Origin of the sequence: Couchioplanes azureus (assembly GCF_014648355.1) — a bacterium.
In the GTDB taxonomy this organism is placed as follows: Bacteria; Actinomycetota; Actinomycetes; order Mycobacteriales; family Micromonosporaceae; genus Actinoplanes; species Actinoplanes azureus.
Map to the genome: position 1 here is coordinate 117,698 of NZ_BMQY01000006.1, position 57,072 is coordinate 174,769.

Genomic DNA, 57,072 nt, shown 5'->3' on the forward strand with positions numbered 1-57,072 from the left:
TCCCGCCGGCACCGGCGGGAACGGGACGGCCGGCTGGGGCAGGCCGGCCTCCTCGTAGGCCGCCGCGGCCACGACCGCCGGAGCGCCGAGGCGCTCCAGGACGTGCAGCAGCTCGGCCTCCGACGAGACGCCGGGCTCGGCCCGCGCGGTCGCGATGTGCGCCTCCAGGTCGCCGAGCAGCTCCCGGCGGTGCAGCACCGGCAGGCCGTGCAGCCGCTGCTCGATCTCGTGCAGGTACTCGCCGACGACGCGGTCGTACTGGTCGCTGCTCATTCCCCACCGGTCCCTACGAGACGGTCGACGGTCTGTCGAAAGGAAACCCATTCCGTGCGAAAGTGCGCGAGCGCCGACCGGCCGCTGTCGGTGAGGGCGTAGTAGCGCCGGGGCGGGCCCGACGGCGACTCGCTCCATTTGCTGTCGAGCCAGCCGACCCGGCGCAGCCGGGACAGCAGCGGGTAGATGGTGCCCTCGGAGGCGGCGAGGTTCGTCTCGTCGCCGAAGCGGCGCACGATCTCGGTCCCGTACCGGTCCTCGTGCTCCACCATGGCGAGCACGCAGAATTCGAGCGTTCCGCGCCGCAGACCGGTCGACAACTGCGCCACGTCTGCCATGCGGCACACGGTACCTTGCGTCGCAAGGTACCTCAAGACGGCTTACGGCACCGCCGGCCCGGGGCGCAGAAGATCGTCGAGCAGGTCGCCGTACGCATCGACGCGCTCGAGCACCTCGCCCGCGCCGAACTGCCGGGCCGGCTCCTCACCGAGCGCCATCGCCTCCACTTCATCCCAGGTCAACGGGGTGGAGGCGGTCGGCGACCCCTGGGCCCGCAGCGAGTACGGCGCCACCGTGGTCTTGGCCGCGGCGTTCTGGCTCCAGTCGATGAAGACCTTCCCGGGCCGGATGGCGCGGGCCATCTTCGCCGTGATCGAGCCCGGCACCCGCGCCGACAGCTCCTCCGCCACCCGCTTGGCGTAGCCCGAGACGACCTCGGAGTCCTGCGTACCGGAGATGGGCACGCACAGCTGCATGCCCTTCTTCCCGGAGGTCTTCGGGTACGCGCTGAGCCCGTCCTCGCCGAGCCGGTCGCGCGTCAGCATCGCCACCGCACAGCACTCCCGGAGCCCGGCCGGGGCGCCGGGGTCGAGGTCCACCACCATCAGGTCGGGGTGCTCGCCGATCCGCCACTGTGGGGTGTGCAGCTCCAGCGACGCCAGGTTCGCCACCCAGACGAGCGTCGCCAGCTCGTCCACCACCACGAAGTCGATGGTCTCCCGGGACTTGGTGGAGCCGGGTACGGGCAGGGTTTCCAGCCGTACCCAGGAAGGGGTTCCGCCGGGTGCGTTCTTCTCGAAGAAGTGCGCGCCGTCGACGCCGTTGGGATAGCGGATCCGGGTCAGCGCGCGGTCCCGCAGATGCGGCAGCAGCACCGGCGCGATCCGGGTGTAGTAGTCGATGACCTCGCCCTTGGTGAACCCGGCCTCGGGATACATGATCTTGTCGAGGTTCGACAGCTCCAGATCGCGTCCCTCGATCTGGACGGCGAAGCGAGGGCCGGGTCTAGCCATCGTCGTCCTCCACACATTCCGCGGGCGTCTTGTCCGGGCGCAGCCGCAGGAAGCGCGGGAACCGCAACCGTCCGTCGGGCGTACGGTTGCCGTAGCGCACCTCGACCACCAGCTCGGGCCTTACCCAGTGCGCGCCGCGCGCATCCTCCCGCGGCACCGCACCCGCGGCGAACGGCGACTCCGCGCTGGCGATCGGCCCCAGCACGGCCAGCAGCTCCCGTTCCGCGTCCGCGCCGATCCCCCCGCCCACCCGGCCCCGGAAGCGCAGCCCTCCGCCCGGACCCGGCACGCCGACCAGCAGCCCGCCGAGCCGGCGCGCCCCGGGCCGCCACCCGCCGATGACGTAGTCGCCGGTCCGGTCGAACTTGACCTTGACCCAGTCGCCCGACCGGGCCCCGGGCAGGTAGGGCGTGTCCAGCCGCTTGGCGACCACGCCCTCGAGGCTGTTCTCCCGGGCGGCCGCCGCGGTGGCGTGCCCGTCGGCGAACACCGGAGGCACCATCCAGCACCCCGCACCCAGATCCAGCTCTTCGAGCCGGGCGCGCCGCTGCGCGTACGGGAGGTCGAGAAGCGACTCGCCCGCGTACCGAAGGATGTCGAAGACCATGTACGTGACCGGCAGCGTCGCCGCCAGGCGCGCGGCCTTGCCCGGATCCCGGACGTGCATCCGTTCGGCCAGCGCGGTGAACGACGGCCGCCCGGCCGCGTCGAGCACCACCATCTCCCCGTCGAGCAGCGAGTCCGGCGGCAGGGACAGGGAGGCGACCTCCGGATAGGCGAGCGTCACCGACGTTCCGGAACGCGCCCACAGCCGTGGGGCCCCACCGGAGAACGAGGCGAGCACGCGGACGCCGTCCCACTTGAACTCGTAGCTCCAGCCGGCGCCGAGCGGAAGCGGGCCCGCGGTGGCGAGCATGGGAGACAGCGGCGCACCCGGCACTCGATCACCTTAGGCAGGGACGAACACCTTACGCAGGGGTCTCACTAATGCAATCCTTGATCGAGCGGCTGCTCACGGGGGTAGGAGGCGACAATGCGGGCGATCTGGAAGGGCGCGGTCTCATTCGGCCTGGTGTCGATCGCTGTCAAACTTTTCTCGGCCACCGAGGAGAAGGACATTCGCTTCCACCAGGTGCACCGCACCGACGGTGGCCGCATCAAGTACCAGCGCACCTGCTCGATCGACGGCGAGGTGGTCAGCTACGACGACATCGCCAAGGGCTACGACATCGGCGGTGGCGAAATGGTGATCCTCACCGACGAGGACTTCGCCGAGCTGCCGCTCACCACGTCCCGGGCGATCGACGTGCTGCAGTTCGTTCCCGCCGACCAGATCGATCCCCTGCTCTTCGCCAAGGCCTACTACCTGGAGCCGGAGGGACAGGCCGCGAAGCCGTACGTGCTGCTGCGCGACGCGCTGACCGAGGCCGACCGGGTCGCGATCGTCAAGGTCGCGCTGCGCCAGCGCGAACAGCTCGCCACCCTGCGGGTCCACGACGACGTCCTGGTCCTCAACACGATGCTCTGGCCCGACGAGGTCCGCACCCCCGACTTCGGCTTCCTGGACGACGACATCGAGACCCGCCCGGCGGAGCTGGCGATGGCCGCCTCGCTGATCGACTCCATGGCCGGCAGCTTCAAGCCGGAGGAGTTCACCGACAACTACCGCGCGGCGCTGCAGGAGGTCATCGACGCCAAGATCGAGGGCCGCGAGATCGTCGCACCCGAGGAGGTCGAGGAGGCGCCGGCGGCCGCGGTCGACCTGATGGCGGCGCTCAAGGCCTCCGTCGAGCGGGCGAAGAAGGCCCGCGGCGAGAACCCCGAGGAGCGTGCGCGCGCCGTCGAGGCCCCGCCCGCCAAGAAGACCGCCGCCAAGAAGGCCACGGCGACGAAGAGCACGGCCACGAAGAGCACGGCCACGAAGAGCACGGCCACGAAGAGCACGGCCACGAAGAGCACGGCCAAGGCCACCGGGGCCGAGAAGACCGCCGCCAAGGCCACGAAGAGCGGGGCTGCCAAGAAGGCGACGCCGGCGAAGAAGCCTGCGCGCAAGTCCGCCTGACTAGTCTTGTCGCGTGGGATTGACGTGGGCTGAGTCTTATCTGGGTCGGGTTCGCGGCAGCGTCGGCGACGCCGACACGCTGCTGTTCGTGGGAGCCCGAGGGGTGATCTTCGACGAGCAGGGCCGGCTGCTGCTCATCCAGCGCTCCGACAACCACCGCTGGGCGATCCCGGCCGGAGCGATGGAGCTGGGCGAGAGCATGGAGGAGTGCGCGATCCGCGAGGTCTGGGAGGAGACCGGGCTGCGGGCGACGGCGCTGACCCCGTTCGCGTTCTACAGCGCCTACACCTTCACCAACGGGTGGGGTCACACCTATCAGCAGATTCTCATGTCCTTCCGGATCGACAGCTGGGAGGGCGAGCTGCAGAAGGTGACGGAGGAGTCGGTCGACGCCGGCTTCTTCGCGCTCGACGCCCTGCCGGGCCCGCGCTCGCGCATCATCGAGGAAACGCTGGCCGACCTGAGGTCCTTCGAGAACACGGGCCGCATGGTGGTGAAGTGACACCGGGGCGCCGTCCGGAAAGGACAGCGTCCCGGCAGGTCAGGCCCGTTGGTGGGTGCCCTCGGCGATCTCCTCGAGCAACTTGTCGCAGAAGGCCGGCAGGTCGTCCGGCTTTCGGCTCGTCACCAGGCCCTGATCGACGTAGACCTGCTCGTCGACCCAGGTCGCACCGGCGTTGGCGAGGTCCGTGCGCAGACTCGGCCAGCTGGTGAGCGTGCGGCCGTCGACGACGCCCGCCTCCACCAGGGTCCACGGGCCGTGGCAGATGGCCGCGACCGGCTTACCCGCCGCGAAGAAGTCGCGGACGAAGCGGACCGCGTCCGGGTCGGTGCGCAGGAAGTCCGGATTGGCCACGCCACCGGGCAGCACGAGGGCGTCGTACTGACCCACGTCCACGTCCTTGACCTGCTTGTCCACCGCGTATGTACCGGCCTTGTCCAGGTGGTTGACGGCCTGGATCTCGCCGGTCCTGATGGACACGAGCTCGGCCTCGCCCCCGGCGTCCTCCACGGCCTTGCGAGGCTGCGTGTACTCCACTTCTTCCACGCCGTCGGTCGCGAGGAACGCCACGCGCTTGCCCTTGATCGAAACGGTCATGCCGGTTCCCCCTTTCTCTCGGCGGTGCCTTCCGGCGTTCAGAGAATCCGGTTCCCGGGGTGGGGGCGGGCAAACGTGGCGGGTCGGCGGTTGACCAGTTCGCCGCCGTACCAGGCACCGAGAAACGCGCCGGTCAGTGCGAGCAGCTCGACCAGGAGCAGACCGACGCCGGCGACCCGCTCGGGGCTGCGCATACGGAGCATGAGGATCACCGCGAAGAGGATGAGCACCCCCATGTTGGCGAGGTTCCGCAGGACGCCCACGCGCTTCGCCGGGGTGCCGTGCGGCACGAGCATCAGGTCGATCGCCCCGGCGACCGCCGCCAGGATGCCACCGAGGAGCCCGGCGACGATGTTCCAGTACGCGAGCGCGCCGAGGATGCCCGGGCCGCCGAGGAGGTCGCCGATGTCGAAGAGGACCGCCATCGCGAACAACCCCAGGGGAAACATCACGAGGACGGGCTGGACCGCCTGGCCGGCGACCTTGAGTCGGCTCTCCATGGTGGCGCTCGCCCTCCCTCAACTGCTGCTTCTGGCGCGACCCCCGTGGGCCTACCCGGTCGATCTGTCGATGAAACGCCCGCTGCCTCCTGTTACGCCCGTCGATGAATGATGATCGCTAGGGTGGTGCCCATGGAGACCGCCGCGACGATCCTGGTGGGCCTCGTGGCCCTCATCCACGTCTACATCCTCGTGCTCGAGATGTTCCTCTGGCGGACAGAACGGGTGCGCGCCACGTTCGGTACCACCGCCGAGTTCGCCGCGGAAAGTGCCACCCTGGCCGCGAACCAGGGTCTCTACAACGGCTTCCTCGCCGCCGGGCTGATCTACGGCCTGGTCACCGGCGACGCGGAGTTCCAGATTTTCTTCCTGTGTTGCGTCGTCGTCGCCGGAATTTACGGCGCCGCGACCGCCAGCCGCAGGATCCTGTTCGTGCAGGCCATGCCCGCCGTCCTGGCCCTGGTGCCGGTGGTGCTGGCGAGCTGAGAGAACACTCGGCTTGTACGCAATCTGCGATATAGCAAGTTGAAGTGTGGCGAACAGCCGGGTGGCGTGCTGTACTGAGGTCAGGCAAGAAGGCGGAGCTGGAAGCACGAAGCAACGGCACCCGGCGGCAACCGGGTGCCGTTGACGGCTTTCCACTTCGCGACGCACGGGTTCAGCTCTGTGACACACGAGCGAGGCGGGGAATTCTCTCTGCGCCAATGGTGGCTCGCCTTTCCTCCTCCTCGCAAGGAGTCGGGAGGGGGAGTTCGTCATGCGCCTCTACTACCGTGGCCCGGACGCGATGGTGACCAGCGAACACTTCGTCCACCGCACGCCCACGACGACGAGGGCGTTTCTGATCCGAGACCTGCGCGAGGTGGGCATCACCAGCGCCGAGCAGCCCGGCACCCCGGCCCTCGCGCTGGCCGGCGCAACCGCGATGGTGCTGGCCGCGGCACTCCCGTTGTGGCGGATCTCGCCGCTGTACGCGATCGGCTTCGCCGGGCTGGCGGGTTTCGGACTGGCCGCCGCCGCCCTCCTGCGCCGCGGCCGGCCTCGGACGTGGCTGTTGCAGGCCACCTATCGCGGCCAGTCCGTGGAGTTGTACCAGTCCGCCGACGCGCGCGTGTTCAACCAGGTCAGCAGGGCACTGCGCCGAGCCATCGAGGATGCCCGGCCGCCGTCGTCCTGGGACGACTTCGCGGCGGCCTGACCGGGCCGGCCGGGGGTCTCGGGCGCCCTCCTTCGTGACAAGTCTCTTTTCGATGAAACTTGCACGGCTCCTTGCTCGTTTTGATAGGACAGTGGCAGAGTAAGCGGCGACCTCGCTGGCTGCATGATGGCAATCAGCGAGGTGGCACTTTGCTTTTTCGGCACCGCTGCACTTCGACGTCGAAGGACCCATGGCTGAGGTCGTCTCGCCAATCGTCGTACGCACGACCGTGCGTCCGGCTCTGTGCGACACGCTCGAGCATTCGCACCTCACCCTGCATCAGGTCACCGATGGTCGGCACCACCTTGTCTTCGCTGACGGGCTGGACGCCGTAACCGGCACGCTCTCCCGCCCGGACCAGCGAGCTCGGGAACAGATCGATGAAGTCGACACGATCGACTTCGCGTTCCTCACCACGATCCCGCCGCGCCCGCACACCGGGCGGGCTCGGCGGGAAGTTGGCGACACGATCACCAATGGTCACGAAGACGGCAATGACGCGGACGAAGAATCGGAGTGGAATATTGAGTACGATCGAGGCGCCCCAGTGGCGCAAGAGCAGCTACTGCAGCAACGCTACTTGCGTCGAAGTGGCTCGGGTCGAGGACAACTACCTGATCCGCGACTCGAAGGACCCGGACATCGCCCCGCTGAGTTTCACCGCGGAGGAATGGGCGGCGTTCGTGCGAGGAGTCAACGAGGGTCAGTTCGCCTTCGAGTGATCCCTTGATCAAAGGTGCGCGCGACGTCGGCCCGAGGTCGCGCGCACCGGCTGCCGGTCACGACGATCCGCCGAGGATCCCGACCGCCAGCCGGACCGAGGTCCGCCGCAGCACCTGGGCCATCGACAACTCGCCCCGGCACGAGGCCTGGAACGCCCGCCAGCCCGGCGGCGTCGCCATCGCGGCATGCATGAGCCGCGGATGCCGGGCGAAGAGCCGGAGAAGCCGGCGACCTGCCGCCATGTCCGGCGCCAGATGCCGGTTCACCAGGAGCTCGTACTCGCAAAGAGCGTCGGGTGTCCGGGCCCGCCCCGCGATCTCGCCGGCCCAGGTGCCGGAGCGCAGCGCGAAACTGATGCCTTCCCGGGTCCACGGTTCCAGCAGTCCCGCCGCGTCGCCCACCACGATCACCCGGCCGCGGCGCAGCGGCGCATCCGCCCGGCGGCAGCGCGTCAGGTGGCCCGAGTCGCGGACCACCGGGCGATCGGCGAGGCCGAGACCGCCGGCGAACTCCGCCAGGTAGCGCTTCGTCTCGGCGCCCTTGCCCTTCGCCATGATGACGCCGACGGTGAGCTGGTCGCCCTTCGGGAAGACCCAGCCGTAGGAGCCGGGAACGTGACCCCAGTCGAGCACCACCCGGCCCCGGTACGCGGCGCGGTCCTCGGCCGTCGCCGCCAGCTCGAATTCGAGGCCCAGATCCTGCTGGTCGAACGTGACGCCGACGTACCGTGAGGTGATCGCGGCCGAGCCGTCGGCGCCGATCACCGTGCGGGCGGAGATCACCTCACCGTCGGCGAGGGTCACCCGCGCGGCGGCGTCGTCCTGGTCGATCGAGCGGACCAGTGCGTTCTGGCGCACCTCGGCACCGGCGGCGGTCGCGGCCTCGTACCAGGCGAAGTCGAAGTCGTCCCGCCGCACCATCGTCAGCAGCGGGCGGTCCGCCGTCCGGCGGGTGAAGGCCCGGCGCCCGCGGTCGGTGAAGGTGATCGCGTCGACCGTGTCCCGGGAGGGCACGGAGATCCGGGAGCCGGACCAGGACAGCGACGTGCCGATCAACCCGCCGCCGCAGGTCTTGTAGCGCGGGTGCACGGCGCGTTCGAGCACCAGGGTCCGCGCCCCGGCCGACGCCGCCGCATGGGCCGCCGCCAGGCCGCCCGGACCCGCACCGACCACGGCCACGTCCCAGTCCGCCACCACGGTCGGATCCTATCCAGCGTCGCGGCGTACGCCGTCCGGCCGGAAGCGTCGTCAGGGGCGGCCGGCATCCTGGGGGGCCCGTCGCGACCAGGGCGCCCACTGCACCGCCGCGGCGAAGCCGTCGCGGCGCGCGGCGCGCGCCTCGCGGTTGTCGACCGGTGCCTGCCGGCTGATCCGCAGACCGCGGCCGATCAGCCGGGTCTCGCGCACCGACCCCGTCAGCCCCCGGCGCACCCGCTCCCAGAGCCCGCCCTCGACGTGCGCGTCCATCCGGGCCCGCAGGCCGGCGATCAGCTCGGACGGGTCCTCGTCGCCCTGCTCGCCGTGCGGGAAGGTCTCGACGAACCACCGGCCGAGCCGCAGCACGACGCCCGGGAAATCGGTGAAGGCGATGGACAGCGGCGCGGCCGCCGGATGCCGGGGAATCAGCCGCACGGTGCGCACATGCTCGGCGTACGGCCCGGGACCGGCGGGTTCCTTGGTCTCCCGCCGGTCCACGACGTACTGTCCGGCCAGCTCGTCGAGCAGCACCTCGGCGGCGTCGTGCAGTACCTGGTACCGCGCACGCCCGGTGGGTTCGCAACGGTACGGATCAAGCGAAGGCTCGAACTTCCCCACCGGAACAGTATGGCGCCGCAACCGCTTGATCAGGCAATCTTCACGCCCATCTACGGACGACCTCAAAGGTCGAATTCGCCCCGCTTGACCGCGGAAGCAAACGCGGACCATTCCTGCGCGGTGAAGCGCAGGTGCTGCTGCTGTGGATTCTTGGAGTCACGGACGGCGAAGTCGTGTCCGATCTTGGCAACCTCGACGCAGCTGGTGGTTCCGCATCTGCTGGCCCGACGCCAGACAACCGTCTGCTCCGTTCGGTCACTCATGCCTACTCCTCCGAGTCGGTTCCCGAATCCACGGTAGGCGACAGCCGCAGAACACGACAGGAGGCGAGAATGAGTGAACCACGATGACTGTGCCGAATCGCGGTTAATGGGGCTGTTTGGGCGACGGATTTGTCCGCCCTACGCCCGCTTTGACACGTCTTCCGCGCGGGAACGCGCGCTCACTTCACAGGTCGAACTCACCCGCCAGCATGCCGTCGCGGAAGGCCACCCACTCTTCTCTCGTGAACGAGAGGGCAGGAAGGTCAGGCCGCTTCGAGTCACGGATCAGATAGTCATCCTCGACCCGGGCCACTTCCACGCAGGTGCTGTTCGCGCACTTGCTGCTCTTCCGCCATGCGGGCACGCTGACGCCGTTCATCGTTCGCCTCTCACACTGCAGCCCGCCCGCGTGATCCCCTATGAGCACGCGGGCTCATAGTTATCGGGGTTCCCGTTGGCGGCCTGTGGCGGCCGATTCCAGGTCTATCCTCTTGCGGATGAAGTCGATCGTGTCTGATTCATCAAGAGCTTCCTGCCACACCAGGTCGTACCGGTTGCGGTGCCGCATGGTGGTGGACTTGGTCTCGATCACCTCGTCGGAGAGACCATTCTCGTGGTAGAGCAGCATTCCCTCGCTGTCGTTGGCATCGAGGGAAAGAAGATCGAAGGACGCATTGTTGGTGACCGGCGCCTCCAGCGTGAACGGCACCATGCGAAGCTTGATCGCGCCTTCGTCCGCCAGCCGTTGCAATTCCCGGAGTTGATCCGTGAAGACGGCGGCCCCGCCGATCGGGCGCATCAGCACCGACTCGTCCAGCAGCACGAACAGTTCAACGGTGCCGACCCGGGAAAGTAATGCCTCCCGCCGGCGCTGCCGCGCGTCGAGGACACCCCGGATCCGGTCCTCGGGCATCTCGCCGACATACAACTGCATCAGGGCTTCCGCGTACGCCGGGAGCTGCAATGGTCCGGGAATGAAGTAGATCGAGAAATACCTGATCGCCGTCGCCTCGGCCTCGTACTCGATCAATTTCCGGTGTGCGTCGCTGAGGACCTCGCGGAACTGGGGCTTCTGATGCCATGCCTGCCGCTGCCGCGTCCTGGCGATCCGGGCGTCGACCAGCAACGCGGCGATGACCGACTTGTCCTTCACCTGCAGGAAGTTGAGCAGCGGCCGCAGATCGTTGGGGGCGATGGTCACGTCGCCGTTCTCGATGCGGATGACCTTGCTCAGCGACCATTCCATCTCGTCGGCCACCTGCTGCTGGGTCAGATTGGCCTGCTCACGTGCCTCGCGCAGCGCCAGACGCACGCGCCTGCGTGCGACGGTAGGCGAGACAACCTCAGCCATGAGTCCTTCAGCGTCGAAGTCGGATAACGTCCAGCATGCAATGTGCAACCTCGCTGCCTGCCAGCAGGCAGTCAGCGAGGTCGCGCGTCAGCCTAACCATGGTCTTATCAGATGACGCGTTCGGGCGCGCAAGATTCATCGAACCGATATTTGTCACGAGCCGCAAACAGCATGTGATCAGGCCACTACCAAGCCACGGACGTCACGAGGGCGCCGCGAGTCCTCCACCGCTCGGCGGAGCGCACGAGTGACCTGGTTGAATACGCGAGCGTCCACAGCCGAGTACAGGGTTACCCGCCCACCGTTGCGGTAAGCCTGCAGATACCACGAGCGGGTGGCCCGCCGCCGGTTCGCGGCGAGAGTGCCCGCCAGAACGCTACCCACCAGGGCGGCCGGAAGCGCGACAACCACTCCCCCGAGGGTCCACCCGACGCTCGTAAGGGTGACGACGGCGGCCATCGCGATCAGCGCCTCCCCGGAGCCCCATCCCCCGGGCCGGCCGCGCACCAGCTCGATGTCTCGCAATTCCTCGATGACGAAAACTTTGGCAGGACTGGTACGCCAGACGAAATACTTTTCGGTTACCACTGCGTCGGGACCGCGATAGTAGGTGCGCATCCGTACGAACTCCTTCCGCACTGCCGGCAAGGAAGGAACTGGCCGCGACCGCGACTCCGAGAGAATTCCCGCCTCGCTCCTCACGCCGGAGATCCGGTCGACGCGGCAGCCGGTTGCCGCCACCTGCCGCGTCATCCATCCGGAACTCGCCCTGACTGCCTGCGTCAGAGTCAACCACAGCCACCAGTCCGGTGGCCATAGTTCAATCTGCCATGTAGCAGATAGCGCGGAAGCTCTCTAGTCCCCCCGCCCGGTGGACGGAGAGACCAGCGCGGCCGGTGGGACGGAGCAGAACGGGTGCAAACGCGAAGCTAGCCGGTTGTCGGCTCCGGCCGCACCCACCGGCGCGACGGATCGCCCGACAGGGTGAGGCGGATCCGCCGACCGGCTGCCGGCACGACTGTTCCGGCAGCCCACATCAACCCCCTCGAAGCTTAGGTTCCGGTCAGTCCAGCCGTACCTGAGCAGCGAATGCACCCTGCCGGATCCCCGCCGGCAACCGACCCCTGGAGTGGACTTGACTCACCAACCACGACGCCCGCTACGGACGGCGCTGCGCACACTGCCTGCCGTCCTGGTCGCCGCGGCTTCCCCCGCACTTCCCCTCGGCACCTCCGCAGCGAACGCCGCGACCGAGGTGCCGGACGCTCCCTACTCGCTGGACGCGACCGTCAGCCCGGCGCCCGTGACCGCGGCCGAGTGCGACCCGGACCCCCGGTGCGTGACGCTGGCCACGCCGAGCGCCACCGGCGACGACTGGCGCACGATTCAGGACGCGCTGACCGCCGCCGGCGGCCGGGCCCAGGCCGCGGTCGTGGACGCCAACGGCACCGTCGTCACCCCGGCCGTACCGGAGACGGTGCTGCTGAGCGAGGGCACGTACTCGGTCACCTGGCCGCTGCAGGTGCCGCCGAACGTCAACCTGCGCGGTTCGGGCATCAAGACGACGGCCATCAAGATCGCCGACAGCGCGCCGTGGGGCAACTTCAACTACAACTTCATCGTCCGGCCCTCGGTGAACATCGACCTGACCAACCCGGACCCGGCGCCGGGCAGCGTCAACACGGTCTCCGACCTGACCCTCAACGGCCGGTGCCTCAAGGGCAAGGGCGACTTCTCCGAGACGGGCAGCACCGAGCCGACCATCCTGCCCGACGCGCAGTTCCCGACCGGGTGCGAGAGCAACTGGGACACGGAGCGCAACGCCGGCGGCGGCATCAAGGCCGGGCACCGCTGGACCGTCCAGCAGGTCCGCTTCACCAACTTCAACTACTTCAAGCTGTGGGTGACCAAGACCCGCGACGTCCACATCATCGACAACCGGTGGGACAACTGGGGCGGCGCCGGCAGCGGCGACGAGGACAACATCGGCGGCGGCGGCCAGAACACCGGCACCGTGATCGAGCACAACCAGTGGGACCAGACGATCCGGGGCAACAGCTTCGACTTCACCCACGCCAAGAACGTCACGTTCCGCAACAACAAGGTGGTCGCCAACCGGTACTACGCCAACCTGCGCAAGGTGGAGGCCTACGGCTCGGTCTACCTGGAGTCCGTCGTCGGCGGCGTGGTCAGCGACAACGACCTGAAGGGCGCCAACATCGTCCTCAAGTCGAACGCCAACTACAAGCCCCACGAGGGCGAGAACCTGAACGTGACCAACACCCGCGACATCGTGGTCACCCGTAACCGGATCCGGGACACCTTCGACAACGGCATCACGGCCAACTACGACGATTACCGGGACGTGGTGAAGGCGCACACCGTCGCGCCCGGCGGCAACAACACGATCACCGACAACGTGATCACGAACGCGGGCAAGGCCGGGATCATGATCGGCGGTGTGGCGAACGCGCACAAGGACGCGCCGGACACCATCACCGGCAACGTGATCACCAACGTCGGCATGGACGGCGAGACCTACTACGCCGGCTACGACCCCGTCGGCATCGCGATCGGCATCGGCAAGGGCGACAAGGTGCACCACAACACCATCGTCGACGACCAGGAGCGGCCCACCACCTGGTACGGCATGCAGATCGGTGCGAGCAACAGCTCGGAGATCTCGGTCAGCGACATCCAGCTGACCGACGCCAACGGCGAGGGCTGGAACGTCGTCAGCCGCACGCTCGGCGGCCAGCGCAAGTACGGCAGCATGGCGGCCAACGCGCCGACCAACCTGGCCGTCACCAACGGCACGTTCACCTGGTCGGAGTCGGTGCCGCAGGACCCGTCGAAGGGCTACAGCCCGATCGCCGGCTACCGCGTCTACCGCAACGGTGTCGAGGTGGCCACCTACCCGGTCGGCAGCCACACCATCCCGGGCAACCTGCTCACCGCCGCGCAGTCCGGCTTCGAGTCCGGCGTCACCGGATGGAGCCTCTCCGGCGGCACCGTCGCGGCCAAGACCGGCGACGCCGCGATCGGCAACGGCTCGCTGCTGGTCACCACCGGCGCGACCAACCGTACGGTCACGGCCAACGGCCCGGGCGTCCCGGTCACGGCCGGCGCCACCTACACCACGGTCGCCTCGTACAAGGCGGTCACCAACAGCGGCCGCATGGTCCGCTCCGGCATCACCTGGCGCGACGCGACCAACAAGTCGCTCGGGCAGGTGGCCGTACCCACGAACAAGTACACGTTCGCCTCGACCAGCAACTGGGTCACCTCGTCGTACGCGTTCGTGGCCCCGGCCGGTGCGGTGAAGGCCGAGCCGTTCCTGGTGATCGACAACTCGCTCGCCGGCGAGCAGCACCTCATCGACCGGGTCGGCCTCGTCGCCGGCACCAACACCGAGGGCTGGACCGACGGCGCGTGGGCCCCGGGCAACCGCTACCAGGTGGTGGCCTACCGGACCGGCGACTTCCAGGCTTCCACGCCGGCCACCGTTCTCGGCTGACAGCGATCGCAAACATGCGGCCCTGACCAGCATTCCTGCTGGTCAGGGCCGCACTTTCGGCAGTCTCGGCCCCGGTCAGCGGCCGGCCGGCATCAGGTCGGACCGAGCCGGGCCGGACGATCCCAGCGCGACCAGCTCCGCATGCGCCGACCGGGCCGTGGGCACGAGGTCCGCGGCGGCCACCAGCCGGCGCTGGGGCTGCCCGGCGCGTACGACCGTCACCAGCCGTTCCCCGGTGATCTCGGCAGCGTGGCCGCCGGCCCGCAGGAGGCCGGCCACGTCGAAGTACGCGCCGGTCACCACGAGCGTCGGGCGGTGCGTCGCCGTGAACCGGTGCACGGTCGCCCCTTCGGCCTCCAGGCGCCCGTACGCCCGCTCGGCGTCCGCGTCCGTGGCGAAGACCGCGACGACCGACCGCTCGTCGGCCACGACGGCGTCGACCGGCGGGCCGTCCGCGCCGATCACGGAGCCCGCGTCGAAGGCACCCGAGTTGAGCCGGCAGACGATCCGCACGCCACCGTCGGCGGCGTGACGCACCGCCCCGGCGTGCAACACCTTGGCGCCGGAACGCGCCATGGTCAGCACGTCGTCGTAGCGCAGCCGGGGGATCAGCCGGGCGCCGGACACCTGGTTGGGATCCGCGTCGTAGACGCCGTTGACGTCGGAGTGGATGTCACAGCTGTCCAACCCCAGCGCGACGGCGATCGCCACGGCGCTGAGGTCGGAGCTGTTCTTGCCCAGCCACGTCGGCCGGCCGTGCGGGTCGACGGCCTGCCCACCGGCCAGGACGACGGCGTCGCCACCGGCGAGATGGCCCCGGATCGGGGCGGGATCGACCCCGGTCAGGGTGGCCGCCTGGCCGCGCCCCACCGTGCTGACCAGGCCGCTGCGATGCGGATGCAGCAGTTCCACGCCGAGCCCGGTGCGCTCCAGCGCGGTGCGCAGCAGCGCGGCACCGATCGCGTCGGCCAGGGGCAGCAGGCCGAGCAGCGCGGCGCCGCTCGCCTCCGCGTTCACGGTCATGGCCTGCTGCCGCAATCCCTCGGTGGAGCCCGGCATGCCGCTGGTGACGACCACGACCTTGTCTCCGGCGCGGACCCGGTCCGCCACGTAGCCGGCGACCCTCTCGAAGTGCCCGGGGCTGGCGAAGCTGGAGCCACCGAACTTCATGACGCGTACGTCGCTCACAGCGTGCCCCGATCCACCAGTGCCTCGGCGATCTGCACCGCGTTCAGTGCCGCCCCGATCCGCAGGTTGTCGGCGACCAGCCAGAACGCCGCGCGCCGCGGGTTCTCGGGGTCCACCCGGATCCGCCCGACGTGCACCAGGTCGGGGTCGTCGACGGTGCGCGGCGTGGGCACCTCGTCGCGCCAGACCCGCACCTCCGGCTGCGCCGCGAAGAGCTCGGCCAGTTCCGCGGCGTCCAGGGCGGAGTCGCTGTCGAGCACCACCGTCTCCGAGTGGCCGTTGACCACCGGCACGCGTACGCAGGTGGCGGTGACGTCGAGTCCCGGAACGCCGAGAATCTTGCGGCTCTCCTGGCGCATCTTCTGCTCTTCCAGGGTGAAGCCACTGTCCAGCATGGCGTCGATCCGCGGGATCAGGTTGAAGGCCAGCGGCAGCCCGAACCGGTCGGTCGGCCCGTACGCCGCCGGATCGGCGAGCGCGGCGGCAGCCTGGGTCCGGAGCTCGTCGATACCGCCCTGACCCTGGCCCGAGGCGGCCTGGTAGGTGCTGACCGTGACCCGCTGCAGGCCGTACCGGGCCCGCAGCGGGGCGAGCAGCCGTACCAGCGGGATGGTGGAGCAGTTCGGGTTCGCGATCAGGTTGCTCTCCGGCACCCGGTCGAGCAGGTGGCCGTTGACCTGCGGCACGACCAGCGGCACGTCGTCGGCCATCCGGAAGGCGTTGGTGTTGTCGATCACCAGGGCGCCCTGGGCGGCGGCGCGCCGGCCGTGGCGGGTGCTGGTCGCCGTGCCGGCGGAGAAGAACGCCAGCGCGACCCCGGTGAAGTCGAACGTGTCGAGGTCACGCACCACCGCGTCGCCGCCGGGCACGGCGATGCGGCTGCCGGCGGATCGGGCCGACGCGACCGGCGTGCAGGCACCGACGGGGAAACCCCGATCGACGAGAAGGTGCATCAGTGTGCGGCCGACGGCGCCCGTGGCGCCCACGATCGCGACGGGGAGCGGGCGGCGGCCGGTGCCGCGCTGGTGGTCCTCGGCCCGGTGGACCGCGGGCGGGGTGGAGAGGGTCGTCATGATCCCGATCTGCTTTCCGTGACGGTAGGGATGACGGGCGGCGCGGCAGCCGGCGCGACCGGCGGCTCGGCAGCCGCGGCGACCGGCGGCGCGACGGTCGAGCGCTGCCACGGGCGCCAGTTGAGCGTCACGCCGAGGCTCGACAGGACGATGAGGATGATGCCCACGACCTCGCCGATGCTGGGCCGGTGACCGTAGGCGACCACGTCGGTGAGGATGGCGACCGCCGGGTTGACGAACGCCACCACGGCGATCGTCGAGCTGGGCAGGCTCGGCAGGGCCGAGTACATGAGGTTGTAGAGCACCCCGGTGTGGAACACGCCGAGCGCGACCAGCCACAGCCAGGCCGAACTGCTCGCCTCGGGCAGGGCGCTGAACTGGACGAACGGCACCAGCAGCGGAATGCCGATCAGCACCTGGATGAACGCGGTGATCTGCGGCCGGACGCCCTTGAGCCGCTTGGCCGCGATGGTGGCCAGTGCGTACAGGAGCGCCGCGGCCAACCCGTTCAGGATGCCGAGAACCTGGCGGCGGCTGAACGGCTCGTCGCCCAGCGCGGTCCACAGGCCGGTGGTCAGCACCAGTCCCGCGAAGGCCAGCACCACCCAACCGATCTTCGCCTTCGTGAGCCGCTCCCGGAACAGCAGCGCCCCGAGGAAGAGCACGTAGAAGGGCTGGGTGTGGTAGACCACCGTGGCGACCGTGAGCGAGGTCTGCTCGAAGGACTTGAACAGGAAGACCCAGTTGAAGACCAGGCAGACCCCGCCGGCGGCGGCCAGCAACGCCTTGCGCGGGGTCAGGCCGGAGGTCCGGAAGTACCCGCCGATCAGACAGAGCAGCCCCAGCGACACGGCGCCGACGACGCAGCGTACGAAGACCACGTTGAACGAGTCCTGGCCGGACTCCAGCACGAAGAGGCCGATGGTGCCCCAGCCGGCCATCGCAGCGATGATCTTGAATAGTGCGCGCCGCTCGGTGCGGTTGTCGGTGGCGCTGACCGCGCCGGGCGAACCGGTCATCTCAGGCTCCTAGGCGAACGGCGGGGCGTACATGAGGCCGCCGCGGGTCCACAGATCGTTGAGGCCCCGCGGGACGTCGAGGCCGCTGGCCGCGCCGAAGCTGCGGTCGTAGACCTCGCCGTAGTTGCCGACCGCGCCGATCACGTCGGCCAGCCAGGTCTTGGACAGGCCGAGCGCGGCGCCGAGGTCGGCCTGGCCGTCGAGCAGCGCCGAGGCGTCGCCCGCCCGGGCCGCCGCCGCGGTGAGCCCCTCCTCCTCCGCCGCGATGAGCGCGAAGACGACCCAGCGGACCACCTTGAGCCAGTGCGAGTCGCCGTCGGCCACGGCGGGACCCATCGGCTCCTTGGAGATCAGGTCGGGAAGGACCACGTGCGCCTGCGGGTCGGCCAGGCGGGTCTTCTCGGCGGCCAGGACCACCCCGTCGCAGACGTACGCGTCGACCGCGCCGTCGCGGTAGCCGGCGAGCGCGTCACCGGCGTCCGGGTACGGCACCACGTCGACGGCCAGGCCGTGCGGGGCGTAGTAGCGCTCGAGACTGGCCGCGCTGCTGGTGCCGCCGAGCACGCCGATGCGCCGGCCGGCCAGGTCGAGCGGCGACGTCACGCCGGCGGCCCGCGGCACGAGGAACGCGCCGCCGTCGTAGCAGGTGGTCGCCACGAAGGTCGCGCCGTGCCCGGTCTCCCGGGTCACCGTCCAGGTCGCGTTGCAGGTCAGCACGTCGATGGCGCCGGAGGCCAGGGCGGGCATGCGCTCGGCCGGCGGCATCGGCACGAACTCCACCGCCTCGGCGTCGCCCAGCACCGCCGCGGCGACGGCGCGGGCGGTGTCGACGTCGAGGCCCTGCCACCGGCCTTCGGCGTCGGGCGCGGAGAGGCCGCGGATGCCGGTGCTCACTCCGGCGCGTACCGCGCCGCGGCGCTGCACCTGGGCCAGGCGGCTGTCGGTCGAGGTCATCGTGTTCAGTTCCTCTCCGCGTGAGCGGCCCCGTCGGCCGGCTCGCGTGCTTCGGTGGCGGCCGACGGGTCGTCGAACCGCCGCTGGTTGTACGTCAACATGTGCAGAAGGTCGGCGGAGCCCACCTCGAGGTGTCCGCCCCGGACGCCCGGCAGCGGCATCCGTCCCGGGTCCGCCCACAGGAGCCGGCCGTCGGCAGCCACCCGGGAGCGGGCCCGGTTGGCGTTGTCCGGGTGCAGGCAGTAGGGCACGTCGAGCAGGCCGGCGGCGAACGCGCGGGCCAGTGCCTCCCCCGGCTCGGGGTGCAGGTCGAGGACCGCCTCGACGAGGGCCCGCGCCTCCCGGTACGCCGGCGAGTCGGCGGGCCGGAACTCGGGGGACGCCGCCGGGCGTACCGTCGCGGCGTGGTGGCCGGCGCGTTCCAGCGCGGAGACGTTCTCCTCGATCGTCGGGATGCGGAACGCCTCCGCGGCGGTCTTCACGATGAGCCGTTCGGCGCCGCCCCGGACCGCGAGCTCGACGCTCTCCTGAAGGATCGCCGCCGCCCCCGCCGGAGTCTGCGGGAACAACCCCATGAAGGTGTACGCGACGACGTGCCAGTCCACGTCGGACAGAAACTCCCCGGCGAGGTGGCGCAGAGCGCGCAACGCGTCCAGGTCCTGCCCGGGGTGGGTCTGCTGGGCGAAGCTGAGCGAAAGGCTGGCGATGCCGTGATGGCGGAAGAACAAGCCCTCCAGGATGCTCAGGGCGACCAGCAGACCGGGCGGCGCCAGCTGGCCGAGCATGCAACCCGCGAAACTCTCCAGGTGGGTCCCGCCGCCGTCCCGGCCCGCCTCGGCCAGCAGCTCGCAGCAGGCGGCCCACTCGCCGATGGCCGTCCGCAACGGCACCCGGCTGTACGGCAGGCAGTACGAGACCGGCCCGCCCTCCGTGGCGTCCAGCCCGGAGTCCACCAGCGCGTGGAAGATGCCCAGCGGCTGCGCGGAGCCATGCCGGACCTGCACCGGGAAGTCCGGGCCGTGCAGGCCCTCGAGCATGGCCGCCGTCATCACCGAGCCGTGGGCGACGATCGGGTAGCCGTTGAGGTCCTGCGACTGCAGCAACGCTCGGGCCGCCCCGGCGTGGTTGTTGACCCGCGTGTAGCTGTCCAGCGTCACCGTGCCCACCGTGGTGGCCCGGGCGTCGCGCACGGCGAGGAGGCCGGCCCGCATCCGGCCCGGGTCGGCGAACCCCATCCGGGGCTGGACGACCAGGCGCCCGGCCGCGGCGGCGGCCCGGACGAACGGGGCGAAGTGACCGGCCGTCACGCGGCGTCTCGGCTCGCCGGGGCGAGCGTGCGGAGCTGGTTCAGGAAGGTGCGCAGGCCGGCGACGGCGTCGTCGGCGATGAGGACGGCGTCGTAGCCGGCTTCCCGCAGCCGGGGCGCGTACCGGTCGTTGCCGGCGCCGTGCACGCCCAGCTTGCCGCCGATGACGGCGGGCAGCCCGGCCAGCCGGGCGTCGGCGCGGACCTGGCGGATCAGCTCGGCCCCCTCGATGTTGCCGTGGCCGTTGACGGTGCTGACCACGAGCACGTCGGGACGCCGCTCGACGCACTCGCCCACCACGAGCGACAGCGGGGTGCAGGCGCCCAGGTTGACCACCTCGAATCCGGACTCCTCCAGCAGCAGGTGCAGGAACACCAGGTTCCAGGTGTGCGAGTCGGACGGGATGCTGCTGAGCACCGCTACCGGCGCATGGTCGTAGGAATCCATCGTGCTGTCCCCCGTGAATCGTGTGGACGGCCAGTTAGGCACGAGGGCGATCGCGGACGCCATCTGTTTGACGCCCGACCAAATAGCCGTCGATCGTTGTGGGGTAGTTCACCCGCATCCACGAAGGACGACGAATCATGATCGTTACGGCTAATGTTCGACAGGTGCCCCGGCCGCCTCGGCGCCCGGGCACTCCCGAGCATGTCTGTGCTCGTCATGTCGTGACGGCAACGGCGCCGGTAGCGCAATCCAGCCACTGAGGGTCCAGGGGGAGGACGCCGCGGTGCTCCATGTTCGCTATCGCCGGAACGACCTGAGCAGGATTCGGTTCGTCATCTCGCCGGTCCGCGCCGTGACGGAAGCCGCGCGGGCGCTGGCGGATCCGCGGTGGTCCGCCGCCGGGACCCGGCGCCCGTTACGCGGCTCCCGCTCGCCCGCGGCCGTTCCGCTGGCAATCTCGGTGCTGCGGCTCGATCCGCCGCCCCGCGACCTGCTGGCTCCCATCGCCCGGGGCGAGTACGCCAGCCCCACCCTCACCGCCGAGATCGCGGCCATCCGCGCCGGCTGGCAGGGATCACCGCCGGCCGCGGTGACGGCGTACCTCGATGCCGTCCGCCGCTTCTTCGACACCTGCCTGGCCGACGACTGGCCCCGGATGCGCCGGCACCTGGAGTCGGATCTCGCCTTCCAGTCGCATCTGCTGGTGGTGCGGGGAATCGGCCACGTCCTGAGCCGGCTTCACCCCGCGGTCGGATGGGTCGAGGATGCCGGCGTCGACAGCGACACCACCCCGAGCCTGGTCCCGGGCCGCGACGTGCTCCTGATGCCGTCGCTGTTCCGGCGCGCGCCGCGGCTGCTGTCCAGCGCCGACCTGCCGTGCTCTCTGCTGCTCTACCCGAGCCGCGAACAGGAGAGGTTCTGGGAAGCCGACGACCAGAGCGACGACGGGGCCCTCGTCGAGCTGCTGGGCCGGGCCCGCGCCACCGCGCTGCGCGGCATCGGCACCGGCTGCACCACCACCGAGCTGGCTCGGCGGATGGGCGTGAGCCTGCCGACCGCCTCCATCCACGTCGGGATGCTGCGCCGGGCCGGACTGGTCAGCACCCATCGGCACGGCCGCGCCGTCCGGCACCTCCTCACCGAGCTGGGAAGCCGGCTCCTGGAGACCGCCGGCGACCAGGCGGGCACCGCGGCCGCCACGGTACCCACCCACCAACAGGCGGGCTAGCGGCGGGGGCGCCGGGGACGGACGTCAGGCGAGCCGGGTCATCCACCCGTACGGGTCGGCTGCCCGGCCGTACTGGATGTCGACCAGGTGACGGCGCAGCCGCATGGTCACCGAGTCGTCGGCGCCGGCGTGCGGGGACGTGACCTCGCCGCCGTCCCAGACCAGCTTGCCGACCGGCGTGACGACGGCGCCGGTGCCGCACGCGAACACCTCGGTGATCGCGCCGGACGCCACGCCCTCCTGCCACTCGCGGATCTCGACCGGGCGCTCCTCGACCTCGAGTCCCAGCTCCTTGGCGAGGATGAGGATCGACGCGCGGGTGATGCCCTCGAGGATCGTCCCGAGCTCCGGGGTGACGATCCGCCCGTCCGCCGTCACGAAGTACACGTTCATGCCGCCGAGCTCCTCGACGTAACGGCCGTGCGTGGCGTCCAGGAAGCAGACCTGCTCGCAGCCGTGCTCGGTGGCCTCGATCATGGGGGCAAGGCTGGCGGCGTAGTTGCCGCCGCACTTCGCCTCTCCGGTGCCGCCGCGGGCGGCGCGGGTGTACGCCGACGACAGCCAGATGGACACCGGCTTGACCCCGGCGGAGAAGTACGAGCCCACCGGAGACGCGATCAGCATGTAGGTGACCTCCTTCGCGGGCCGGACACCGAGGAACGGCTCGGAGGCGAACATGAACGGCCGCAGGTAGAGGCTCTGCTCGCCCTCGTCGGGGACCCACTGGCGGTCGGCACGCACCAGCGCCTCGACGGACGCCGTGAAGGCCGGCAGGGGTAGTTCGGGCAGTGCCAGCCGGCGGGCCGAGCGGGCGAAGCGCTCGCCGTTGGCCTCGGGCCGGAACGACCAGATCGAGCCGTCGGCATGCCGGTACGCCTTCATCCCCTCGAAGATCTCCTGCGCGTAGTGCAGGACCGCCGCCGCCGGATGCATGGGGATCGGGCCGAACGGGACCACCTCGCCGTCGCGCCAGCCGTCGTCGGACGTCCACACCGCACGCGCCATGTGGTCGGTGAAGTAGCGGCCGAAGCCGGGGTCCGCCATGATCTCGGCCCGCCGCTCGGGGCTCACCGGAGCGGGGTTCGGCTGCAAGGGGAACTGCACCGTCATGGCGGGGTCCTCTCGGTCGGCGGCGTTCCCGGCGGATGCGGTCCGCGCCGCTCTGCTTCACGTGGCCGTCGCAGCGCCCCCGACCAGGGATCCTGGTCTCGGCGCCGAGACGAAAGTAACACCGGTCGATCATTTACCGTCTCGTCCGCGCCGGTGCAGAATACCGAGCGGCCGGGCGCGGTCTGCGACACCGATGCACGATGGCGGAGACACTGTGGGCATCCTGACCCCGTCCGGCGACCGCGGGCCCGGCGCAGAAACGATCACCGACCTGGCCGGAGCCGTCACCCGGGCCGCGGGAGAGGTGCGCGGCCGGCTCGTCACCTGCGTCGGCACGGATCTGGTCGACATCGACGACGTCCGCCGGATCCTGGTCCGCCAGCCCCGGTTCGCCCATCGGTACTTCACCGCCGCGGAACGGGGGTACTGCCTGCGTACCGGCGATCCGGCGGAGCGGTTCGCCGCGCGCCTGGCCGCCAAGGAGGCGGTGCTGAAGGCGCTCGGGGTCGGCCTCAGCGGGGCCGCGTTCACCGAGATCGAGGTGGTACGCCTGGCCGGCGGCCAGCCCCGGCTGGCGCTGACGGGCCGGGCCGTCGCGCTCGCCGACGCGGCGGGGGTCCGGTCGTGGCTGGTCACGTTGACGCACAGCCGGCACGTGGCGCACGCGTTCGTCGCCGGACTGTCCGACGCATCCGCCTGACCGCTCGGCGGCGTATCGGCGCATCAGGCTACAAATGACCGTCCACTTTGCACCAACTACTACCCGGCCGCAAGTCGGGTACCGCCTCGAATCCCTCGTGACCAGCGAAAACGCTGCGCAATCGGTCGGGATGTGAAACTTCCCGCTCCCGCATCATGGGACGGGACATTGATCTTCTACTGTCGACTGCCAATACTCTGGGGCCAGGCAGCTCCGCAGGGGACCGAGCGGTACACACTCTCCGGGGCGCGCATCACGGGTGGGGCACCGCTTTCTTTCGGTGTCGATGCTGCTGAGGAGGCTTGTTGAATCCACGCGCGCTCTCGCAGATCGTCGAGTTCGAGCGTCGTATAGTTCCGGCCGCCGGCGCGATTCGCGCGGCGCAGGTCCGCGCCGACGGCCGCGGGCCGGACGTCGACGTCGACGCGCTCTGCCGCGACATCGAGCGGCTCGACGCTCTGATGCCCGCCGGCCAGATCGAGGCCACCGTGCACGACGTGCGCGCCTGGTCCGCCTCGGACTTCCGGGACCCACCGGCGTTCGACGCCACCCGCGACGCGGTGCCCGCTCCGCGGGACCGCGAGGCGGCCGCCTTCGTCGGCCCCGTGACCCTGCCGAACGGCGACGGTTCCAGCGGCGCGTTCCTGGAGGCCTTCACCGTCGTACGGCAGGATCCGGACTGCATCGCGCAGCTGCAGGCCGCATACCCCCATCCGAACGCGGTGTTCCAGTCGACCCGGCTGCTCTCGGCATCTCCGGGCCTGCGTGACGGAAACTGCGTCGTCTTCTTTCCCGAGAACATCCCCACGGTGACCCCGACGGTGGACCAGACGTTCGCCTGGTTCTTCTTCAACCGGCACGTGGACATCTACGCGGGCACGCTGGACATCGTGTCCCGGTTGTGCGCCGACGGTTCGCCGTTCGCCGGCGAGAGACAGCTGTGCTCCGTGGGCGTCGACCCGGAGGACGTCTACCAGGCTCGCTGTGTCTGGGGATACCTGCACGACTACTTCCACCACACCGGGCCCCGTCCGCTGGACCAGAACCTGGCGCTGAAGACCAAGTGGCGCACGGGGGTCCTCGAGGAGCTGAAGGTCGACATGAAGTCGGCCATCGCGTGCCTCGAGGAGCCGGTCCCGTACGGCGAGATCATCTTCGAGTACATCGTGCTGGAGCGCCTCTTCCGCTACCCCGCCGAGCCGCGGCCGTTCCGCAACTTCGACTCCGGCACCGGCTTCGCCCTGGGCACCTGGCTCGCCGAGCACAAACTGTTCACCGTCGGCGACGAAGGGCGGCGCACGCTCGGCAGCAAGGCGGAGATCGCCGCCTCGGTGCGGGAGCTCGTGCGGTCGATCGAGGAGATCGAGACCATCGAGGACGACGACGTCTACCGGGAGACCGTCACCGACTTCCTGTACGACCGGCTGCTGCGCCGGCCGGACAATTCGGCCGACCGGTGCGGCGGACCCCGGGCGCCGTTGAGCCTCTGGGGTGCCGAGGTCCATGTCTGACGGCGGCACGGGCCCGCGGACCGACGCCGGGACGATCGCCAGGGCCCACCGCGACCCGGGGTTCTGCCGCTTCCACACCGACCACGTCGTCGTCCTCGAATGGTCGGCCGGGACGGGCTGGGCAGAGCCGTCCCTCGAGCCTTACGGCGCATTCACCATGGACCCCGCGGCGTCGGTGCTGCACTACGGACAGAGCATCTTCGAGGGTCTCAAGGTGTTCCGGCAGCCCGACGGCTCCGCCGCACTGTTCCGCGTGGGTGACCACGCCCGCCGCATGGCCCGGTCGGCGTGGCGTCTGGCGATGGCCGAGATGCCCACGGAGTTGTTCCAGCGCGCCTGCGCCGAACTCGCCGTGGCCGACGACGCGTGGATCCCCGGCGGCCCGGGGCAGAGCCTCTACATCCGTCCGCTCATGGTGGCGAACGAGTCCGAGCTCGGCCTGCGGGACTCGGCGCGCTACCGCTGCATGTTCCTGGCGTACCCGGTCGAGCCCTGCTTCGGGCGCGACTTCGCACCGATCTCGGTGACCACACCGGGGGACCTGGTGCGAGCGGTCCGCGGCGGCACCGGGGAGGCCAAGTGCGCCGGCAACTACGCCGCCAGCCTGCGGGCGCGCAAGGAGGCGGTCGCGCGCGGCTTCCACGAGGTGCTCTGGCTCGACGGCCTGGAACGCCGCTGGGTCGAGGAGCTCAGCGGCATGAACGTCTTCTTCGTCTGGCGCGACGCCTCGGGCGTGCGGCTCACCACCCCCGAGTGCCGCGGCACGATCGTCCGCGGGATCACCCGGGACTGCCTGCTCACGCTGGCCCGCGACGCCGGCATTCCGGTGTCGCAGGAGCCGACGTCGATCGACGCCCTGGTCGACGGCGCGACGTCCGGCCGGCTCGTCGAGATGTTCGCCTGCGGCACCGCCGCCGTGGTCGTGCCGGTAGGCCGGGTGGCCACCGACGGGCACGACGTGACCGTCGGCGACGGGCGAGAGGGCCCGGTGACCGCCCGGCTGAGGGACGCGCTCACCGGTATCCAGCACGGCGTCCGGCCGGACCGGCACGGATGGCTCCGGAACGTCCGCAACGACCTTGCGTCCGTTCGGACCGGGACTCACCGATGAGGGAGATACGCTGATGCTTCCGACCTCGCAGGTCACGACGATCCACACCCTCGGACCCACCGGGACCAACCTGGAGAAGGCCGCCCACCGGTGGTTCGCCGAGCGGCGCCGCGCCGGACGAGTCGTCCTGCACGCCGAGGTCGAGGACGGGCTCGACGTCATGCGGTTCGACGGCACGGAGGCGATCCTCGCGTGCGCCGTCTACCCGCGCCTGCACGACCTGGTCTTCGAGAACCTGCACCGCCTGGCGATGGCCGACAGCTTCATCCTGGACACCTACGACATGGTGCTGGCCACCCGGCCGGGTCAGGGACCGATCAAGACCGTGATCACCCACCCCGCGCCCAGCTGCCTGGTGGCCGGCCGAGGCGAGATCGCGTACGCGAGCAGCAACTCCGTCGCCGCGGCCGAGTGCGCCGCCGGGCGCTACGACGCCTGCGTCACCACCGACCGAGCCGCGCTCACCGAGGGGCTGCACACGGTCGAGAACTTCGGGCCGGTGCCGATGGTGTTCACCCTGCACGTCGGCAAGGCATCCGACGACTCCCGTGAGGTCGCCGCATGCTGATCGTCGTCCAGCCGCTGTCCGCGGGCGTTCCGCTGGCGACCCGGGCCGTCGGCGCCGGCCTCGACTGTCTGATCGCGACCCAGTATCCCGAGCTGCTGCCGGCCGAGGTCCACGCCGGCGCGCGCGTCGCCGAGTGGCATCCGAGCCAGGGGGTCCCCGCCCTGCTGGACCTCGTCCGGAAGGCGGACGCCACACCGACCGGCGTCGTCGCGGGCTTCGAGTACGCCGTCTGCGAGGCGGCCGAGCTGGCGCGGGCGCTGGGCCTGCCGGCGTTGAGCGCCGAGACGGCGCTGGCCGTACGGCACAAGGACGTCATGCGGGAACGCTGCCGCCGGCATGGCGTCGCCGTTCCCGGCAGCGTCCCGGTGAGCGCCGCGGACACCGAGGCGCCGTTCCCGTTCCCGGTGGTCGTCAAGCCGGTCGACTGCGGCGGCAGCCTCATGGTCAGCCTCGCCCGGGACGCCGGCGAATACCGGCGCGCCTGCGCCGAGATCCACCGGGCCGAGGACGTGATGTACCACCCCAACCCGCGGCGGGTGGCCCTGGTCGAGGAGTACGTCGAGGGTCCCGAGTTCTCCGTCGACGGCTGGGTGGACGCGGACGGCCCGCACGTGGCCAGCGTCACGACGAAGTTCGTCTCCGCGCCCCCGCAGTTCTTCGAGATGGGCCACGTGGCCACGGCGCCGGAGCACTCGCCGTACGGTCCGGCGCTGACCGCGTTCGCCGCGCAGGTGGTGACCGCGTTCGACATCACCGTCGGTCCGTTCCACATCGAGACGCGCATCGCCGCGGACGGCCGGCCGGTTCTCATCGAGGTGGGGGCGCGGCTCGCCGGCGACCACATCCCCGAGCTGATCCAGGCCGGCCCGGGCGTGGACCTCTACCTGGCCGCCATCGACGCGGCCCGAGGGCGGCGCCACCACGCCGCGGCCGCAGCGCCGCGCAGCGCCGGCCTCGCGTTCGTCACGACCGACCGTCCCGGCGCGTTCGCCGGAACCCTCTCCGGCCTCGAGCCCCACCGCGCCGCACCCGAGTTCCAGCGGCTGGCGTTCGAGGCCGAGCCCGGGGCCGCCCTGGACCCGGACGACATCTTCCACAACCGGGTCGCGCAGGTGTACCTCACCGGTGGCCGCGAGCCGGTCGAACGACTGGTCGGTGCGGTCCTGCGGGACGTCAAAGTCGAGATCGCCGACAAGGAAGGCATCCCCACGTGAGCAAGGACAACGACCTGGCCGTCTCACCGACGGCCACTCCCCGCCCGCGACCGGAAGCCGGCACAGCGCCGGGCACGGGCGGGCACCTCACCGACCACGCGTTCTTCATGCGGTGGAGCCGGCGACGCTCCTGGCAGGGCCTGACCATCGCGGACCGGGACGAGATTCCCGCGGTGCGGCCCACGTCATCCGCGCTGCACCACGGCCAGGGCGTGTTCGACGACCTCAAGGCGTACCGCATGGCGGACGGGACGGTGTCGGTGTTCCGCCCGGACAGCCACATCAAGCGGCTCAACAACGGGGCCCGGCGGCTGGCGCTGCCGCTGGTCGACTTCGACCGCGTGTGGCACGCGATCCGCCGGCTGGTGGAGCTGGACGCGGACTGGCTGCCCGGTGAGGCCGGAGCGGCGCTCCACCTGCGCGCCGTCCTGGCGGGCAACGGCACGACGATCAAGGCAGGGCCGGCGGAGGAGTCCCTGTTCTTCGTCCTGGCCGGCCCGTCCGCGCCGGAGCCGGCGGACGGACCGGTCCGGGCGATGGTCGTGGACGGCTACATCCGGGCCCGCCCCGGCGGCACCGGTGACATCAACGCCGTCGGCAACCAGGCGCCGGGCCTGGTGCCGCGGGAGATCGCCGCGAACTACGGCTACGACCACGTGCTGTGGCTCGGCGACGGCCCGCAGCGGCTCGTCCAGCAGATCGGCGCGATGAACGTCTTCTTCGTCGTCGACGGCGTGCTGACGACCCCCGCCCTCGACGGGACCGTCCTGCCCGGCATCACCCGGGACTCGATCGTCAAGCTGGCCCGCGACGCCGGCACCACCGTCGCCGAGCGTCCCCTCGAGCTGGCCGAGGTGCTGGCGGGCATCGGCAACGGCCGGATCACCGAGTGCTTCGGCACCTCCACGGTGGACGGCGTCGTCTCCATCGGCGGCATCGGCTTCCAGGCGGAGGAGTACCGGCTGCCCGGTGGCAGCGCGGTGGCGGACCACTTCCGGCAGCTGCTCGACGGCCTGCACCGCGGAGAGCTCGTCGACCGGTTCGGGTGGATGCGGCGGCTGACCGAGGTCTCGCCGGTCCACGCCTGACGCCGCCGACCCGGAACAGAACCAGGAGAAAGAGACCATGGCCTACGTCGTCACCGACGAGTGCATCGGCTGCAAGTACACGGACTGTGTGGACGTCTGCCCCGTGAGCTGCTTCCACGAGGGCCCGGACATGCTCTACATCGATCCCGAGGAGTGCATCGACTGCAACGCCTGCGTTGCCGAGTGCCCGCCGAACGCCATCTGGGCCGACGTCGACCTGCCTGAGGAGAAGTTCCAGTGGATCCAGATCAACGGGGAGAAGAGCCAGGAGTACCCCGTCATCTACCAGAGCACTAAGGCCGCCAGCAACCAGTCTGCCTCGTAGGGATGGGACCGACGGACATGACCAAGACCGAGAACTCCTTCATGCTCGGGCTCGACTCGAACTTCTACCTGAAGGACGACTTCGAGAGCCCCGAGAAGCGTACGAACGTCACCTGGTTCTACCCCAAGATCTGCGCTTTCCAGGACGCGCTGCGGACCGAGGAGGAGAAGGCGGAGTACTTCTCCTTCCTCGACCGTCAGACCCACCCGCAGCAGACCGACATCCTGCTGTACTTCCACATCCCGTTCTGCGAGGCGTTCTGCAACTTCTGCGCCTGCTTCAAGGAGTCCTCGGCGAAGTACCAGGGCGAACAGCGGCAGCGTTTCGTGCGCGCCATGGTGCGCGAGATCGAACGCAACGCGCGCTCGCGGTACTTCCAGGGCACCAAGGTGAAGTACGTGCAGTTCGGTGGCGGTACGCCGTCCGCGCTCGACCAGGACTCGATGAGCACGATCATCGAGGCGGTGCACCGCGAGTTCGACCTCAGCGAGGTCGACGGGATCTCGCTGGAGGGCAGCCCGCTGGGACTGTCCGCCGACGGTTACATCGAGATGCTCAAGTCGCTGGGCATCACGCGCATCTCCTTCGGGGTGCAGACCCTGAACGAGGAGATCCGGCGGAAGCTGACCATCAAGGCCACGGTCGAGCAGGTGTACCAGACGGCCGAGAACATCCGTAAGGCCGGCATCCGGACGTTCGCCCTCGACCTGATGTACAACCTGGCCGGTCAGACGGAGGAGATCCTCGCCGCCGACGTGCACGGCATCTGCGCCGAGCTGCGGCCCAGCTTCGTGCAGACGTACCGGTTCAACCAGTGGGAGGGCACCCGCCTCGACAAGCAGATCCGGGCGGGCAAGGTGGCCGACGTCCTGCCGTCCGGCAGCATCGAGCGGGCGCAGTACCGTCAGATCAAGGAGAGCCTGGCGGCGTACGGATACGACAAGCAGCTGCTCATCAACTTCTTCACGCATCTCGACGACGTCGGTCCGATCGGGCTGGACCACGCGTGCGGCGGCAACGGGTACCGGGCGAGCTACACCCTCGGCATCGGCCCGGCCGCGGAGAACTACATGGGCGAGCGCAGCTTCCGCAACCACACCAACGTCGACCGCTGGATCAAGGACGTCGAGGACGGCGTCATCCCGATCGAGCAGGGCCGGATCTGCAGCGAGGACGAGGTGGAGAACCGCGTCATGGTGTTCTTCCCGGTCTTCGGCAGCGTCCGCAAGCAGGACGTCGCGAACCTCGAGAAGTACCGGCGGGAGATCGACTGGATGGTCGAGGGCGGTTACGCGGTGGAGACCGACGAGGAGATCCGGCTCACCGAGCTCGGCCGGGAGAACGCCGGCAACATCGCGTTCCTGTTCTACTCCGACGAGGAGAAGGCACGGGCGCGCCGCACGATGTACCTGTCGCTGAAGAACAAGCGCAACCCGTTCCACCAGGACGAGATGAACATCCCCCGCACGCCGGTGTACCTGCAGTCCAAGCTGGCCGTCCGGACCGCCGACGCCACCGGTGCGCCGAAGGGGAGCTGACATGACCACGGTTGACCACAGGACCCGCGCGGACATCGAGGACGACCTTCGCAAGATCATTGCTGAGACGTTCCCGCATCACGACGTCGAGCTGACCACGCAGACGCCGTTGTTCAACGGCGGGTTGTCGCTGAACTCCACCCAGATGATCGAGCTGACGCTCGCGTTCGAGTCGTTCTACGACATCGAGCTCGAGCCGGAGCTGCTGACCGTGGAGAACTTCGCCACCCTCGGCTCGCTGGCGGCGCTGCTGGAGGACCAGCTCGACGACGATGCCGATGCCTGACGGCGCCGGCTCGGACGTCCGGGTCGTCCTGATCCACGGCAACGCCGGCGCGAGCATCGACGGCATCTGGTTCCCGTACCTGCGGCGGGAGCTCGAGGGGCGGGGCCACAACGTGGTGGCCCGCACCTTCCCCGACCCGATCAAGGGGCGGATGCGGTACTGGATGCCCTACCTGACGGACGTCATCCGCCCGGACGCGAACACCGTGATCGTCGGGCATTCGTCGGGAGCGCTGGCCGCGCTGCGGTACGCGCAGACGGCACCGTTGCTCGGCACGTTCGTGGTGGCCGGGCACCACACCGACTGCGGGTTCGAGCTCGAACGGCGCAGCGGGTTCTTCGACGACCCGTGGGACTGGGCGGCGATCCGGCGCAACCAGCGGTTCATCGTGCAGTTCCACTCGACCGACGATCCGTGGGTGCCGCTGGAGGTGGCGCGGGAGCTGCACCGGCTGACCGGCAGCCGCCTGACCGTGCTGGAGGGGATGGGCCACTTCGGGTCGTACGACCAGAAGATGGAGACCTTCCCCGAGCTGCTGGAGGCAGTGTGTCGAGAACTCGGGAGACATCGTGACCGGCACCCCTCCGCGCTGGGTTGACGAGGTCCTCGACCGCCGCCGCGACAGCGACGCGGTGGCCGTGGTCGATCTCGCCACCGGCGACCAGGTCTCGTACCGGGAGCTGGCCCGGCGAACCCAGGCCCTGACGGATCTGCTCGCGCCCCTCGTGGGCCGGCACGACACCGTGGCGATGGTGCTGGACAAGTCCGTCGACGCGGTGGTCTGCATGTGGGCGGCCCTGCGCCTCGGGGCCCGGTACGTGCCGGTCGACGAGTCGCTGCCGCCGGCGCGGACGGCCCTGCTGCTGGACCGGTGCCGGCCCGCGGTGACCGTGGTGCACCCCCGCCATCTCGCCGCGGTGCAGGGGTGCCGGGCCGGCACGGTCGTGGCCGCCGGCCCCGAGGTCCCGGACGGCTTCGCCGGCGTGGTGTGGGACGTCCGGGCCGAGGTCGACCACGTGCCGTCACGCTTCGACGGGCGGCACCCCGACGACCAGGCCTACGTCATCTTCACCTCGGGGTCGACCGGCGGCCCGAAGGGCGTCATGATCAGCCATCGCAGCGTGTGCGCCCTGCTCGACGGCGTGCAGCGCGTGGTCGGCTTCGACGAGGGCATGCGCTACCTGAACGTGGCGCCGTTCTTCTTCGACGCGTCGGTCGTCGACCTGTACTCGACGTTCCTGGTCGGCGGCAGCGTGCACCTGCTGCCCCGCCTCACGATGCCCACCCAGCTGACCCGCGCCCTCGAAACCTGGCGGATCACCGACACGTTGCTCGTCCCGTCGGTCCTGCGGATGCTGCTCAGCAGGTTCAGCGACATCGACCGCCGCGACGTGAGCGCGTTGCGGCGGCTGTGGTTCGGCGGTGAGTCCTGTCCGGTCTCCCTGTTGCGGGCGATGGAGAAGAAGGTCCCCGGGCTGGTCTTCGTGCACGGCTACGGCCCGACCGAGACCACACACAGCGCCACGCTGTACGTCACCACCGACATCGCCGGCCACGACGAGGAGTACCTGCCCATCGGCACGCCGTTGCCCGGCGTCGACGTGCTGGTGGTCGACGACCGGCTCCGCCCCGTGCCCGACGGCGAGGTGGGCGAGCTGCTGATCGGCGGCCCGCAGGTCATGGAGGGCTACTGCGAGGACCCGGAACGGACGGCCGAGGTGCTGGTCAGCCTCGGCTCCCCGGAGGTCCGCTACTACCGCTCCGGCGACTTCGTGCACCGCCGCGACGACGGCCGGCTCGTGTTCGTGGGCCGGCGCGACGACGCCGTGAAGGTCTCCGGCAACCTGGTCCACACGTCCGAGGTGGAGGCTGCCGCGCTCGCCGTCGAGGGGGTGGTGGACTGCTGCGCGGTGCCGGTCGACGACCCGGTCTCGGGCCGGGCGATCACCCTCTTCGTGCTGGGCCGCACGGCCGGTCCGTCCGCGGACGACGGCGGCGGCGACGAGGCCGGCCGGTTGCGTGCGGCGCTCGCCCGGCTGCTGCCGCCGTACATGGTGCCCGCGAAGGTCGTCCTCCTGCGCGACAGCGACGTCGGTCTGAGCCCGACCGGCAAGCTCGACCGGGGGCGCCTGCGCGCGCTCGCGCAGGGCTGGGAGAAGATCTCACGATGATCGATGACGAAGTGGAGGAGCTCGCCCGGCGCGGGGTCGTCACGGTCGTGCCACGGTCGGCGTCCGGGCGGTGCCTGGACGGCGAGCCCGCCGCGCTGCTCCGGCATCCGGTCGAGGAGTTCCTGCCGGCTCCCGGCACGGTCGACCGGGTGGCCGACGCGCTGGCCCGGGAGGGACTCGTCGTCGAGGCGCGCACCGACGTCGGGCTGACGGTCAGCGGCGAGCAGAGCCTCCTCGCCGACGTGTTCGGCAGCAGCGTGCCGCCGGTTCGCAACCGGTACATCCGGGACTCCCCCCGCTACGAGCTCGTCGCCCCGAAGGCCCTGCGCTCCCGCGTGTGCCCGGAACTCGTCGCGGCCGTCTCCGCGCCGCGTGCGGGGTTCGAGCTGACCGCCGCAGCGCCACCGGCCGTGGGCCCGCACCACCTGCGCCTGCCCGACGACGCGGTACGCCTGTCCGGGGCCGGCAGCCTGCACGAGGCCGGCATCCGCGGCGACGGCGTCCACGTCGTCATGGTCGACACGGGACTCTACGACCATCCGCACCACCGGCGGCACGCGTACCGGACCACGGTCGTCCCCGCCCTCTCGGTGCTCGATCCCGCCGCGGACGAGCGGGGCCACGGCACGGCCATGTCGGCCCTGCTGCTGGCGGTCGCGCCGGGGGTGTCACTCACCATGGTCAAGATGGCGAACGAGGCCTTCTCGTTCCCGCTCGCCGCCTTCCAGCGGGCCGTGCAGCTCGCGCCGGACGTGATCTCCTGCAGCTGGGGCACGATGCGCGAGGAACCGCATCTGCACCTGGAGGTCGCCAACGCGCTGCGGCGCGGCATCACGGTGCTGTTCGCGGCCGGCAACGGCTCGACGGACCGCCGTACCGCGATGTTCCAGTCCGTCGCCACGCCCGGCGCGATCACCGTCGGCGGCGTGCACGTGGACCCGCAGGGCGACCTGCAGGCCGCCGACCTGGCGTCGAGCTACCGGTCGGCCGTCTTCGCGGGACGAGCCGTCCCGGACGTGTCGGGCCCGTGCGGAATGCTGCCCAACGGCAACTACATCCTCTTCCCCACCCAGCCGGGCTGCCTGTTCGACCGCCGCAACAGCAGGTACGACGGCACCGCGCCGGACGACGGCTGGCTGGTGTCCAGCGGAACGTCGGGCGCCACCGCCTATGCCGCCGGCGTGGTCGCGCTCGGCATCCAGCAGGGTCTCGGCGACGGCGCGGCGGTCGACCCGGCGCTGCTGGCCGCGCACTGCCTACCGGTGACCCGGGGCCGGTCGAACACCGGCGACGAGTGCGGCGATGCCAGCCCCAACCCGGCGGTGGGGCCCGGCCTGCTCACCGCGCGGCGGCTAGGCCGCCGCGCCGGCGCGGACAGGGCGGTCCGAGATGGACGATGAGGCCCCGCCGTCGACCCGGCAGTGGACGCCCGGGGACGACGCGACCGTCGAGCTCGCCACGATCACCCCGCGGCTTCCGGGATCGCGGTGGCCGGTCGACGACGCGACGGTGGAGCTGACCGTCGTCGCCCCGCGGCCCGGCACCGCCGGCACCGGCACCGGCACCGGCACCGGCACCGAGGCCATTCCGCGGCACCAGGTCGTCCGGTTCGTGCTGGGCCGCGGCCTCGCGGCGCTGGCCGACCAGTTCCTGCTGTTCGCCATCCCGCTGCTGGTGTACCGCACGACCGGCAGCGCCGCGGCCGGCGGGCTGGTGTTCCTCATCGAGTGGCTGCCCCGGGTGCTCTTCCTGCCCGTCGCCGGGGTGCTCGCCGACCGGGTGGGCGGATACCGCCTGTACGTCATCGCCGACAGCGTCCGCGCGCTGCTCGCGGTCGTCGCGTTCGTCCTGGTCCAGACCTGGCCGGGGGCGACCGTGGTGACGCTCAGCGTGCTCGCCGCGACGATGTCCCTCGCCAGCGCCCAGGCGTACATCGCGATGGAGACCACCCTGCCGCGGTTCGTGCCGCCCGACCAGATGGTCCGCGCCCAGTCCACGCTGCAGGGCACCGAGCAGGCCAGCACGGTGCTCGGCCCGGCCCTCGCCGCGCTGCTCTCCGTCGTGCTGGGCACCGACGGGCTGCTCCTGGCGATCGGGGCGCTGTTCCTGCTGACCGCGGTGAACGTGGCGACGCTGCGGACCCGGCTGCAGACCGAGAACACCGAGGGGACGCCCACGAACCTGCGGTCCGTGGTCGCCGGGGTCACCGAGGGCCTCGCCACGCTGCGCAAGCTCACCGCCATCCAGGGCCTGGTGGGTCTCACCATGACCGTGAACCTGATGGTGGGTGTCGGCATGGCGACCAGCGCCGCCATCACCGGCGGCACGTTCGGCAAGTCCGACCGCTGGTTCGCCACCCTGGCCGTCGCCGAGGGCGTCCTCTCGCTACTGCTGTTCCTCGTCGTCCCGGCGCTGTCCCGGCGGCTCAGCCCGGTCGTGGCCATCCTCGGCACCTACGTGACCATCTGCGTGGGCGGCCTGGTGGTCAGCCAGGCGCCCGACTTCACCTGGTTCGCGGTCGGCTACACGCTGCTGGTCGGCACGGTCGGGGTGTTGAACGTCTTCATCCGCACCGAACGGGTCCGTCTGGTCCCGCGCGAGCACCTCGGTAAGACGATCGGCTTCATCGTCCTGCTGAACCAGGTGTCGCTGCCCGTCGCGGGCTTCCTGGTGGCCGCGTTCGCCGGTGCGTACGGGCCGCAGGGCGTGATGTTCGGCTCGGTCGCCGGTTCCGTCGTCGTCGCCGTCCTGCTCCTTCCGTTCGTCCTTCGATTGAGGTACCCCGTTGCGCATCCTGATCCTGCACCGCATCACCGATGAGGTCGTCCGGTACGCCGACGGCATCGACTTCGGCGCCCACGACGTCACGTTCGTCGGCACCCCGGAACGCCTGGCGACGTTGCCCGCCCACCTGCCCGGCGAACGGATCGCGCGTCCCGGGCTCGGCGACACCGACACCGAGGTGCTGACGGCCATCGCCGGCCGAGCCCGCCCCGACCTCGTCATCGCCCAGTCCGAGTACGACCTGATCGCCGCGGCCCGGGTCCGGCAGGCGCTGGGCGTACCCGGCGACCACGAGGCCGACGTGGCGCCGATCCGGGACAAGGTGGTGATGAAGGCCGCCGCCGCGCGGGCCGGGCTGCGCGTCCCGCGGTTCCTCCCGCTGCCGCAAGCCCTGTCCGACGCTTCCGCCGTGGCGTGGCGGGGCCGTACCGTGCTCAAGCCCCTCGACGGCGCTTCCAGCCAGGACGTGCGCGTCTTCGACACCGCCGCCGCGGCCCTGGAGACGGTGCGCCGCGAGGGCCTGCCCGCGGACGGCGACCCGGACCGCTTCGAGATCGAGGAATTCGTCGACGGGCCGATCATCCACGTCGACGGGCTCGTCGCGGCCGGCAACCCGGTGGCGGTCCAGGCCAGTCGCTACGTCGGCACGTGTCTCGGCTACGCCGAGGGACGGCCGCTCGGTTCGGTGCAGATCGACACGACGCCGGACGCCGCGGCGTGGACGGCCGCGTGCCTCGACGCCGTGGGCATCCACACCGGCCCGTTCCACCTCGAGGGGATCGAGACGCCGGACGGTCCGGTGTTCCTGGAGGTGGCCGGCCGCTTCGGCGGCGCGGGCGTGGCGGAGACGTTCGCCCTGGCCACCGGCGTGCACCTGCCGTCCATGCAGCTGCGAGTCCTGTCGGACGGGCCGGGCGCCCGCCCCGACGTCCGCCCGAGCGATCCCGGCGCCCGGTACGGCTGGTTCATCTGGCCGGGTCACCGGCTGGGCGCTCAGCACTGCACCGTCGGCGGCACCGACGACTTCCGGCGCGATCCGGTGGTGCGGCGCTGGGTGCAGCGCGCCGACGGCGAGCCGATCAGCCAGACCCTCAGCTACGCCGACAGCGACGTCCCGCTCGCGGGCATCGTCGGACCGGCGCCCACGCCGGTCCTCGAACGCTTCCTGCGCGACATGTTCGCCACGGTCCGCGTCGCCCCGGCCGCGCAGGCGGTGACCCATGTCGCGGGCTGAGTCCCAGGGCGAGCTGTTGCTCGTCGGCGTCGGCATGATGGGTCAGCCGTACGTGACCGCCGCCCGGCGGCTGGGCCTGCGGGTGCGGGCCGTCGAGGGCGCGGCCCGGGCGGCGCACGTGGCCGAGCAGGTCGACGGGCTCGTCGTGTCCCGCGGCACCCATGACGAGCTGTGGGCGGAGGGCGCCTGGGCGGCCGCCGGTCAGGGGCGGCCGGACGGCGTACTGCCGTTCACCGAGTGGAACGTCACGGGTGCGGCGCTGCTGCAGGACCGCCTCGGACTACCCGGCCCCTCGCTGCACGCGGCCACCGTCTCGCGCAACAAGGCGTTGCAGCGGGGGCTGTTCGCGGCCGCCGGGATCCGGCAACCCGAGTACGTGGTGACCGACGATCCGGCCGCGGTGCGGGACTGGGTCGCCACCCGGCTGCCCGTCGTGGTGAAGCCACTGTCCTCGGCGGGCAGCGCGGGCGTCGAGCTCGTCGCCGATCTCGACGCCTTCCTCGACGTCGCCGCGCGCCGCGGCGGCCGGGCTCCGGTGCTGGTCGAGACGGCGGTGGAGGGCCCCGAGTACAGCTGGGAGGCGCTCGTGTCCGACGGCCGGGTGTGGCTGGCCAACACCACCGCGAAGGAGACGACCGAGGCACCGTCGTTCGTGGAGGTGGCACACCGCACCGGCGTACGGCTGGACGCCGGGACCGCCGCGCAGGCCGACGAGTTCTGCGCCGCGGTACTGGAGGCGCTCGGCATGCGCAGCGGCGTCGTGCACCTGGAATACCGGCTGGCCGCCGACGGCCCGACCCTCATGGAGGTCGCCGTCCGGACCCCGGGCGACTACCTCATGGACCTGCTGGGACTGACCTACGGCATCGACTGGTTCGAGATGGCGGTACGCCTGGCCATGTCGATGCCGCTGCCGGAGCCGCCGACCGGCCCGGTCGGCTACGCCGCGAGCTACCTTCCGGTCGCGCCGCCCGGCGTCGTGGTCGCGGTGGACGGTCTGGACGAGGTACGGGCCCATCCCTCGGTCGTCACGGCCGGCCTGTGGAAGCAGCCGGGCGACGTCGTACCGCCGACCCCGTCGAGCGCCGACCGGTTCGGTCACGTCGTCGTCCGCGCCGACACGCCGGAAGGTCGCGACGAAGCGCTGGAGTTCGTCCGGCGCACCCTGGTGGCGCGCACGCGTCCGGCGTGACGGCCGACTCCTGGCAGGGGCCTCAGGCGGAAGTCGCCGGCGGCTCGGGCGTGGGGGCCCGGAGTCTGACGGTGAAGCCTTCGCCGGAGCGGATGAGCGTCGTGTCGATGTCGAGCTGGTGCATGAGCCAGAGCCCCCAGCCGGGCAGCAAGGGATCCGCCACCGCCGGGACGAGACCGGCCAGGGGGTCGGCCGGGCCGCACCCACGGTCGTGGACGCTGACCACGATGCGGTCCGGCAGGGCCCAGATCCGGACCGTCACCGGCGGCTTGCCGTGCTTCCGCGCATTGCTGACCGCCTCCGAGACACCAAGGATCAGGTTCTGGAGTATGGAGTCGCCGACGCGGCTGGAGCCGGCCTGTGCGACGACGTGCCGGACATGGGACGCGGCCGGGTTGGTCAGCTCGGCCGTCGGCGGGCAGGCTTCCACCGGATCAGGCGCGGACGGTAGCCCTTCGAACACCGGCGCCTCCTGGAAGCGGGCGCTGGCGCGGCACCACCCGGACGGCGAGACCAGGCGCGGATGGGTGCGTTCCACGATGTCGAGCACCTCCGTGGGGGCGGTCGTGACGTCGTACAGGCAACGACCCCAGACCGGGAATTCCTGCCACACGGTGTTGACCGCACATTCGTAGCGATCCCAGCCCTCGAACCGCCCCCCGTTGCCGGAATGCGGCACGTCCCCGGCGATCCGGATCTGACCGACGCCCATGGCGACATGGAACTCGAACAGCCGGCGGTAGGTGGCGATCGCCCGCGCCGGCGTCGCATACAGATTCCCGTCGCCGATGAACTCCACCGAGGACGGATCGGCGAGCTGCGACCGGAGGAGGTCCGCCTTCCGGGTGTCGTAACCGATGACGACCGCCTCGCCGGCGGCCAGCCCCTCCTCGACGAAGGGCACGATCAGTTCCAGGAACTCGGCGTCGGAGCCGTAGAAACCGGCTTCGTGGAAATGGCCCACGTGGCCGCGGGCTGCTCCCGTCCTCATCTCACAACCTCCGTACCCGGCGACAGATCCTCATTCCCGCCGGGGGCGCGATCGGGTGCGCCAAGCGCCTACCGTTTCCAGCCATCGACCGCCGGATCGATGCTGAGCCTCGGATGCACCCATCCGAGCATGCCGATCAAGGCGCGCAGTACCGGTGACGCGCGGGTCAGCGTGATGTGCCCGCCCTCGGGCAATCCGGCGGCCAGGGCGTACAACCGCCGGAGCGTGCCGACGTCGATGAACGTCATACCCGCCACGTCCAGGTCCAACCGGGGCGTGGTCGCCAGCCGCGCCTCGATCACCCGGGACAACGCTGCCCAGTTGGCCGCGTCCAGTTCGCCGGTGATCCGCACGCCTCGTGGCGTGGCCAGGAAGCCGGCCTGCGGCGGCGCGACCCACCCCGGCGCGACTCCGACGTGCTCGGCGGCGAGGAGCCGCCGGTGGCCGGGATGCAGCCACTGCCGGTCGTACTGGCAGACGGAGGTGATGCCTTCCTCGTGCTGCAGCCGGGTAGCCAGCCGCTCCCAGGCCAGCACCTGTTCGATGGGGCCGAGGAGCCGGGTGTGGTCGTCCATCTCGACGGCGATCCGCAGTCCGGGGAACCCATCTGCGCGAGCCCGTGCAGCGGTGCCGCGGAGTCGGTCGGCGGCCGCCGCGGGATCCAGTCCGGGCGTGGCGCCGTAGACGTCGGCGAAACGGCGTACACCGAGCTGGCCGGCGTCGATCGCCGCCTCCGTCGCCGCGTTGCTGGCTCTGAGCGCGCTGCGGACCGCGGGCAGCGGCCGGTCACCGACCACGTACAACACCCGGTCGCCGGCCAGCAGGCCGGCGACCACGAACGCCGCGGCGGCCCGCGCCCGTTCCGCGTCGCTCCGATAGAGAACGATGAGATGACTGCCGGGCTCCAGCGCGCACAGATTCGCCACGGTATTGCCTGCGCCGCAGGTCTCCGGCCGAGACTCGTCGGTCATGTCTCGGCCCCTCTTCATCGGGCGTCGACGTGCGGACCGGGACGGTTCGCGCCGATCCAAGCCGATAAATTTACCCCGACCTATGTACTTCGTACAGAGGTGCCCGCTTCGGATCGGCGCCTAGGCGACGAAGCGGGTCCGGCGGCGGCGTGCGGCCAGCACGCCCACGGCACCGGCGCCGAGCGACAGCAGGCCGAGCCCGCCGATCAGCCCGGCCATGGGGCCGGTGACCGCCAGCCCCGAGCCGGCGACGACGCGGACCTCGCTGGTGCCGGTGATCGGTGCCAGCCCCTGGGCGGAGAAGGTGATGGTCACCGTCCCGGTGTCGCCTCGCCGGGCGGTCCCGGCCGCTTTCACCAGTACGGGCAGGTATCCCTCGATCGTCTCGCCCTCGAAGGAGAGCTCTCGCGGATCGGAGCAGACGACCCGGGTCGGCGACGGCCTGACGCAATCGCCGCGGCCTCCGCTCGGGACGAGCCGGACCCCGGCGGCGCCGGTCAGGTCGTAGGTGACCTTGGCCCCGGTCAGCTTGGTGGGGCCCGTGGACCAGAGGTTGGGTCCGAGCAGGTCGATGGCGGTGCCGCCCACGGGCACCTTGATGTCCGGGAAGGCGGCGGAGATCGGGTCGCCGCGGTGGATTCCTCCGGCCAGGGCCGGACCCGCCACGGTGGCGAGGAGGGCGCCGGTCACGGCCAGCGCGCCCGTCAGGCGCCGCGCGTACAGATGCCGCATTTGACAGTTCCTCCAGGCTGACGCAGCGTACGGGAGATCGTCTCGTGTGCGCAGCGTATGCGGCGATTCCTCACTTGCCTCGCATTTCGCCCGCGAGCCCACTGCGGCGGCCTTCACCCAGGCATCCGAAGCCTTGCCGGCCGGGTGACTCCGGCAGGGAACCACTTCCAGCCGTCCTGACCCGATACGAGCCGAATGACCTGCGGCCGCAGCGGAATAGATCACACCCCGCGCGTTGAACCCTCACCGTCGCCATCGACATCGGGAGAGGCCACCGGACCACTTCCCGACGGCCCGACCGACTTGCTCGGCGGCGGGCCGCCTTCCTATCGGCCCAGCCAGACGCCACTGTCGCGAAGGCGTACCCCTTCGTCAGGCGCGTGGCATCAGCCGTCGACAGCGCGCCGACGAGGCACCGACCGCATCGACTGCCCTCGCTGCGATGCCACCGAGGCGGCGCCCCGTCGCCATGTGCCCTGCGACACATCGGCACGGAGGCGACGCGACAATATCGACATAATCACCGTCCGGCTTTTCGGACCTCGACCCCCGCCAGTGACGATTCGGGCGTCCGCCTCCAGGCCATCCGGGTGCGTGGACGTGCCGATGCCTTACATTGCCAGTCGCTTCATCGCGGCCGCCATCGGCGACATACGCCGATACAGGCCGTCCGATCACCGACGCGTGTGCGCGTCAAAGCCGCAACCGATCCTATGGCGACCTGTCCGGCCCGGCCCGAGAGAGCGGTGGTCCGAGGTTTCACACGGCATCACGAGAGGGCTGTCCAGTGTCAGCATGCAAGCGCCACTTTCCGATACCCGCGCGTATCGCGGCGCTGCCGACCGTGGCACTTACCGACTAACGGCAGCCATCGCCCTCGCTCCTCGACAGGGGCGGGAAGGTCGCGCGCGACCTCAACCGACGATGCGAGTGGCGCTGCCCCGAAGGCCGCCATACCGAAAGACGATTCACCGGCATCGTGCAGCAAATGAGATGGACTTCGCACGACTGCCGTTGAACCGACCATTTCAGGCGAGCGGCTGACAGATGCCCCGGAAAAGGAAAAGGATTTGACTGCGAGCCCCATCGCCGCGATGGATGCCCCCGCAAGCAGCGCGCCCACCAGCCGCCTCGAATGGCTGGACGCGTTACGGGGAATCGGCGCACTGGCCGCGATGCTGTCGCACGTGATGGCGTACGTGCTGAAGGATCTGCGCTCGGAATTGCTCGACGGATTCGTCCACGTCGGCCGGTACGGTGTCGTTCTCTTCTTCGTCGTGAGCGGCTACGTCATCCCGTTGTCGCTGGAGCGCAGTCGCAGCCTTCGCCGTTTCTGGGTCGGCCGGGTCTTCCGGGTCTACCCGGCCCTGCTGCTGTCCGCCCTGATGATGGCGGGCTTCTTCGCCACCGGTGTTCTCCCCGTTCCGGCGACTCTGCGGGAGGAACCGCTGACGGCCACTCTCGGACACGTCGTCCTCATGCAGGACATGTTGGGCTTGCCCAGCATGCTCATCACCTACTGGACGCTGACCTTCGAGATGCTCTTCTATCTCCTGGTCTCCGCCCTGTTCGTGTTCCGGATGAACCGGATGGCGGTCTGGATCGCGCCCGGCCTGGCGCTCGTCGGACTTCTTGCCGGCCCCCTGCTGCCCGGCCAGCTGCTCATCCCCGACCCGACACGGCGCTTCGTCGTCACGGTGGTCGTGTTCGCCGCCATGGTGTGCAGCGTGGCCGCGTACCTCTCCGGCAAGCGCAAGGCCGCGGTCATGGCGGCGATGGTGGGCGGCGCGTTCTTCCTTCTCCCGCTCATGAATGCCAACGTGCCGCCGGGCAGCGCCCTCGTCGGTTCGTGGGTCGCTCTTCTCATGCTGGCCGCCATGTTCGCCGGCACCGTGGTCTATCACGCCCAACACCGCGTCATCCGGCCCCGTACCGCCATGCTGTCCCTGGTGGTCGTGGTCCTGGCCATGATGACGGCGTTCTGGGCGCACCTGCCTTCGGTCTTCCGCGACGCGAAACGGTTGTCCATCAACCAGGGCAACGAGATCGGAGCCGTCGTCGCGGTGGCGGCGACCTTCGGTATCGCATTTCTGCTCCGGCACCGGCGGATTCCCCGCTTCCTGGCCTGGCTGGGCACCGTCAGTTATTCCGTCTATCTGCTGCACCAGCCGGTCGTCTACTTGTTCCGGTACGTGCTGGTACCCGATGGAAGCCGACGAACGCTCGCCGAGCAGGCGTTGATCGCCGGCGGGATCGTTGCCGTCACCCTGGCGGTGTCCTGGGCTTCGTACCGGCTGGTGGAGAAGGGTGGGCAGACGATGGGCCGACATGTCGCCGCATTGCTCGACCGCCGTCTCGGCCGCGAAAGGTCAGCCCCGGAATATGGTTCCGTCCGCGTCGTTCCCGACCGCGGACGACGCCGACGGGTTGCCGGTGTGCGACGGCTTTCCGACACCGGGACCGCCGGAACGGTGTCTCCCCGGGGACCCTCGAACCAGCGCAAAATGTCGGTCGATACCTGCTGACGTCGGGTCCGCCAAGGGGGTCGGCCGTGCTCGCTCGCCGCTGGGACGGACTCCACGGTCAAGCCATGATCGGTCGCCGCCACGAGTGCGCGGTCGTCGAGGCGTTGCTGGCCGGGTCCGCGACGCGGGGCGGCACGCTGGTGATCTGCGGTGAGCCCGGGATCGGCAAGACCGCCCTGCTCGACCACGCGGCCAGCCGCGCCGAGCCGGTGGTGCTGCGCGCCCGCGGGGTGGAATCGGAGGCCGTGCTGCCCTTCGCCGCGCTTGCCGACCTTTTGATCCCGATCCGCCGGCATTTCAGGGATATCCCGCGGGTTCAGCGGGACGCGTTGGAGGGCTGCCTGGCGCTGAGCGACCGGGCGGAGCCCAATCCGTACGTCGTCTGCGCCGCCGCGTTGAGCGTGTTGGCCGCTGCCGCCGACGCCAGCCCGGTGACCATGCTGGTGGACGACCTCCAGTGGACGGACCCGTCCTCGCAGCGGGTCCTGATGTTCATGGCACGCCGCCTGCTCTTCGAGCGGGCGGCGCTCTTGTTCACGGTGAGGCTGGACGGCGGCGCGCTGATCGACCCGCGGAGTCTGCCGGTTCTCCAGCTCGCCGGGCTGTCCCGCGAGGAGTCCGCGGACCTGCTTCGGCAGCACGGCTACGACCCGGCCGACCGGGTGAGCGACAAGCTGCACCGGTTGAGCGCGGGCAACCCCCTGGCCCTGCTCGAAGCCGGTTCCGCGCTGCGGCCCGCGCAGCTGTCCGGCGACGAGCCGATCGGCGAGCTGCCGCTGGGCCGCATGCTGCGGCAGGCCTGGTCGTGCCGCATCGAGGAGCTGCCGGACGCCACCCGGGCCGCGCTCGCGGTCGTGGCGGCGAGCCACGATCCCGCGGCCGCGGGCATCGCGGCCGCGCTGACCGCGCAGGGGCTGAGCCTGGACGCGCTCGGGCCGGCCGAGGCGACCGGGATGGTCGTGGCGACGACGGCGACGATCGACTTCCGCCACCCGATCCTGCGAGCGGTGGTGCTGCAGCAAACGACGCTGGGCCACCGGATCGGCGCCTGCCGCGCGCTGGCCACGGTCTCCTCGGGCGCCGCGCGGGCCTGGTACCGGGCGGAGGCGGCGACGCGACCGGACGAGAGCGTGGCCGACGATCTGCTGCGGGCCGCGGCCGACGCCCGTGGCCGCGGTGGCCACGGCGACGCGGCGCGGGCCGGGCACCGCGCCGCCGCCCTGACCCCGGATCCGATGCTGCGGGCCGGCCGCATGCTGGAAGCCGCGCGGGACGCGTTCGTCGGCGGCTCGTCGACGGAGGCGCTGAGCTGGTGCGACGAGGCGCTGGCCGGCGCGTGCGAACCACCGGTACGGGCCGACCTCGAGCTGTTGCGCGGGCGCATCCGTACGTGGATAGGCCAGCCCACAGGCGCGCACGAGGCCCTGGTGGCCGCGGCCCGGGCGATCGAGCCGACCGATCCGGCGCGAGCCAGCATGCTGCTCGGCGAGGCGACGCTGCCGGCCGTGCTGGACGGACAGGTCACGGAAGCCGTCGAGCACGCGCAAGCCAGCGTCGAGCTGGCCCGCCGGTCCTCGGTGGACCCGGCGCCGGGCCGGCTGATGCTCGGCCAGGCGTACGTCCTGCGGGGCGACGTGGCGGCCGGCCGTGCGCTGCTCGAACAGGCCGGTGACTTCCTGCTCGCCGACCGGCCACCGGCCGAGCGGCAGCTGCTGACCCTCGCCGGGCAGTGCCTGGCCTGGGCCGATGACCCGGAAGGCGGCCAGAAGCTGGTCAACCGGGTGATCGACGCCGCCCGCCGGGACGCCACGCCGGCGCTGCTGCCGCTGGCGCTGGCGATCCGCAGCGAGATCGAATGCTGGGCCGGCCGATGGGCGGCCGCGTCCGCGGACGCGGCCGAGGCGCTGCGCTGGGCCGAGGAGTCCGGCCAGGTCAGCACGCTGGGATACGGCCTGGCCTGCCTGGCGCGGCTGGCGGCGCTGCGCGGCGATCGCTCCCGCTGCGAGGGCCTCGTGTCGCGGGCCCGGCGTGAGGTGGGCCCGCACGGCGTGGGCAGCCTCGAGGCGTACTTGCCGGGGAGCCTGGGCCTGGCCGCGCTCGGACACGGCGAGCTCGACGCCGCGATCAGCCATCTGGAGCTCGCGTACGCCTACACGGTGGAGCGCGGGGTCGGCAACCCGTGCGTCGTACCGGTCGCGGCCGATCTCGTCGAGGCGCACGTCCGGGCCGGCAACGGCGGCCGGGCGGCCGAGGTGACGGCCTGGCTGCACGAGTCGGCGGCGCGCACCGGGCTGGTCTGGCCGGCGGCCGCGGCGGCCCGCTGCGCCGGGGTGCTCGCCGCGACCGCCGAGGAGGCGATGGCCTGCTTCGACCGGGCGGACCTGGCCCTGCGCCGCCGCCCGATACCGTTCGAGCAGGCTCGTACCCTGCTCAGCCGGGGTGCGGCCCTGCGCCGCGCCCGGCGTCCGGCCGACGCGCGCGGACCGTTGCTGGCCGCGCAGGCGGCCTTCGAGTCGCTCGGCGCCACGCGGTGGGTGCGGCAGGCGGCCGGTGAGCTGGCGGCCACCGGCCAGCGGCGCGGCGCCCGCAACGCCCGCCCGGCCGTGGATCGCCTGTCGGCCCAGGAGATGCAGGTGGCGCGGGCGGTGGGGCGCGGGCTGACCAACGACGAAGCGGCGAGCACGTTGTTCGTCTCCCGCAAGACGGTCGAGGCGCATTTGACCCGGGTGTACCGCAAGCTCGGCGTGCGGTCCCGGTCCGAGCTCACCAGGGTGCTGGTCTCGGGCGGGTTCGAGGACGGCATGTAGGGAAATCCCCGAAGCGGGCACCCGCCGGTGTCGCGAAGTCTGGTCGGGTGAAGCCTCACGTCGTCGTCAAGTTGCGCGCGCCCGCGGCGGGTGGCGCGCGCCTGCCCGACTGGCTCACCTTCGTGACCGACAAGTCCGTGGTCCGCGGCAGCCTCGAGCCGCCGGTCGACCGGGTGATGGCGGACGCCGGGCTGCGATTCTGGGCGACCCGGGAGTTTCCGGCGGCGGGTCCTACGTGGAACGACGCCGAGGTGGCACACGGGCTGGACCGCACCTTCCGGCTGATCCTCCCGGACGGACGGGAGCCCGGCGCGGAGGTCGTGCACCGGCTGCGGCACCTGCCCGGCGTGGAGGCCGCGCACAGCCTCGAGGTCGCCACCGTGCCGTTGCCGGATCCGCGCGGTGGGTCACCCGCCGCGGCGCGACGCCGGCCCGGCGAGGCCATCTTCCTGCCGTACGCGCGGGCGGTCACCGCCGGCCTACCGGCGATCCGGATCGCGGTCGTCGACACCGGCGCCGACCTCGGGCATCCGGAGCTGGCCGGGCGGTTCGCCGGCCGGGCGGACTTCGTGGAGCTCCGGGGCCTCGACACCCGCACGTTCGTCGGCGACATCACCGGGTACGACGACCGGCCGGACGACGAAGTCGGGCACGGCACCCACGTCAGCGGCATCATCGGCGCCCGCGGCCTGGCCATGGACGAGGGCGTGGCGCCCGGTTGCGGCCTGATGGCGGTACGCGTGCTCGCCACCGTCCGCGAGGGCGACCGCCGGGTCGGCGCCGGGATCGTGGACAACATCAACGCCGGGATCAAGTGGGCCGTGGACAACGGCGCCGCTGTGATCAACATGAGCCTCGGCATCCGGCACACCGAGGGCGGGCTGCCGCACCGCGACGTCATCGCGTACGCCCTCGCGCGCGGCGTCACCGTCGTCGCGGCGAGCGGGAACGACGGCACCGCCGCCCTGTACTACCCGGGTGCGCTGCCCGGCGTCATAGCCGTCGGGGCGGTCGACGGCGGCGGCGCGGTGGCGCCGTTCACCTCGTACGGTGCCGGCATCACCGTGGTGGCGCCCGGCGTCGGCATCCACAGCGCGTACGTGCCGCACGCGTACGCGGTGGCCTCCGGCACCTCCCAGGCCGCGCCGTTCGTGACCGGCGGCGTCGCCCTGCTGCAGTCGCTGGCCCACGAGCGCGGCCGGTCCCTGTCGCCGACCGAGGTGGCCGGAATCCTGCGGGACACCTCCGACCGGCTCACTCCCCGACCGCGCGACAAGCACTCGGGGTACGGCCTGCTCAATCTGGCCGACGCGTTCCGGCTCCTGACGCATTCGCTGAACTGAAGGTCCAGAAGGGGACACGATGATCACGTCATCCGTCGTCAACGGCGCTCTGCCGTTCCGGATCAAGAGGCCGCTCGTCTCCGGGTTCGCCGCCGTCCCGACCCTGGACCCCGAGGTCACCGCGTGCCTGACCGAGCTCGAGGCGCTACTGAGCCGCCGGGTCTTCGTGGCCCCGGTCGTGGCCGGGCCGGGCGCCGCGGTCGCCGCGCCCCCCGCCGGACCCGGAGCGCCCCCCGGCGCGGCGGCCGGAGCGGCGGGGGCCGGGGCCGCCGCGGCGAAAGCGGCCGGCGCGGGGGGAGGAGCGCCCGCCAAGACGCCCCTGGATCTGACGGTGTTGCTGGCGTCACCGTTGACCCCGCGGCGGACGAACCTGCCCCGGTGGGCCACCAACAGCGTCGCCGATCGGCTCAGCAAGGCCACCGACGACAACTCCTGGCACACCCTCTCCGAGATCGCGGACGTCACTCCGGACCTCTCCGAGCTGAAGTACGCGGTCGCCGAAAGCCTCGCCGAGGACTGGCTCAACCTCACCCCGACGGCCCAGGCGGTCCTCGACGCGAGCCGGCCGGCCACCCGTGACTTCCTGCTGCTGATCGCCTTCCGCCGGATGGGCCTGCGCGACGTCAACGCGGTGAAGAACGCGCTGGTGTCCGGCCGGGCCGGCGTCCGCAGCATCGCCGACTACGTCGCGATCAGTGCGGCCCGGATGATCGTCGAGGATGAGAAGCTCGACGTCGACGACGCCAACAGCGACGGCGGCCAGCTCGCGAAGGACATCCGGGCGGCCGCGCTGCCGCTGAACCGGCCGCTGTTCCGGGCCCGGCTCGACGCGATCGTCGACAACCTGCTGTTCAACAGCGACGAGCTGAAGCTGATCGAGCAGGCGAACATCGGCACCATCCCGCCCGAGCTCAAGCCGCAGCTCGTCCAGTACATCAAGCAGTCGCCGGTTCCGATCGACAAGAACAACGTCAAGTTCTTCCTGCCCCTGTTCATCTCGCAGATCAAGGGCGGGATCGAGCTGGAGCAGCGGCCGGCGCCGGACGCGGCCGACGCCGATCGCGACTTCGACGTCACCTTCCTGACCGACGACGAGGCGACCGCCGTGGTCGACCGCTCGGCCGTCAAGTGCGCGGCCCAGCTGTACTACACGATGACGCTCGGCGACGAGCTCGGCATCTTCGACGTGGTCAACTACTTCACCCACCACTATCTGGTGCGCCGTACGTTCACCATCGAGGACCCGCGCCTGCGGCAGGACCTCAAGCAGTACGTGTTCTCCAACGAGTTCACCATGACCGACCCGCGCACCGGGCTCAAGCAGACCGCGGACCGCAGCCGTCCGGCCGAGCGCCAGATGTTCTACCGCCAGGTGTTCAACCTCGGCGCCGGGCCCGGCCCGGACGCCGACATCGTCGCCAACGACGAGTTCCCCCGGCTGTGGAAGATGCTGATGCTGGAGTCGGCGAACTACCTCCAGCGGGCGCAGCTGAGCCCGAACCCGACCAGCTTCGTCTCCAAGCAGAACGTCATGCAGGCGGTCGAGGACCTGCTCTACAACCTGTCGGCGCACTGCACCGGCATGGCCAACGTGATCAGCCCGTTGATCTCGGCCGAGTTCACCTTCGTGACCCGGCGCATCCTGGCGCACCCCGAGGTGATCCGCGCCGTGGTCCCCGGCGGCGGAAGCATCTGGAAGGTCGTCGAGAACCTGGCGATGGAACAGCGCCGCGCGCGGCCGCGCGCCACCGTCTTCAACAACAAGGCGACGTACGGGCATCAGATCATCCGGGCCATCGCGGGGTACGACGCGGCGACGTTCGACGCGGAGCCGAACTTCTCGCAGTTCATCAGCACGGTCGACGCGTACATCTCGACGCAGAGCATCCTGCAGGAGGGGCTGGTGGACGACCTCAAGGGCGCCGACGGCACCGAGCCGGACGACCAGGTGGCGGCGGGCGGTGTCGCACTGCCCGGCAACGCGCCGCAAACCACGGACGAGTGGGACTTCTGAGCGGTAGGGCCGTCGACTCGACCGGGGAAAGAGGGACGAACGTGGACGAACGTGTGACGCTGATCCCCAGCGACAGCGAGATGCTCGGCCAGGCGCGGGCCCAGGTGCGCGACGTGCTGCGGGACTGCGCGCCGTATCACCGGATGCCGTTGGCCGAGCAGAAGGACATCTATCTGTCGCTCGTCCAGGAGAACCTCGACCGGCAGCGCGACCGGCTCGGGCTGGCCCGGCCGATGGCGACCGACTCCGGCAAGGACATGGGCTACCAGGGCTACGACCCGGGATTCGGCGGCGACACCAAGGCGTTCAACGAGCTGGTGGACTCGGTGGACTTCCCCCAGTTCGTGGCCGACCTGCTCAAGGCCGTGTTCGACGCCAACATCAGCGTGATGAAGCAGCAGACGGACGCCTACATCAAGCTGATGAAGGAGGCGACGAAGTCCACCGCCGACTTCATCAAGCAGATCAAGGACGACGAGAGCTTCGCCCGCCTGGCCGAGACCCGCAGCGACCGGTACAACGTCATGACCGAGCGGGCCGAGGACGGCAGCACCAAGCTGAGCCTGACCGACCCGAACGGCGAGAAGGTCGACACCGAGGACGCCGAGGTCAAGCGCGCCCTGCTGGAAGCCAAGATCAACATGGCCAAGGAACACCGGGCGGCGCTGCGCGACATGATCGCCATGGGCGTGACCCGGCTGGTCGTGAAGAAGGGCGTCGTCGAGGCGAACGTCGAGTTCAGCGTGAAGGCGAACCGGCAGAGCAAGGCCCACCACGAGGACCAGAACATCAACACGAGCGCGGTGGAGTTCGGCTGGCGCCCGCCCGGCTTCGGGATCTTCGGCGGCTCCGAGGGCAACCTCTCGGTCAACAACACCAACATCCAGGTCAACACGTCCGACAAGCGGGCCACCGACGACCTTTCCGCCACCCTCAAGGGCCGGGTCAACATCGAGTTCGCGACCGACTACTTCCGGCTCGACAACTTCGCCGACATGTACGCCGACGGCGGAGTGGCCGCCCTTCCCCAGGGTCAGAAGCCGGGCCAGAGCGCACCACCGGCGCGATGACGTGAACGGACCATGGCACTCGCGCTGCTCGACCTGGTGTCCGACGACGACACCGGCGTCGGACTCGACATCGACACCGGCACGAACACCCACTACCGCCTGAAAGTCGGCAGGAAGGTCAGGCGCAGCGATGGCATCGACTGGGTCGACGACGTCTACTTCGACTCGGGCACCGGACGCACGGACGGGGAGCCCTTCCGCCCGCCGGTCCGGCTGGTCGTGCCCGCCTCGGCGCTGGATCCGCGCGGCGCGTACGCCCAGCTGTTCACGGCCAAGGGTGCCGCGGGCCTGGCGGCGGCCCACTCTCGCGTCGTGCCGCTGCGGCGCGGCGGGTGGTCGGTCCCGATGAGCACCGCGTACGGGCAGCCGCGCCGGGTCGCGTGCCGGACCGCACAGCAGGAGTACGCGCGGCCGGCCTCGCTCGGTGACCTGCTCGGCCAGATCCTCAAGATCGCCGCGCCGGTGGCCGTGAAGCTGATGGGACCCGGAACCTCGCCGCCCGGCCCCGCCGACCCGCAGACCGACATGCTGGCCGGGCTCATCCGGTCCCTGCTCGGCGCGCTGACCGGTGCCCCGGCGGCGCTCCCGGCCCCCCCGCCCGCGGCGGTCCCGGCCTCCGCGCCCGCAGCGGTCCCGGCCTCCGCGCCCGCGGCGCTCCCGGCGCCCGGGATCCTGAGACCGGCCAAGAGCCTGGAGGGCAACCGGTTCGCGCGGCCGCTCATCTTCGGCATCGACGACGCCGCCATCGCCACGCTGCTCGGCCCGATCATCAAGATCATTCCCGATCTGCTGAACTCGGCCAACCAGAACCGGCTCCAGCTGCGGCAGGCCAACAACAAGCTGGTCACCGACATCCTCAGCGAGGTCAACCGGCGCCTGCTGCTCAACCAGGTGCTCGAGGCCCGCGCCCAGGCCCCCGCACAGGGTGCCGAGCTCGAGGCGCTCGCCCGGCTGCTGCAACAGGCCGGGGTGGCCACCGCGCAGAGCGTGCCGCCGCTGCTAACCGGCATCCCGGGCGTGAGCCGGCAGGCGGTCCTCACCTTCGTCACCGCCGACCCGGTCACCTGGAACGGCAAGCCGTACCCGGTCTTCGCCCACGGCCGCCCGGTCCGGCTGCGCGTCCGGCTCGACGTGACCGGCACGCCGCCGAAGGGACCGCTCCCCAGGGCCATCCTCACCGTCACCCTGAAGCGCCCCGGGGACGAGGCGGTCCTGCACCGTACGACGGCCAGACTGCGGGACGTGGTCGCCGGCACCGAGCTGGCGGCCGAGCTGAGCGCGGTCGAGACGGCGCGGCTTCCGACGGACTCTCCCCTGGTCGCCTGCGCCGAGCTGCGCTGGCGCGGCCGTACCGGCGAGAACGTCTATCGGGCGTACGGCTCGGCGGAGCTCGTGCTCGTGTCGGGCTGGTTCCTGCAGAGCCGCGGCGACGCCGACGCCGACGAGCGCGAGCTCACCGACCTGGTGCGGTTCCGCGACTTCTGGCACAAGGTCTGGGAAAGCCCGGCCGCCGCCGGCGGCAAGCGGCTCTGGGAGCTGGACGTCACCGCCCGCTACACGTTCCTGATCGCCACGGACCAGGACACCAACGGGCTGATGGAGACCCGGATCCAGCGGGTCGCCGACGACCTCGACGGGGTCACCGAGAGCGTCACGGGCCGGCTCAAGTCCGGCATCGAACTCAGCCCGGTGACGCTCAACGGCCTGCTGCCGCAGTGGTCCGGAGGCGTCCCACTGGACGAGTCCCGGCTGTCGGCGTTCCGCACCGCGCGGTTCGCCCGCGACAACGCCGTCGAGTTCGTGCGGCCTGTGCGATTCCGGGGCCGGCACGGCGAGCGCGGGGCGGTCTGGGTCGGGGCGGTGCTGCGCCGGGTCGCCTTCACGCTCGCCTCGGCGGCCGGCACCGACGAGAACGGCCAGGTGACGAACCTGATGACGGAGACCGCGCGGTTCCCGATGCCGGTGGCCGCGCGGCTGCTCGCCCTGAAAGCCCGGCAGTGAGGAGGCCCGCCATGGCCGAACCGGACCCACCCGCCGAGAACACCCCCGAGTACGTCATCGAGGGATACGACGTCGAGGTGTCGGAGCGGATCGCGCTGCTGCCGGCCGGTCCCGAGGCCCCACCCGTACGGGCGCCGGCCCATGGATGAGGCGTTCCTTCGCGTCGACGAGTTCGTCGCCGGGGTGCTGCCGGACGGCGCGGAGCTGGTGGACCCGGGTGCGGGCGTCCGGGCGTACGTGAGCGGCTTCGGCATGGAGACCTCGGTCGAGCTCGACGTCGTCGTCGCTCCGGACGGGATGGTGCGGATAGGCGTCGCGCCGCCGCTGTACCGGGTGGAAACGTCGTTGCGGCCGTCGTACCACACGCTGCGCCTGCGGGCCGAGCTGGACGGGGACGACCATGGCTGAGAACACCGGCTGGCAGCTGGAGGACTTCGTCGACTCGCTCGTCGTGGACCTGGACCGCACGCGCGAGACCCTCGCGGTGCGGGCGATCAACCGGCCGCTGACGTACACGGTCAAGGAGGTCGCGCTCGACCTCAACATCTTCCCGTCCTACGACGGCGACCAGGTCACCTTCGTGACGGCGCAACCCGGTCAGCAGGGGGCGTCGAAGGTCTCCATCCAGCTGAACTCCATCACCGACCAGCAGGTACGGGCCACCACGAAGATGCCGGCCGCGCCGGACGATGTGGGGCTGCGCCACATCGACGTCGACAAGACGACCCGCAAGACGTTGCGGAAGCTCGGCGTCAACTCGGTCGACGACCTCGCACAGATCGAACGCCGGAAGATCGATCTGGAGGCGGCGTCGGACGGGGAGATCGACTACACGAAGCTGGCGAACCAGATCCGCAAGAGCCGGCGCAACCAGAACCCACCACGGATCGACGGGGTGAGCCTGTCCACCGACGCCACGGATCCGGTGCTGGTCGTGCGCGGCGCCAACCTGGCCGTGGACCCGGCGTTCCCGCCGGTGGCGGTGGTGAACGACCGCCTGGCCGAGGTGTTGTCCAGCAGCGCGGACGAGGTACGGGTCGGGGTCGGGCGGGCGCACCGGCTGTCGGCCTGCAACGAGCTGGTGCTGACCTTCGACCCGTTCGCGATCGCGCGGGTGAACGTGAGGGCGTGATGAAAGACGACCTGTTGTACCGCAGTTTCGAGGACCTGATGCGGCGCTATTACGGGCGCCCGGCAGCGCCTCGGCGGCAGGCTCCGGCGGCTCTCCATCCGGGGTGGCGCGCCACGCCGAAGCCGGAAAAGTCCGGCGGCCTGAGCGTCACATTCTCGGTCGACGACGGGCTTACTCCGGCGGTGCTGAACGACGATTCCGAGGAGTACGTCGTCCCGGATCCGCCGGCCGCCGCGGTTCCGGTCGCCCCGCCGACGCCTGCGCCGCCCGCACCGGAACCGGCCGCCGTGCCCGCCGTGCCCGCACCTCCACCTCCCACGACACCGCCCACGACAGCGCCGCCTGTCCCACCTGCGGCCGCGGAAGCGACCGTCCCGCAAGCGACCGTCCCGGCACCGTCCGATGACGACTTCGCCGCCGACATGCGCTCCATCCGGGGCTCGGTCCCCGAGCCCGAGCCCCTACCCGCGCCCGCCGCCGCGCCCCCGCCGGCGCCGCAACCGGCCCCGCCACCGCCCGTCGAGCCCTCACCGACCCAGGCGATCTTCGACCGGCTGGCGCAGAGCATGACCTACGCCAACAGCTACGACCTCGGCACCGTCGAGATGGACAACCGCTTCGCCGACTTCGACCGCCTCTTCGACGAGGAGCGGCGGCAGGATCCGGCCCCGGTGCAGCCACCGCAGCCTGTGCAGCCGACCCCCGTGCCGGACCTCAGCCACCCGCTCTACGACACGGGCGAGCACGTCCGGACCGGCGGCGACCTCTACGTGGACCGTCTGCGCGCCGGCCGCAGCCCCGGCGTCACGTTCTCCTACGGCCAATTGATCGCGATGCCCGACCTCTACGCATCCGTCGCCGAGCTCGCCTCGGCCGACCCCGCCGAGCTCACGACCATCAAGGACCTCGTCGCTCGCAGCACCCGGTACGACGAGGGAGGCCGCCGCGAACCCGCGCTCGACGTCACCACCCTGGACTGGAACTCGGCGACCCACGGGCGGTACCTGCGCCTGGCCGAGGACAACGCCGAGCACTTCGCCCCGGCCGCGCTGCTCGGCGATCCCGCGCCCGCCGACGCCCGCAACCACCGGGACGCCTGGGAGACCCACCACCGTCAGGCCATCGGGGAGGCCCGGCGGGCCGCCGCGGAAACGCCCGACGCCTCCGTCCTTCCGGAGTGGGCGCTGGTCGTCAACGCCTTCGGCGACCACTTCCTGACCGACGCCTTCGCCGCCGGCCACCTGTTCAACCGGGCGGTGCTCGCCGAGAAGTTCGCCGCCCGGTTCTACCGCGACGGCGACTTCACCGACGCGGCGCGCGACTTCTTCACCCGAGTGGCGGGAAAGGCCACCATCGGCGCGCTCACCCAGAAGTTCAGCGTGCTCCAGGGCATCGATCACCCGGTGAAGATCTGGGGGCTCACGCTTCCGTTGCAGCCCACCATGTTCACCACGCTGATCGAGGTCGCCGCCCGCACCAAGCCGGACTTGGTCGCCGGCCTGGTCGCCAAGGCCCTGCACGACCACCTCAACAGGACCGGCGTCACGGTGACCAACGAGGTGGGCGACGGCCCGTGGCGAATCTACGGCGACGGCCACCTGGACCCGGTCACCCTGGGTGTGATGCGGCGTGCGGTGCAGCAGTCGGTGGCCGACGTCAACGAGGCCATGACCGCGACCCTCGACGTCGATGCCCGATGCGCGGCGGTATGGCGGCACACCCCCAGGCCGATACCGGACGAGGTGACGAGGCTGCGCACTCTCATGACGCAGTTCACCGACCCGGCCTCCGCGCAGCTCGCCGACGCGGTCGCGGAGCTCATTCGCAACGAGGTCGACTCCCTGATCACGTCACTGATCAACGGAGGCCGGCCCGCCTGACCCGAGGAGCGAACCACGATGCCCCACAGCCTGTCCGAGACCGGCAGGGCGCTGCTGCGCGACCGCCCGCCCGGCAACGCATCCGTCCCGACCGCCGAGCAGACCGTCGCCGCCGGCGTGACCGTGCCCCTGGCCCAGCACCAGTTCGACGCCCTCGTCGCGTTCGTCTGCGAGGTCGGCCAGGCCCGCTTCACCTCGTCCACCCTGCTGCGCCTGCTCAATCGGGGCGACTATCTCGCCGTACCCGAAGAGCTCCGCAAATGGGTCAAGGCGCGCCGCAACGGCGCGGTGACCGTCCTCCCCGAACTCACCCGCCGCCGGCAGGCCGAGGCCGACCTCTTCCGAAAACCGCCGCACGGGTACGCCACCCCGCAGCTGGCCGGCATCGCCGCGGTCGACGCGATCCAGATCGGCCTCGGCGCGATCTCGGTCGCGCAGGCGGCCCAGCCGGACATCGCGGGTACGTTCCAGCTCTCCTACGAGACCTCCAACCGGATGCTCACCGGACCCGCCCGGCAGGAGATGCCGGGCGCCCAGGCACCCACCCAGCGATATCGCCGGCGGCTGTTCTACATCGACTGCGCGAAATGGTTCCAGGCCCACGCCGAGGTGCTGATCGAATGGCAGGGCAACGCCTACGGCGAGATCACCGATCCGCGCATCTGGCGGCAGCTGACCGCCTCGACCGACTGGGAGCACTCCAGCGTCGACATAGCCATCCGGCGCCTCGTCCAGCTCCCGCCGAACGACAGACCCGATCCGCGCACCTGGCCGATCACCTACAGCTACACAGGCAGCTTCGATCCGGTCGGCAACGGCAAGTTCGAGTTCAGCGGAAAGTTCGACATCGACGCCTTCGGCGGACTGCGCTTCTTCGACGCGGTCGTCGTCTCCCGCTCCTTCATCGACACCTTCATCATGGGCAAGCCCGAGGAGTACGTGGCGCGCGGCGCGGACCTCGTCGCGCCCGTACCCGAGATCCCCGCCGACCAGATGGCCTACCTGCGCAAGAACCTGCCCTGACCATGGACGTCCTGGTCGCCCTCCTGGGAATCGTGCTCGGCGCACTCGCCGGCGGCGTCGTGACCCATCTGACCACCCGGTCCAAGATGCGGCTGGAGCTCGAGTACGCCTCCGACCGCACCCTCCAGGAGCGGCGGCTGGAGCGCTACCAGGAGCTGTTCCACCTCACCGAATGCGTCCCCCGCGCGTGGCGGCCGGGAAAGGAACCCACCGGCGCGGACTTCGACGAGTTCCGTGAACGCTTCCACCGCTGGTACTTCGGGGAGAAGGCCGGCGGGATGTTCCTCACCGCGCCGGCCAAGGACCTCTACATGCGGCTGCAGGACACCCTCGAGGAGGCCGCCGTCGGGCCGGCCGCGACCGGGGAGATGCTGCGCTTGGCCAGCGAGCTCCGGCACCAGATGACCGAGGACGTCGGGGCGGCGCATCCTCCCCGCCTTCGGG

The 57,072-nt window shown here is 71.0% G+C and carries 57 protein-coding genes (1 of these 57 running past the window's edge); 34 read left to right on the plus strand and 23 right to left on the minus strand.

Features of this window, described 5'->3' with window-relative positions; all coding sequences use genetic code 11:
• The 4 genes from IEY99_RS33860 to ligD (IEY99_RS22100) form a co-directional block, all read right to left on the minus strand.
• Positions 1–273: HAAS signaling domain-containing protein (locus tag IEY99_RS33860; protein WP_229799091.1), on the minus strand; the 273-nt coding region annotated here is incomplete at its 3' end.
• Complete coding sequence (locus IEY99_RS22090) at positions 270–611, minus strand: PadR family transcriptional regulator (RefSeq protein WP_071805113.1); 342 nt, start codon at positions 609–611, stop codon at positions 270–272. The genes IEY99_RS33860 and IEY99_RS22090, both read right to left, overlap by 4 nt.
• A 42-nt stretch (positions 612–653) precedes the next feature.
• Positions 654–1,565, minus strand: a complete 912-nt coding sequence (ligD, locus tag IEY99_RS22095) for a non-homologous end-joining DNA ligase (protein ID WP_189205938.1) — start codon at positions 1,563–1,565, stop codon at positions 654–656.
• Entirely contained in the window at positions 1,558–2,505 is a 948-nt protein-coding gene (gene ligD, locus IEY99_RS22100; RefSeq protein WP_189205939.1) for a non-homologous end-joining DNA ligase, read from the minus strand. Before ligD (IEY99_RS22100) ends, ligD (IEY99_RS22095) begins: the two co-directional genes overlap by 8 nt.
• 93 nt (positions 2,506–2,598) lie before the next feature.
• Between ligD (IEY99_RS22100) and ku the strand changes: the two genes are divergently transcribed.
• A complete protein-coding gene (gene ku / locus IEY99_RS22105) occupies positions 2,599–3,627 on the plus strand; it encodes a non-homologous end joining protein Ku (RefSeq protein ID WP_189205940.1) in 1,029 nt (342 codons plus the stop codon).
• A gap of 13 nt (positions 3,628–3,640) precedes the next feature.
• Complete coding sequence (locus IEY99_RS22110; RefSeq protein WP_189205941.1) at positions 3,641–4,129, plus strand: NUDIX domain-containing protein; 489 nt, start codon at positions 3,641–3,643, stop codon at positions 4,127–4,129.
• Between the two features lie 39 nt (positions 4,130–4,168).
• Here IEY99_RS22110 and IEY99_RS22115 read toward each other — a convergent pair whose 3' ends face one another.
• On the minus strand, positions 4,169–4,726 hold the full coding sequence (locus tag IEY99_RS22115; RefSeq protein ID WP_189205942.1) for a type 1 glutamine amidotransferase domain-containing protein: 558 nt from the start codon (positions 4,724–4,726) through the stop codon (positions 4,169–4,171).
• A gap of 38 nt (positions 4,727–4,764) precedes the next feature.
• Entirely contained in the window at positions 4,765–5,226 is a 462-nt protein-coding gene (locus tag IEY99_RS22120; RefSeq protein ID WP_189205943.1) for a DUF2231 domain-containing protein, read from the minus strand.
• 132 nt (positions 5,227–5,358) lie between these two features.
• Between IEY99_RS22120 and IEY99_RS22125 the strand changes: the two genes are divergently transcribed.
• Both IEY99_RS22125 and IEY99_RS22130 read left to right on the plus strand, forming a co-directional pair.
• Entirely contained in the window at positions 5,359–5,712 is a 354-nt protein-coding gene (locus tag IEY99_RS22125) for a DUF1304 domain-containing protein (RefSeq protein WP_189205944.1), read from the plus strand.
• Between the two features lie 271 nt (positions 5,713–5,983).
• Complete coding sequence (locus tag IEY99_RS22130) at positions 5,984–6,424, plus strand: DUF6232 family protein (protein WP_189205945.1); 441 nt, start codon at positions 5,984–5,986, stop codon at positions 6,422–6,424.
• A gap of 133 nt (positions 6,425–6,557) precedes the next feature.
• On the opposite strand, the gene IEY99_RS22135 is transcribed toward IEY99_RS22130, so the two are convergent.
• Positions 6,558–6,908 carry a hypothetical protein gene (locus IEY99_RS22135; RefSeq protein ID WP_189205946.1) on the minus strand — a complete coding sequence of 117 codons (351 nt, stop codon included), beginning with the start codon at positions 6,906–6,908 and terminating at the stop codon, positions 6,558–6,560.
• Positions 6,909–6,948: 40 nt separating this feature from the next.
• On the opposite strand from IEY99_RS22135, the gene IEY99_RS22140 reads away from it, so the two are divergent.
• Positions 6,949–7,146 carry a DUF397 domain-containing protein gene (locus IEY99_RS22140; protein WP_229799093.1) on the plus strand — a complete coding sequence of 66 codons (198 nt, stop codon included), beginning with the start codon at positions 6,949–6,951 and terminating at the stop codon, positions 7,144–7,146.
• Positions 7,147–7,203: 57 nt separating this feature from the next.
• Here IEY99_RS22140 and IEY99_RS22145 read toward each other — a convergent pair whose 3' ends face one another.
• The 6 genes from IEY99_RS22145 to IEY99_RS22170 all read right to left on the minus strand — a co-directional run bounded on the left by IEY99_RS22145 (position 7,204) and on the right by IEY99_RS22170 (position 11,193).
• Positions 7,204–8,340, minus strand: coding sequence for a geranylgeranyl reductase family protein (locus IEY99_RS22145; RefSeq protein WP_189206224.1), 1,137 nt, complete (start codon positions 8,338–8,340; stop codon positions 7,204–7,206).
• 54 nt (positions 8,341–8,394) lie between these two features.
• The gene (locus IEY99_RS22150) at positions 8,395–8,961 is read right to left on the minus strand and encodes a DUF6226 family protein (RefSeq protein WP_189205948.1); all 567 of its coding nucleotides are present in this window, start codon (positions 8,959–8,961) and stop codon (positions 8,395–8,397) included.
• Positions 8,962–9,023: 62 nt separating this feature from the next.
• Positions 9,024–9,224, minus strand: coding sequence for a DUF397 domain-containing protein (locus tag IEY99_RS22155; protein WP_189205949.1), 201 nt, complete (start codon positions 9,222–9,224; stop codon positions 9,024–9,026).
• 184 nt (positions 9,225–9,408) lie between these two features.
• A complete protein-coding gene (locus IEY99_RS22160; RefSeq protein ID WP_189205950.1) occupies positions 9,409–9,603 on the minus strand; it encodes a DUF397 domain-containing protein in 195 nt (64 codons plus the stop codon).
• Between the two features lie 60 nt (positions 9,604–9,663).
• Complete coding sequence (locus tag IEY99_RS22165; protein ID WP_229799095.1) at positions 9,664–10,536, minus strand: helix-turn-helix domain-containing protein; 873 nt, start codon at positions 10,534–10,536, stop codon at positions 9,664–9,666.
• 216 nt (positions 10,537–10,752) lie between these two features.
• Complete coding sequence (locus IEY99_RS22170) at positions 10,753–11,193, minus strand: DUF6232 family protein (protein WP_189205952.1); 441 nt, start codon at positions 11,191–11,193, stop codon at positions 10,753–10,755.
• Positions 11,194–11,710: 517 nt separating this feature from the next.
• Between IEY99_RS22170 and IEY99_RS22175 the strand changes: the two genes are divergently transcribed.
• Complete coding sequence (locus IEY99_RS22175; protein WP_189205953.1) at positions 11,711–14,092, plus strand: carbohydrate binding domain-containing protein; 2,382 nt, start codon at positions 11,711–11,713, stop codon at positions 14,090–14,092.
• Between the two features lie 75 nt (positions 14,093–14,167).
• On the opposite strand, the gene IEY99_RS22180 is transcribed toward IEY99_RS22175, so the two are convergent.
• From IEY99_RS22180 to IEY99_RS22205, 6 genes are read right to left on the minus strand one after another with little or no spacing between them, the layout of a single operon-like run.
• On the minus strand, positions 14,168–15,280 hold the full coding sequence (locus tag IEY99_RS22180) for an amino acid kinase family protein (RefSeq protein ID WP_189205954.1): 1,113 nt from the start codon (positions 15,278–15,280) through the stop codon (positions 14,168–14,170).
• Positions 15,277–16,353, minus strand: coding sequence for an aspartate-semialdehyde dehydrogenase (locus IEY99_RS22185; RefSeq protein ID WP_189205955.1), 1,077 nt, complete (start codon positions 16,351–16,353; stop codon positions 15,277–15,279). The genes IEY99_RS22180 and IEY99_RS22185 overlap by 4 nt, the downstream gene beginning before the upstream one ends.
• Positions 16,350–17,372: a DMT family transporter gene (locus tag IEY99_RS22190; protein ID WP_189205956.1), complete on the minus strand. Its 1,023-nt coding sequence runs from the start codon at positions 17,370–17,372 to the stop codon at positions 16,350–16,352. The genes IEY99_RS22185 and IEY99_RS22190 overlap by 4 nt, the downstream gene beginning before the upstream one ends.
• Positions 17,373–17,381: 9 nt before the next feature.
• Positions 17,382–18,326 carry an amino acid ABC transporter substrate-binding protein gene (locus IEY99_RS22195; protein ID WP_189205957.1) on the minus strand — a complete coding sequence of 315 codons (945 nt, stop codon included), beginning with the start codon at positions 18,324–18,326 and terminating at the stop codon, positions 17,382–17,384.
• 5 nt (positions 18,327–18,331) lie between these two features.
• Complete coding sequence (locus IEY99_RS22200; RefSeq protein WP_189205958.1) at positions 18,332–19,633, minus strand: methylaspartate mutase; 1,302 nt, start codon at positions 19,631–19,633, stop codon at positions 18,332–18,334.
• On the minus strand, positions 19,630–20,079 hold the full coding sequence (locus tag IEY99_RS22205; RefSeq protein WP_189205959.1) for a cobalamin B12-binding domain-containing protein: 450 nt from the start codon (positions 20,077–20,079) through the stop codon (positions 19,630–19,632). Before IEY99_RS22205 ends, IEY99_RS22200 begins: the two co-directional genes overlap by 4 nt.
• 283 nt (positions 20,080–20,362) lie before the next feature.
• Between IEY99_RS22205 and IEY99_RS22210 the strand changes: the two genes are divergently transcribed.
• Positions 20,363–21,307, plus strand: a complete 945-nt coding sequence (locus IEY99_RS22210) for an ArsR/SmtB family transcription factor (protein WP_189205960.1) — start codon at positions 20,363–20,365, stop codon at positions 21,305–21,307.
• Between the two features lie 24 nt (positions 21,308–21,331).
• On the opposite strand, the gene IEY99_RS22215 is transcribed toward IEY99_RS22210, so the two are convergent.
• Complete coding sequence (locus IEY99_RS22215) at positions 21,332–22,417, minus strand: branched-chain amino acid aminotransferase (RefSeq protein WP_189205961.1); 1,086 nt, start codon at positions 22,415–22,417, stop codon at positions 21,332–21,334.
• 214 nt (positions 22,418–22,631) lie between these two features.
• Here IEY99_RS22215 and acpS point away from each other — a divergent pair, with 214 nt between their 5' ends.
• The 15 genes from acpS to IEY99_RS22290 all read left to right on the plus strand — a co-directional run bounded on the left by acpS (position 22,632) and on the right by IEY99_RS22290 (position 38,139).
• Positions 22,632–23,117, plus strand: coding sequence for a holo-ACP synthase (gene acpS / locus IEY99_RS22220; RefSeq protein WP_229799097.1), 486 nt, complete (start codon positions 22,632–22,634; stop codon positions 23,115–23,117).
• Positions 23,118–23,422: 305 nt separating this feature from the next.
• Positions 23,423–24,628, plus strand: coding sequence for a DUF6421 family protein (locus IEY99_RS22225; RefSeq protein WP_189205963.1), 1,206 nt, complete (start codon positions 23,423–23,425; stop codon positions 24,626–24,628).
• Entirely contained in the window at positions 24,621–25,739 is a 1,119-nt protein-coding gene (locus IEY99_RS22230) for a branched-chain amino acid aminotransferase (RefSeq protein WP_189205964.1), read from the plus strand. The genes IEY99_RS22225 and IEY99_RS22230 overlap by 8 nt, the downstream gene beginning before the upstream one ends.
• Positions 25,740–25,752: 13 nt before the next feature.
• On the plus strand, positions 25,753–26,307 hold the full coding sequence (locus tag IEY99_RS22235; RefSeq protein WP_189205965.1) for a type 2 periplasmic-binding domain-containing protein: 555 nt from the start codon (positions 25,753–25,755) through the stop codon (positions 26,305–26,307).
• A complete protein-coding gene (locus IEY99_RS22240) occupies positions 26,301–27,521 on the plus strand; it encodes an ATP-grasp domain-containing protein (RefSeq protein WP_189205966.1) in 1,221 nt (406 codons plus the stop codon). The genes IEY99_RS22235 and IEY99_RS22240 overlap by 7 nt, the downstream gene beginning before the upstream one ends.
• A complete protein-coding gene (locus IEY99_RS22245; RefSeq protein WP_189205967.1) occupies positions 27,518–28,609 on the plus strand; it encodes an aminotransferase class IV in 1,092 nt (363 codons plus the stop codon). The genes IEY99_RS22240 and IEY99_RS22245 overlap by 4 nt, the downstream gene beginning before the upstream one ends.
• Before the next feature lie 37 nt (positions 28,610–28,646).
• Positions 28,647–28,934 (plus strand): 4Fe-4S dicluster domain-containing protein, encoded by a 288-nt coding sequence (locus IEY99_RS22250; RefSeq protein WP_189205968.1) that lies wholly within the window; start codon positions 28,647–28,649, stop codon positions 28,932–28,934.
• Between the two features lie 17 nt (positions 28,935–28,951).
• Positions 28,952–30,472: a coproporphyrinogen-III oxidase family protein gene (locus IEY99_RS22255; RefSeq protein WP_189205969.1), complete on the plus strand. Its 1,521-nt coding sequence runs from the start codon at positions 28,952–28,954 to the stop codon at positions 30,470–30,472.
• Between the two features lies 1 nt (position 30,473).
• The gene (locus IEY99_RS22260; RefSeq protein WP_189205970.1) at positions 30,474–30,758 is read left to right on the plus strand and encodes an acyl carrier protein; all 285 of its coding nucleotides are present in this window, start codon (positions 30,474–30,476) and stop codon (positions 30,756–30,758) included.
• Complete coding sequence (locus tag IEY99_RS22265; protein WP_189205971.1) at positions 30,751–31,356, plus strand: RBBP9/YdeN family alpha/beta hydrolase; 606 nt, start codon at positions 30,751–30,753, stop codon at positions 31,354–31,356. Before IEY99_RS22260 ends, IEY99_RS22265 begins: the two co-directional genes overlap by 8 nt.
• Positions 31,328–32,929: an amino acid adenylation domain-containing protein gene (locus IEY99_RS22270; protein ID WP_189205972.1), complete on the plus strand. Its 1,602-nt coding sequence runs from the start codon at positions 31,328–31,330 to the stop codon at positions 32,927–32,929. Before IEY99_RS22265 ends, IEY99_RS22270 begins: the two co-directional genes overlap by 29 nt.
• The gene (locus IEY99_RS22275) at positions 32,926–34,329 is read left to right on the plus strand and encodes a S8 family serine peptidase (RefSeq protein WP_189205973.1); all 1,404 of its coding nucleotides are present in this window, start codon (positions 32,926–32,928) and stop codon (positions 34,327–34,329) included. The genes IEY99_RS22270 and IEY99_RS22275 overlap by 4 nt, the downstream gene beginning before the upstream one ends.
• Positions 34,319–35,749 (plus strand): MFS transporter, encoded by a 1,431-nt coding sequence (locus IEY99_RS22280; protein WP_229799098.1) that lies wholly within the window; start codon positions 34,319–34,321, stop codon positions 35,747–35,749. Before IEY99_RS22275 ends, IEY99_RS22280 begins: the two co-directional genes overlap by 11 nt.
• Positions 35,715–36,947: an ATP-grasp domain-containing protein gene (locus IEY99_RS22285; RefSeq protein ID WP_229799100.1), complete on the plus strand. Its 1,233-nt coding sequence runs from the start codon at positions 35,715–35,717 to the stop codon at positions 36,945–36,947. The genes IEY99_RS22280 and IEY99_RS22285 overlap by 35 nt, the downstream gene beginning before the upstream one ends.
• On the plus strand, positions 36,934–38,139 hold the full coding sequence (locus tag IEY99_RS22290; protein ID WP_189205974.1) for an ATP-grasp domain-containing protein: 1,206 nt from the start codon (positions 36,934–36,936) through the stop codon (positions 38,137–38,139). The genes IEY99_RS22285 and IEY99_RS22290 overlap by 14 nt, the downstream gene beginning before the upstream one ends.
• Positions 38,140–38,161: 22 nt before the next feature.
• Here IEY99_RS22290 and IEY99_RS22295 read toward each other — a convergent pair whose 3' ends face one another.
• The 3 genes from IEY99_RS22295 to IEY99_RS22305 all read right to left on the minus strand — a co-directional run bounded on the left by IEY99_RS22295 (position 38,162) and on the right by IEY99_RS22305 (position 40,833).
• Positions 38,162–39,130: an anti-sigma factor RsbA family regulatory protein gene (locus IEY99_RS22295; protein ID WP_189205975.1), complete on the minus strand. Its 969-nt coding sequence runs from the start codon at positions 39,128–39,130 to the stop codon at positions 38,162–38,164.
• A 68-nt stretch (positions 39,131–39,198) separates the two neighbouring features.
• Positions 39,199–40,101, minus strand: coding sequence for an MEDS domain-containing protein (locus IEY99_RS22300; protein ID WP_189205976.1), 903 nt, complete (start codon positions 40,099–40,101; stop codon positions 39,199–39,201).
• Positions 40,102–40,221: 120 nt separating this feature from the next.
• On the minus strand, positions 40,222–40,833 hold the full coding sequence (locus IEY99_RS22305) for a hypothetical protein (protein ID WP_189205977.1): 612 nt from the start codon (positions 40,831–40,833) through the stop codon (positions 40,222–40,224).
• Positions 40,834–41,927: 1,094 nt separating this feature from the next.
• Here IEY99_RS22305 and IEY99_RS22310 point away from each other — a divergent pair.
• The 12 genes from IEY99_RS22310 to IEY99_RS22365 all read left to right on the plus strand — a co-directional run.
• Entirely contained in the window at positions 41,928–43,358 is a 1,431-nt protein-coding gene (locus IEY99_RS22310) for an acyltransferase family protein (protein ID WP_194505970.1), read from the plus strand.
• Between the two features lie 65 nt (positions 43,359–43,423).
• Entirely contained in the window at positions 43,424–46,165 is a 2,742-nt protein-coding gene (locus IEY99_RS22315) for a helix-turn-helix transcriptional regulator (protein WP_189205979.1), read from the plus strand.
• Positions 46,166–46,212: 47 nt separating this feature from the next.
• Complete coding sequence (locus IEY99_RS22320; protein WP_189205980.1) at positions 46,213–47,508, plus strand: S8 family serine peptidase; 1,296 nt, start codon at positions 46,213–46,215, stop codon at positions 47,506–47,508.
• A 19-nt stretch (positions 47,509–47,527) separates the two neighbouring features.
• Positions 47,528–49,522, plus strand: a complete 1,995-nt coding sequence (locus tag IEY99_RS22325; protein WP_189205981.1) for a hypothetical protein — start codon at positions 47,528–47,530, stop codon at positions 49,520–49,522.
• 41 nt (positions 49,523–49,563) lie between these two features.
• Positions 49,564–50,592 carry a hypothetical protein gene (locus tag IEY99_RS22330; RefSeq protein ID WP_189205982.1) on the plus strand — a complete coding sequence of 343 codons (1,029 nt, stop codon included), beginning with the start codon at positions 49,564–49,566 and terminating at the stop codon, positions 50,590–50,592.
• A 12-nt stretch (positions 50,593–50,604) separates the two neighbouring features.
• Positions 50,605–52,593 (plus strand): hypothetical protein, encoded by a 1,989-nt coding sequence (locus IEY99_RS22335; protein WP_189205983.1) that lies wholly within the window; start codon positions 50,605–50,607, stop codon positions 52,591–52,593.
• Between the two features lie 11 nt (positions 52,594–52,604).
• The gene (locus IEY99_RS22340; RefSeq protein ID WP_189205984.1) at positions 52,605–52,742 is read left to right on the plus strand and encodes a hypothetical protein; all 138 of its coding nucleotides are present in this window, start codon (positions 52,605–52,607) and stop codon (positions 52,740–52,742) included.
• Positions 52,735–53,001 carry a hypothetical protein gene (locus tag IEY99_RS22345; protein WP_189205985.1) on the plus strand — a complete coding sequence of 89 codons (267 nt, stop codon included), beginning with the start codon at positions 52,735–52,737 and terminating at the stop codon, positions 52,999–53,001. The genes IEY99_RS22340 and IEY99_RS22345 overlap by 8 nt, the downstream gene beginning before the upstream one ends.
• Positions 52,994–53,725, plus strand: a complete 732-nt coding sequence (locus IEY99_RS22350; protein WP_189205986.1) for a hypothetical protein — start codon at positions 52,994–52,996, stop codon at positions 53,723–53,725. Before IEY99_RS22345 ends, IEY99_RS22350 begins: the two co-directional genes overlap by 8 nt.
• On the plus strand, positions 53,722–55,605 hold the full coding sequence (locus IEY99_RS22355; RefSeq protein WP_194505971.1) for a hypothetical protein: 1,884 nt from the start codon (positions 53,722–53,724) through the stop codon (positions 55,603–55,605). Before IEY99_RS22350 ends, IEY99_RS22355 begins: the two co-directional genes overlap by 4 nt.
• A gap of 18 nt (positions 55,606–55,623) precedes the next feature.
• Positions 55,624–56,628, plus strand: a complete 1,005-nt coding sequence (locus IEY99_RS22360; RefSeq protein WP_189205988.1) for a lysozyme — start codon at positions 55,624–55,626, stop codon at positions 56,626–56,628.
• A gap of 2 nt (positions 56,629–56,630) precedes the next feature.
• Positions 56,631–57,072, plus strand: the 5' portion of a protein-coding gene (locus IEY99_RS22365; protein ID WP_189205989.1) for a hypothetical protein. Its footprint extends 110 nt past the window's final position; only the first 442 of its 552 coding nucleotides appear in the window; the start codon lies at positions 56,631–56,633; its stop codon lies off the right edge, out of view.

Bases quoted from the DNA above. Each gene is read 5' to 3' on its own strand.
- IEY99_RS22090 (WP_071805113.1), bottom strand. From the start codon at position 611: ATGGCAGACGTGGCGCAGTTGTCGACCGGTCTGCGGCGCGGAACGCTC.
- ligD (WP_189205938.1), bottom strand. From the start codon at position 1,565: ATGGCTAGACCCGGCCCTCGCTTCGCCGTCCAGATCGAGGGACGCGAT.
- ku (WP_189205940.1), top strand. From the start codon at position 2,599: ATGCGGGCGATCTGGAAGGGCGCGGTCTCATTCGGCCTGGTGTCGATC.
- IEY99_RS22115 (WP_189205942.1), bottom strand. From the start codon at position 4,726: ATGACCGTTTCGATCAAGGGCAAGCGCGTGGCGTTCCTCGCGACCGAC.
- IEY99_RS22120 (WP_189205943.1), bottom strand. From the start codon at position 5,226: ATGGAGAGCCGACTCAAGGTCGCCGGCCAGGCGGTCCAGCCCGTCCTC.
- IEY99_RS22125 (WP_189205944.1), top strand. From the start codon at position 5,359: ATGGAGACCGCCGCGACGATCCTGGTGGGCCTCGTGGCCCTCATCCAC.
- IEY99_RS22130 (WP_189205945.1), top strand. From the start codon at position 5,984: ATGCGCCTCTACTACCGTGGCCCGGACGCGATGGTGACCAGCGAACAC.
- IEY99_RS22155 (WP_189205949.1), bottom strand. From the start codon at position 9,224: ATGAGTGACCGAACGGAGCAGACGGTTGTCTGGCGTCGGGCCAGCAGA.
- IEY99_RS22160 (WP_189205950.1), bottom strand. From the start codon at position 9,603: ATGAACGGCGTCAGCGTGCCCGCATGGCGGAAGAGCAGCAAGTGCGCG.
- IEY99_RS22170 (WP_189205952.1), bottom strand. From the start codon at position 11,193: ATGCGCACCTACTATCGCGGTCCCGACGCAGTGGTAACCGAAAAGTAT.
- IEY99_RS22185 (WP_189205955.1), bottom strand. From the start codon at position 16,353: ATGACGACCCTCTCCACCCCGCCCGCGGTCCACCGGGCCGAGGACCAC.
- IEY99_RS22190 (WP_189205956.1), bottom strand. From the start codon at position 17,372: ATGACCGGTTCGCCCGGCGCGGTCAGCGCCACCGACAACCGCACCGAG.
- IEY99_RS22195 (WP_189205957.1), bottom strand. From the start codon at position 18,326: ATGACCTCGACCGACAGCCGCCTGGCCCAGGTGCAGCGCCGCGGCGCG.
- IEY99_RS22205 (WP_189205959.1), bottom strand. From the start codon at position 20,079: ATGGATTCCTACGACCATGCGCCGGTAGCGGTGCTCAGCAGCATCCCG.
- IEY99_RS22215 (WP_189205961.1), bottom strand. From the start codon at position 22,417: ATGACGGTGCAGTTCCCCTTGCAGCCGAACCCCGCTCCGGTGAGCCCC.
- IEY99_RS22230 (WP_189205964.1), top strand. From the start codon at position 24,621: ATGTCTGACGGCGGCACGGGCCCGCGGACCGACGCCGGGACGATCGCC.
- IEY99_RS22235 (WP_189205965.1), top strand. From the start codon at position 25,753: ATGCTTCCGACCTCGCAGGTCACGACGATCCACACCCTCGGACCCACC.
- IEY99_RS22240 (WP_189205966.1), top strand. From the start codon at position 26,301: ATGCTGATCGTCGTCCAGCCGCTGTCCGCGGGCGTTCCGCTGGCGACC.
- IEY99_RS22250 (WP_189205968.1), top strand. From the start codon at position 28,647: ATGGCCTACGTCGTCACCGACGAGTGCATCGGCTGCAAGTACACGGAC.
- IEY99_RS22255 (WP_189205969.1), top strand. From the start codon at position 28,952: ATGACCAAGACCGAGAACTCCTTCATGCTCGGGCTCGACTCGAACTTC.
- IEY99_RS22260 (WP_189205970.1), top strand. From the start codon at position 30,474: ATGACCACGGTTGACCACAGGACCCGCGCGGACATCGAGGACGACCTT.
- IEY99_RS22265 (WP_189205971.1), top strand. From the start codon at position 30,751: ATGCCTGACGGCGCCGGCTCGGACGTCCGGGTCGTCCTGATCCACGGC.
- IEY99_RS22275 (WP_189205973.1), top strand. From the start codon at position 32,926: ATGATCGATGACGAAGTGGAGGAGCTCGCCCGGCGCGGGGTCGTCACG.
- IEY99_RS22280 (WP_229799098.1), top strand. From the start codon at position 34,319: ATGGACGATGAGGCCCCGCCGTCGACCCGGCAGTGGACGCCCGGGGAC.
- IEY99_RS22290 (WP_189205974.1), top strand. From the start codon at position 36,934: ATGTCGCGGGCTGAGTCCCAGGGCGAGCTGTTGCTCGTCGGCGTCGGC.
- IEY99_RS22295 (WP_189205975.1), bottom strand. From the start codon at position 39,130: ATGAGGACGGGAGCAGCCCGCGGCCACGTGGGCCATTTCCACGAAGCC.
- IEY99_RS22300 (WP_189205976.1), bottom strand. From the start codon at position 40,101: ATGACCGACGAGTCTCGGCCGGAGACCTGCGGCGCAGGCAATACCGTG.
- IEY99_RS22305 (WP_189205977.1), bottom strand. From the start codon at position 40,833: ATGCGGCATCTGTACGCGCGGCGCCTGACGGGCGCGCTGGCCGTGACC.
- IEY99_RS22310 (WP_194505970.1), top strand. From the start codon at position 41,928: ATGGATGCCCCCGCAAGCAGCGCGCCCACCAGCCGCCTCGAATGGCTG.
- IEY99_RS22315 (WP_189205979.1), top strand. From the start codon at position 43,424: ATGATCGGTCGCCGCCACGAGTGCGCGGTCGTCGAGGCGTTGCTGGCC.
- IEY99_RS22325 (WP_189205981.1), top strand. From the start codon at position 47,528: ATGATCACGTCATCCGTCGTCAACGGCGCTCTGCCGTTCCGGATCAAG.
- IEY99_RS22335 (WP_189205983.1), top strand. From the start codon at position 50,605: ATGGCACTCGCGCTGCTCGACCTGGTGTCCGACGACGACACCGGCGTC.
- IEY99_RS22340 (WP_189205984.1), top strand. From the start codon at position 52,605: ATGGCCGAACCGGACCCACCCGCCGAGAACACCCCCGAGTACGTCATC.
- IEY99_RS22345 (WP_189205985.1), top strand. From the start codon at position 52,735: ATGGATGAGGCGTTCCTTCGCGTCGACGAGTTCGTCGCCGGGGTGCTG.
- IEY99_RS22350 (WP_189205986.1), top strand. From the start codon at position 52,994: ATGGCTGAGAACACCGGCTGGCAGCTGGAGGACTTCGTCGACTCGCTC.
- IEY99_RS22360 (WP_189205988.1), top strand. From the start codon at position 55,624: ATGCCCCACAGCCTGTCCGAGACCGGCAGGGCGCTGCTGCGCGACCGC.